This window comes from Flavobacterium hibisci, assembly GCF_020026925.1.
Lineage (GTDB): Bacteria > Bacteroidota > Bacteroidia > Flavobacteriales > Flavobacteriaceae > Flavobacterium > Flavobacterium hibisci.
Map to the genome: position 1 here is coordinate 115,343 of NZ_JAIQDW010000007.1, position 57,671 is coordinate 173,013.

Genomic DNA, 57,671 nt, shown 5'->3' on the forward strand with positions numbered 1-57,671 from the left:
TTTTCCAAAGATCCTTCGTAGTGTACAGAAACTGTTTTCCCTGCCTCTGCTTTTTTACCTTCTCCTTTTTGAATCATTTTATAACGTAAACCACTTTCTGTTTTATCAAAACCTGCAGCTAATTGTTCCATTTTTGCTTCAGATTCTGCTTTTAAAGCTGCCTCACGCTTTAGACGAGCTCCTTTTAAACCAATAAAAGCTTCAATAGCATTCCATTTTTGAGCTTCTTCACCAACTCTGATAATTTCTAATGTTTCAAGAGCATCACCCTGAGCAACAGCATCTACGACATCCTGACCTTCGATAACGTGTCCAAAAACAGTATGTTTGTTGTCTAACCATGAAGTTGGAACGTGCGTAATGTAAAACTGAGAACCATTGCTTGCAGGTCCTGAGTTTGCCATTGCCAAAACGCCCGGACGATCGTGTTTTAAACTTGGGTGAAATTCATCATCAAATTTGTATCCCGGATCACCAGTTCCTGTACCTTTAGGACAACCACCCTGAATCATAAAATCAGGTATAACTCTGTGAAAAGTTAAACCGTCATAGAATTTTTGTCCCTGAGGTTTCACTTTATTTTCCATATTTCCTTCTGCAAGAGCGACAAAATTCCCTACAGTTCCCGGTGTTAAATCGTGTGTCAGTTTTACTAAAATCGAACCTTTACTAGTGTTGAATTTAGCGTATATTCCGTTTTCCATTGTTGTTATTTTTTAATTGAACGCAAATTTACAAATTAATTTTATATCAATTTGCCTTTCTATTTTTTAGATTTTGATTTATAAGTGAGTCCGTAAACTGTCAATGCCAATATTGACAAGCCCACACATCCGATAGTTACCGCGTGCCATCCGCCTAGTTTCCATAGCAACAATCCATAAGCTGATCCGGCAGCTGTTCCTAAAAAGCTAAACGACATAAAAACCGTATTTAATCTGTTTCTGGCCTCAGGGAGCAACGAATAAACCCGGGTTTGATTTGAAATATGAACACCCTGGATTCCGATGTCAATAAACACGATTCCAATTGCAATTCCGATAACGCTTTCAATAGAGAAATAAAAAATCAAAAAACTGATTAGTATCAGCAAACATCCATAACCAACTGCGACCCTTGATCCTCCTTTGTCCCCCATTTTTCCGACTAATGGCGCAGCCAAAGCTCCGGAAGCCCCAACAATTCCGAATAAACCAATTGTTGCACTATTAAAATGAAACGGTTCCCCCGAAAGCAATAAAACCATCGTAGTCCAGAAAGCTCCAAACTGAGCAAAACTAAAAACATTGATTAACGTCGCTTCGCGCAATACAGGCTGGGTTTTTATAAGAGTAAAAAGAGATTGGATTAATTGACCATAAGATCCCTGAAACTGGGGTTTATTGACAGGAAACTTATTCTGAATCACAAAAAATATCAAAAGGCAAATTGCGGCAGCAATAAAAAACATCGATCTCCAGCCTAAAACCTGACCGATGAATCCGCTTAATGTTCGCGAAAGCAAAATCCCGACTAAAAGTCCGCTCATAATAGTTCCGACGACTTTTCCTCTTTCTTCAGGCGCGCTTAAAGAAGCTGCCAGAGGCAAAATAAGCTGGGGTACTATTGAAGTGATCCCGATAAGCAGTGAAGCAATTTGTAATATAAGGAAACTTTTTGCCGTGGCTGCAATCAACAACGCAATTACAGAAGCAAAAGTGGTGATTAAGATTTGTTTTTTTCGTTCGATTTTATCTCCCAACGGAACCATAAAAAACAAGCCTATAGCATATCCTGCCTGCGTTAGGTAGGTTATTGTCCCTGCATTGGCTTCAGGAATTTTAAATTCATTGGCTATTAAAACAATTAAAGGCTGGCAGTAATACAGATTTGCAACTATGAGTCCAGTGCAGGCTGCCATAAACAAGACATTCGTTTTGGATAAATTCATTTTGCAAAAATACCAATCTAATTTTTATCCAAACTTTAAAAAATGTATAATTTTTCGAATGTTCAGACTAATCAGATTGGTGTTTTAGAAATCGCATTGATTTACTATTTCATGAAGTCTTCACGCATTGGACTAAAAACATCTGTCAGCATGCCTTCTTCTAAACACAAAACACCATGAATTGCATGAGGCCGAATGTAAAAGCTGTCTCCTTCTTTCAGCGTTTTTGTAATCCCGTTAATGGTAACATCAAACCTGCCTTTTGCCACATAAGTAACCTGCGTGTGATAATGTTCATGCAAAGCACCAATAGCACCTTTTTCGAAATGTACATTTACCAGCATAACGCGATTATCAAAAGCTAAAATTTTACGTTTTACACCTTCTCCAACCACTTCCCATTGAATTTCCTCACCAAAAAGAAACTCTTTACTTGCAACAGAATTTTCCATATTATTATTTCATTTTATAATACAAAAATAACATTTAGTATTGCAACTGTGGGTAATTTAATTATTAATCTAATTTTAAAACTGATTTTCAAAATCTTTTATAAAAAGTTGCATTGCCTCTAAAGTTTGTGAGTTAATCATCTTGCCTTCCTCATCAATTTTGCCCCGAACACCCTGAATTAATAGTGAATCATCATTTTCGAACTTCGCCTCTAATGTTTTCATTATCAACAAAAGCTGCTGATGCCCCATTTCGCCGGATGCGGAAGCAGTAATTAGTCCCGTTTTTTTATTTGCAAAAACTGTTGTGGAAACACACCATTCCAGCGCATTTTTTAAGCTCCCCGGTAAACTAAAAACATATTCAGGCGTACAGATTAGTATGCCGTCTGCCTGTGCGATTTTGTTTCTGAAAGAAATAACTTTTTCAGGTGGAGACTCATTGTCTAAATCCGGATTGAAATGTGGAAGCTCTTCTAAATCTTCAAAAATTTCAACTTCAAATTCTCTGTTTATATTCTCAGAAATAAATTTGAGGATTTTGAAATTGCTTGAATTCTTTCTTGTACTTCCGGTGATGGCAAAGATTTTTATTGACATTTTATTTATATCAAATATTTAAAAACTGTTTGATTTGTAAATATAATAAAGGGAAAACATTCTTTAAAGTGTTACTACAAAAAGTATTTATTGAACAACGCTAATGTCTTTATTCATTAATTCGAGTTCCTGCAATAAATTATTTTTTTCAAAATATTTTTTCAGCTCTGTGAGTCTTTTTTTGTTGTCATATTTTATACCTGAATTTAATTTTCTCTGACAAACAGAACATAATCTTGCAGAATTTTTGTCTGTTTCACTCATGCTATTGGTTCCATTCATTACACAATCTGCAAAAATGCAATGGTGCAAACCAAACATATGACCAATTTCATGGGAACTTATTTTAAGAAGTCTGGACAAACACAAATTAAAATTTTCCTGGGTCAGTTTTCCGTCCTGTAATCTGTAAATAGAACTTACCCCTACTTTATCACGATAAGAGGCCAGTCCGAAAACGAAATTCCATTCCGGTTTAGGATACAAATCAACTTCCGTCAATCCCATAAGCGCAATCCTTTTTAAAGGCTTGTCTTTTTTCAAAACATTATCCAAAATGTATCCTGCCAAAAACTGCTGGTTATTTTCGTATCCAATTCTCTGCGCAGATTCAGGAATAACATCATTAGAAACTGTTTCCAAAATTTTTGTTTTTAACTGAAAATAAATTTCCAGATATTCCCTTAACAATTCTATTTGTTTATTTTGCAAAGAATTAAAATTTCCAATAGGTCTTATATAAATAATATTGGATTCACTGGTTGGAACAATATGTTTTGAATTCATGAATTGCTCAAAAGTCTGACCTTTTTCTTTATGAGAATAAAGCCAATCGCCTTCAACAGGTTTTGTTAATTCAACATCATTTTTTTTGATTTGGTCGAAATATTGATTCCCTTCCTGTTTAATACATGTAGTACAGAAAATTATGATTATAAAAAGTGCTGTTTTTTTCATTTAGATTTGGATTGGTGAACCAAAAGTAAATAATCGAACTCTGAAAACCGTAATTATTTATAAAATTTTTCTTATTCAACAGATGGTTATTCTACTTTTTTTGTATTCTTTATTGCACAATACCAAAACTTCAGTCATAATATATCTGATGATTCCATCAAACATTCTTTAAAAAAGGAATGACTATCTTTGCACTCAAAATCGCAAAATGAAAGCAGCAGGTAATTCTGAGAAAAATAATTTACATCTTCGAAATTTACATCGTTCACGATATGATTTTGAGCTTCTTATTTCAAATTGTCCTGAACTAAAACCTTTTGTTTCCATCAACAAATATGCAATTGAAACAATTGATTTCAGCAACCCAATTGCGGTAAAAACGCTTAATAGAGCTTTGCTGCAAACCTATTATGATATTCAAAATTGGGATATTCCTGAAAATTATCTTTGTCCGCCCATTCCCGGAAGAGCTGATTATGTTCATTATTTAGCCGATTTACTTAGTGGATCCAACAATGGAAATATTCCTGTAGGATCTTCTGTTTTAGGACTGGATATTGGAACAGGAGCCAATTGTATTTATCCCATTTTAGGAAGTGCAATTTACGACTGGAGTTTTGTTGCGACCGATATTGATAAAAAAGCAATCGAAAACTGCAGTAAAATTATAGAAGCCAATCCGAAATTGATTGAAGCAATCAGTTTACAACAGCAAACAGAATCCCGTTTTATTTTTAAAAACATTATCACACCGGAAGACCGTTTTACTTTTACGATGTGTAATCCGCCTTTTCATGCTTCTGCAGAAGAAGCTAATAAAAGTACTCTAAGGAAAATATCAAATCTAAATCCGAAAAATAAAAAAAATGCTAAACCTGTTCTAAACTTTGGAGGTCAGCATGCAGAATTATGGTGCAACGGAGGCGAAATTAGTTTTATAACTCAAATGATTTACGAAAGTGTAAAATATGGTTCGCAGTGTTTGTGGTTTACAACCCTGGTTTCTAAAAAAGAGAATCTTTCAACCATTTACAAAACCTTAAAAAAACTAAACGCTGTAGCAATCAAAACTATTGATATGGCTCAGGGACAAAAAAACAGCCGGATTGTGGCCTGGAGTTTTTTGAAACCTACAGATCAGGAAAAGTGGTTTATTTAAAACACTGATTTTCAATCCAATTCTTGATTTTACAATTTGCTTTTGCTAAATTTAACCGAAACTATTTAGTATCAAATCTATGGCTGAATATATAGGCTATCTTGCATCAGTTTTATAGTTGGAGGTTTTTTGCTCAAAAATCTCAGAACAATCCGGTTGATTAATCTTTTTGGCTGTATCTGCTTTGTGATTTACGGCATCTTTTTAAAAGATTTCAGGGATTTTAATCAATGGCTTTTACCAGTAATTATTCCTAACGCCATTTTAGCTTTTGTACAGATTTATCACCTTACAGTCAAAAAATCATAAGCTTATAATTATGTTATTTTGAAACAAAATTCTGGAAGACATTCAATATTTGATTATTGTAATTTTATATTAAATACAATATATTATGACAAGATTCCTACTTAAATTTATGCTTTTGGTTATGCTTTTTGGGTGTGCTTCATCTAAAAAAGCAAAATTTGAAGACTATGTTTTCCACACTAAAAAAGAAAAACAAAGCTATCTAAACTCCTACGACAAAGCTTTAAAACTTTGGAATATTCCCTATACCGAAGAAAATATTAAAACCAGATTTGGAAATACACATGTAATAATTGCAGGTCCCAAAAACGGAAAAGATTTGGTATTGTTACACGGAATGGACGCCAGCTCAACAATGTGGTATCCAAACATTAAGGCTTTGGCAAAAAACCATCGAATATATGCCATCGATTTTCTGATGGAACCCGGAAAATCTAATCTGACTGCCAATCCTCTTGCTAAAGAAGAGATCGTTATGTGGTATAATGAAATTTTTGCACATTATAAGTTAAAGAAATTTGATATCGCAGGAGCATCACGTGGTGGCTGGATTGCAACATTACTGGCTGTTCAAAAAGAAAATCCTATTGATAAAATAGTCTTGTTAAGTCCTGCTCAAACCTTTAAATTTATTGATAAAATGGGTAAAACATCCTCAGCATTAATGCTAAAACTTTTTCCAAGCGAAAAAAAATTCGGAAAAACACTAAAGACTTTTTCAACCCATCCAGAAAAAATTGACCCTGCTTACAAAAGACAATTTTATTTAGCCAATAAATACGCCAAATCAAATTCAAGTATGCTAAAGATGACTCCTTTTTCTAATGATGAACTAAAATCAATTAAGAATCCGGTTTTGGTACTGATTGGCGACAAAGATGTAATCAATTCAGCAGAAAGTCTGGAAAAAGCAAAGGAATTTTTACCAAACGGCAAGACAAAAATAATCAAAGATGCAGGACATTTTTTGAGCATTGATCAGAGTAAAATGGTGAATGATGCCATGATTGACTTTTTAGAATAAGAACAACTTAACATTTAATAGCGTTCAAACTTGTATCTTTACAAAACTAATTTTTTCATAGCTAGAAATGAATTTTCAGGTATTCTCAGAATATAATCCAAAAGGAGATCAGCCTCAGGCAATCCAAAAACTTTCACAAGGTATTGTTGATGGTGAAAAATATCAAACTTTATTAGGAGTAACAGGTTCAGGTAAAACATTTACAATGGCCAATGTGATTCAGGAAGTGCAGAAACCTACTTTGGTTTTAGCACATAACAAGACTTTGGCAGCACAGTTATACTCCGAATTCAAACAGTTTTTCCCGAATAATGCTGTCGAATATTTTGTATCTTATTACGACTATTACCAGCCAGAAGCCTTTATGCCGGTAACGGGAGTTTTCATTGAAAAGGATTTATCTATCAATGAAGAACTGGAGAAAATGCGTTTAAGTACTACTTCTTCATTGCTTTCCGGACGCAGGGATATATTAGTAGTTGCTTCTGTTTCCTGTCTTTATGGTATTGGAAACCCTGTAGAATTTAAGAAAAATGTAATTGAAGTTTCAAGGGATCAGGTTATTTCGAGAACTAAATTACTGCACAGTCTTGTACAAAGTTTATATGCCCGGACAGAAGCCGATTTTAATCCCGGAACTTTCCGCATTAAGGGAGATATTGTAGAAGTATATCCAAGTTATGCTGATGATGCGTATCGAATTCACTTTTTTGGAGATGAAATTGAAGAAATTGAATCGTTTGATGTAAAAACATCACAGGTTATTGAAAAATTTAAAAGGCTGACGATTTATCCGGCCAATATGTTTGTGACTTCCCCAGACGTTCTTCAGGGCGCAATCTGGCAGATACAACAGGATTTGGTAAAACAAGTTGATTATTTTAAAGAGATAGGCAAACATCTGGAAGCGAAACGCCTGGAAGAAAGAACCAATTTCGATCTGGAAATGATTCGCGAATTAGGTTATTGCTCCGGAATTGAGAATTATTCCCGCTATCTTGACGGAAGAGAAGCCGGCACAAGGCCTTTCTGTCTGCTGGATTATTTTCCGAGTGATTATTTGATGGTAATAGACGAAAGTCACGTAACCGTTTCACAGGTTCACGCCATGTACGGAGGCGACAGAAGCCGAAAAGAAAATCTTGTGGAATATGGTTTCCGCCTACCTGCTGCAATGGACAACAGGCCTTTGAAATTTGAAGAATTCGAAGCCCTGCAAAATCAGGTGGTGTATGTTTCTGCAACTCCAGCTGATTACGAATTGCAAAAATCTGACGGTATTTATGTAGAACAGATTATCCGGCCTACCGGATTATTGGATCCGATCATTGAAGTGCGGCCAAGTCTGAACCAGATTGATGATTTAATTGAAGAAATTCAGGTACGCTGTGAATTAGACGAAAGGGTTCTCGTAACTACCTTAACCAAAAGAATGGCCGAAGAATTAGCCAAATATCTGACTAAAGTAAATGTTCGCTGCCGCTATATTCACTCCGAAGTAGATACTCTTGAACGAATCGAGATAATGCAGGATCTCCGAAAAGGAATTTTTGATGTATTGATTGGAGTAAACCTGCTTCGTGAAGGGCTCGATTTACCGGAAGTTTCGTTAGTAGCTATTTTGGATGCAGATAAGGAAGGTTTCCTACGTAATCACAGATCTTTAACCCAGACTATTGGACGTGCGGCCAGAAATATAAACGGAAAAGCGATTATGTATGCTGATAAAATAACAGCCAGTATGCAAAAAACGATTGATGAAACTAATTATCGCAGAACCAAACAAATTAATTTCAATACAGAAAACGGCATAACACCACAAGCCTTAAACAAAAAAATCGATTCAGCCTTTACTAAAAATCCTTTAGTCGAATACGAACTTGGCCATAACCTGCAAGCAGCCGCAGAACCCGAAGCAGCTTATTTATCAAAACCTGAATTAGAAAAATTGATTCGTGAAAAGCGCAAATCGATGGAAAAAGCGGCAAAAGACCTGGATTTTTTACAAGCTGCAAAACTACGTGACGATATTAAAAAGTTACAGGAACAACTTTCTTAGAAAGCTTCTTATTTCTTTCAAAAGCCTTAATTTTGCAGTTCTTAAAATATTTATCTTTTAATTTTTCTGATGCCTACAAATTTTGAAAATCATATTTCGGCAAGATTTCCGTTTCTGGAAAATAAAAAATTATTTCTTGCTGTTAGTAGCGGACTTGACAGTATGGTTTTACTGCATTTGTTTCAGCAATTAGATTATGAAATTGCAGTATTGCATTGTAATTTTCAGCTTCGCGGACTGGAAAGTTTAGGCGATCAGGATTTCATTCGAAATTACTGTAAAGAAAACAATATTTCCATTTTTACAACCCAGTTTGACACCGAAGCTTTTGCAAAAGATTACAAACTTTCAACCCAGATAGCAGCCAGAGAGTTGCGATATAATTGGTTTTACGAACTTTTGGAAACCCATAATTTCGATTATATCCTGACTGCCCATCACGCCGATGATAATCTGGAAACGTTTATGATTAATCTAAGCCGTGGCACAGGATTGGACGGTCTTGTTGGTATTCCCGAACAAAATGATAAAATTATACGTCCGCTTTTGCCTTTTTCAAGAGAAGAAATCCTAAAATATGCGAAAGGAAATAATATCCAATGGCGGGAAGACAGCAGCAATGCATCTGATAAATACCTTCGTAATAAAATTCGTCATGATTTAATCCCTGTTTTAAAGCAAATCAATCCTAATTTTCTGAAAGCTTTCCAGAAAACACAATCCTATTTGCGGGAATCTAATGAAATGGCCGAAGATGCTTCGATTATGATTTATCAGCAGGTAGCAAAAAAGGCAGGAGAAGAAATACATTTCGATTTAAACAAGCTTACAAAATTACCTAATTACAGATCGTATTTGTATGAATGGCTTAATGAATTTGGATTTCTGGCATGGAATGATATTTATGATCTAGTAGAAGGCCAATCAGGAAAACAAGTATTCTCTTCAGAGTTTCGATTGCTAAAAAACAGAGAAGCTTTGATTTTGAGTCCGTTAAATGATAACCCAGAAGAAAAAGAGGAGTTTGAAATCAATAAAAACGACACACAAATTAATTTTCCCTTAAATTTGAAGTTTTGTAACGTTAGTCACATAACTATAGAATCAAATAAGATTATATTTGTGGATGCTGAAAAAATCCAGTTCCCATTAATTTTGCGTAAATGGAAAGAAGGTGATTCTTTTCAGCCTTTTGGAATGAACGGAAAATCAAAAAAAATCAGTAAACTTTTTAAGGATGAAAAGTTATCGCTGATTGAAAAAGAGAACTCCTGGCTTTTATGCTCAAAAGACCAGATTGTATGGGTCGTCGGAATGAGGCAGGATGAAAGATTTAAAATAGAAAAAACCACAAAAAAAATACTTAAAATAGAACTGCAATAATGAACTTAAATCAATCCCGTCAGGCTGTATTATCAAGAAGCTTCCTAAGTACATCCATTTTATTTTTACTATTTTTCTTTTTTGCTTTTGCAAACAGTAACGCCCAAATCATAGAACCGGTAAAATGGACTTCTAAAATCGAAAAGAAATCAGAAACTAATTTTGTTTTAATTTTTGACGGAATTATAGAGAAAGACTGGCACATGTATTCCCAGTTTACACCAGAAGGAGGCCCATTGGCTTTAGAAATTTCCTTTAAAAATCAAAAAGGAAATTACAATTTAGTTGGCAAAGCCAAAGAAGGAAAAACTAAGACATCCTTTAACGATGTTTTTGAAGTAAACGAAACTTATTTTGAAGGGAAGGCACATATTGAGCAGGAAATTCAGATTATAAACCCTAATTTAAAAACTGTAGAAGTTGAATTTGATTTTCAGGTTTGTAAAGAAGTGTGCATCAATTCGAATAAAAAATTCTCAATTGCTATTCCGGCAACCTTTAAAATGGAAACAGTTCCTGCTGTAACTGAAGCTCAAAAAGATGAAACCAAAAGAGAAGGTTTAGCAGTTGATACAGTAGAAAAAGCAGCAGACTCTAAAGTAATTAAGTTAGAAAAAATAGATAATGCAACGGCACAAGTTGTAGATGATTTACAAAAGCCTACTCCGGCAAGAAGTTTATGGTCAATTTTTTTCCTTGCTTTCTTGGGCGGTTTTGCGGCATTATTTACGCCTTGTGTTTTTCCAATGATACCAATGACGGTAAGCTTTTTTACAAAACAAAGCAAAAGCAGGGCAAAAGGAATTCGTAATGCTATTATTTACGGACTTTCCATCATTGCTATTTATGTGATTTTAGGCTTAATTGTAACAAAGATATTTGGAGCAGATGCTCTGAATGCTTTATCAACAGATGTTTGGTTTAACCTGATTTTCTTCGTGATATTGGTCATTTTTGCGACCTCTTTTTTAGGTGCTTTCGAAATTATGCTTCCTAATTCATGGGCAAACAAAGCAGATCAGCAGGCAGATAAAGGTGGTATAATTGGTATATTGTTCATGGCCTTAGCTTTGGCTATTGTTTCATTCTCCTGTACAGGACCAATTGTTGGCACCTTATTAGTTGAAGCAGCTTCAAATGGAGGAATCGCTCCGGTTGTTGGAATGCTGGGATTCTCATCTGCATTAGCACTTCCGTTTATGTTATTTGCGATGTTTCCGGGATGGCTAAATTCATTACCAAAATCAGGAGGCTGGTTAAATACAGTAAAAGTTGTTCTTGGATTTTTAGAATTAGCTTTAGCTTTTAAATTTTTATCAAATGCCGATTTGGTTTTACAATTGCATTTTCTGGAAAGAGAAGTTTTTATAGCCATTTGGATTGCCATTTTTGGAGCATTGACATTATACTTATTCGGAAAAATCACATTGCCTCATGATAGTCCTTTACAGCATATTTCTGTTGGAAGATTGTATTTAGGATTGCTTACTTTGCTATTTACAGTTTATTTAATTCCGGGACTTTGGGGAGCTCCTTTGAAATTAATCAGCGCTTTTCCTCCACCACAAACCTATAGCGAAAGTCCGCTTGGCGTAGGTGGTTCAGGAAGTGGTAATAGTACAGCTTCATCTGAAAAAGATCTGCCAAAAGGGGCACAATCAGGACCACACGGAATTATGGTTTTTCATGATTATGAAGATGGTCTTGCTTATGCAAAATCAATCAATAAACCAATTATGCTTGATTTTACAGGATATGCCTGTGTAAATTGCAGAAAGATGGAAAACAATGTCTGGTCTGATGAAAGAGTTTTACCCATCTTGAAAAATGAGGTGGTTTTGATTTCTTTATATGTGGATGATAAAAGAGAATTACCGGCAGACAAACAATTTGTAACCGCTTCTGGTGACAAAATTGAAACGGTTGGAGATAAATGGACCGAGTTTATGATTTCAAAATACAAAACTAATACTCAGCCTTTATATGTTATAACTGATCTTAAAGGAAATAATCTGAACAGCTCAAAACCTACAATTAGCTATGTTGATGTTGAAGAATATTTGGTTTGGTTAAAAGAAGGAATTTCAAACTTTAAATAATTAGGTTATCATTAACTCTTTTTTATTTAGAGATGTCCTGAAAACCTGAGTGTCATAATCTAGCCCCGATAAAGGCGATATCCTTGTGGAGTTTACGGAACAAGATAAAGCCGAAAGCGGGAATATTGCCCTAAAATAACGAATTGTAGTGCTTCTTTATTTACTTATATAAAACAATATTGGATTAATTCAAAATAAAATGCCCTTTAAACTTTAAAGCTTAGAGGGCATTTTTATATAGATACTGAATAATTTCTTATAGGTATTCTCCGTGTTGAGAGATATCTAATCCTAATTCTTCTTTTTCTTCAGTAACTCTTAGAGGAGTAATTTTGTTAACGATGAAGAATAATGCATATGAAGCTGCAAAAGCAAATATAGAAACCAATACTAATGCTTTTAACTGAGTCAGAAATAAGGTAGCATCACCAAAAATCAGACCTTGATGATCTCCTACTACTGAATTAACTGTATTTGATGCAAATACTCCTGTTAACAGCATTCCTACCATTCCACCAACACCGTGGCAGGCGAAAACGTCAAGAGCATCATCAATTTTTCCTTTAGGGAATTTGCTAACAACGATATTACTAATTACAGCAGCGATGATACCAATTGCTAAAGCATGAGGGATAGAGACAAAACCTGCAGCAGGTGTAATAGCTACCAACCCTACAACAGCACCGATACAAGCACCCATAGCAGATAATTTGTGACCTAAGATTTTATCAAGGAATACCCATGCCATTGCTGCAGAAGCAGCCGCAACTGTTGTAGTTCCTAAAGCCTGAGCAGCAAGACTACCAGCTCCAACAGCAGAACCCGCATTGAAACCAAACCATCCAAACCATAATAAACCTGTACCTAATAATACATAAGTAATTCTTGCAGGGTTCACTTTTTGAACTTTACGTTTTCCTAAGAACATAGCTCCTGCTAATGCAGCCCATCCAGCACTCATGTGTACTACTGTTCCTCCAGCAAAATCTAAAACTCCCCATCCGAAGAATAATCCATCAGGATGCCATGTCATGTGGCATAATGGAGCGTAAATTAATAATATGAATAAAACCATGAATAATAAGTAAGCCCAGAAGCGTACACGCTCAGCAAAAGCCCCTGTTATTAACGCAGGTGTAATGATAGCAAATTTAGCCTGAAATAATGCGAAAAGAATAAAAGGGATTGTTGGGGCTAACTCCCAGGCAGTATTAGCACTGACCCCCTGAAAGAATATATTTGAAGTAGGATCTCCTATGAATCCGCCTATTGATGGGCCAAAACATAATCCAAAAGCAATCACTACCCATAAAATAGTAACAATTACCATCGCCATAAAACTTTGCAGCATAGTACTGATTACGTTTTTCTTACCAACCATACCTCCGTAGAAGAAACCTAAACCTGGAGTCATTAATAATACAAAGGCAGTTGCAACAACCATCCATGCTGTATCACCTGTATCCATTTTTAATTCGACAACATGAGCTCCCAATGTTTTTGATTCAGTAACAAATGAAATAGAAAAAATAGATAGTAACAGAATTGTGATGAGGATCACACTTAAAATAATTTTTCGCATAGTTATTTAGTTTTAAAATTTTTGATAAAAGTATAAAATCATTTGATACCCCCATTAAAAATAGTAGTCAATGTTTGATTTTTGTTAATTTTTCATTTTACACCCCCTTAGTTTTATACATACAATCCAAAAATGACTTAAAATTTATAATTTATCAATCCTAAATTATTTTAAAATTGCATTTTAAATGAGTTTTATAAGAAAAAACATGGAAATAATTTTAGTTTTAAGTTTATTGCGGCATTATTTAATGTTTTTTTATAAAAAACATTAAATAATTAATGAAAAAAGGCATCATCTGATAATTCAAACGATGCCTTTTTGGGTAGTAATTATTGTCAGTTATTTCTGACCGTACTTTTCTTTGTACTTCTTATTCAGCTGAGTCTGGTGTGTTTCAAGACTTATCGCTCTTCCCTGAATGAAGGCATGTGTAAGCTGGTTAGTTCTCATATCCAGCGCATCTCCTTCAGAAATAAATAATGTAGCATCTTTTCCTGTTTCTAAAGAGCCACAAAAACTATCGATACCTAATAACTGAGCTGTATTAAGTGTTATTAATTGTAATGCTTTTTCTTTATCAAGTCCGTAAGCAGCACATGTTCCTGCTAAAAATGGTAAATTACGGGTATTCATTCTTTCATTGTCACCGCTGTTCTCAAGTCCAACCAAAACTCCTTTGTCAGTTAGAATCTTAGCCATTTTAAAAGGAGCCCTCACATCCTGATCATCGCTTGTGGGCATATCATGCACACGTCTTAAAAGTATCCCGATGTTATTTTTTTGTAATAAATCGGCAGCTTTGTAAGCCTCAAAACCACCCACTATAACAATTCTCTTTATTCCGTTGCTCTTAGCTAACTGAATCGCATCCGTAATTTGCTTTTCTTCATCAGCATGAATGAATAAGGTTTGTGTTCCATCAAAAAGTCCTTTTGTTGATTCAAAAACCACATTTCTTTGTTTTGAAGTTTCTCCTAAATAAGCTTTCGAATTAATTAGAAAGGTATTTACTTCGTTAATCTGTGTTGCATAATCCTTGTTAGGCTCAATTATACCAGGTTCAAACCAGTTACCTGTTCTTCTAAATCCGGAAGGAAAGTTTAAATGTATTCCGTCATTTTCTTTTATAAGGGCATCTTTCCACGTCCATGCGTCTAGCTGAACAATTGAAGATGTTCCGGAAATTCTTCCTCCACGAGGTACTATCTGAGCAATTAAAATTCCGTTTGGACGAACAGTTTCGGTTACTTTTGAAGTTGAATTATAAGCTACAATACTCCTTACGTTTGGATTGATGTTCCCAATTTCTTCCTGATCATCGGATGATTTTACCGCATCAATTTCAACAAGTCCTAAAGTAGAATTAGGTGCAATAAAACCAGGATAAACATGCTTTCCAGCAGCATCAATAGTACTATCATAAGCATTATCCGCAAGTCTTATAGTCGTGGCATCAGCTACTAATGTCAGCTTACCATCTTTAAAACCTATGGCACTTTTTTCTATTATTTTTCCGTTTCCGAGATGTGCCGTTGCATTTAGGATCAGTATTGATTTCGTCTGCTTTGGCGCCGGAATCTGCTGAGCTTTGGTTTGTATTGTCATCCCAAAAATCAACAACAATATATATATGTTTTTAGTTATCATAATTATCATTTATATAAATCTTTAGCTCCTTAGTATTGCTCTAAAGTGTCGCAGTGATATTCTTTTTTCTCTTTTTTTGTTGGTTCCTGTGTGTTCATTCCTTTGTTTTTTTCCTGAAGCATCTGGCCGATTAACAGATTTCTTTCTTTTGTAATGGCTTCCTGTTTTTCAAGTTCTTTTTCTATGTCAAAATACACAACACCTTCAATAATCGTTTTTTCTGCTTTTGAATAAACAGACAAAGGATTGTCGCTCCAAAGTACTAAATCGGCATCTTTACCCACTTTAATACTTCCAACTTTATCATCGATATGTAATAGTTTAGCCGGGTTAAGAGTTACAAATTTCCATGCTTCTTCTTCTGAAATTTTGCCATATTTTACAGCTTTTGCAGCTTCCTGATTTAATCTTCTGGACATTTCTGCATCATCTGAATTGTAAGCTACAACCAAACCTTCATTGTGCATAATAGGTCCGTTGAAAGGGATAGCATCGTTTACTTCAAATTTATAAGCCCACCAGTCTGAAAAAGTTGAAGCACCAACACCATGTTCTTTCATCTTATCAGCAACTTTATAGCCTTCCAGGATGTGTGTGAAAGTGTTCACATTAAAATTGAATTTATCTGCAACATTCATCAGCATTAATATCTCCGATTCTACATAAGAATGACAGGTAATGAATCGCTTTTTATTTAAGATTTCGGCCAGCGTTTGTAGTTCAAGGTCCACTCTTGGAGCTTTTTCTTTTTTAGGATTGGCATTGAATTTTTTCCAACTCTCATCATATTCTTTGGCACGTTGGAAATAATCTGTAAAAACCTGTTCAACTCCCATTCTGGTCTGAGGATAACGGGTTGGATTAACAATTCCCCAATTAGATTGCTTTACATTTTCACCTAAAGCAAATTTGATAAATTTAGGCTGATTTTTATATAGCATTTCATCTGGAGATAGCCCCCATTTCCATTTTACAATTGCAGAGCGTCCTCCGATTGGATTGGCTGAACCATGTAGTAATTGTGAAATAGTAACGCCTCCCGCTAAATCCCTGTAAATATTAATATCCTCAGAATTTACGACATCCTCTATAGTAACTTCTGCAGTCGAATTATGACCACTTTCGTTAACCCCTTTGGAAATGGCAATATGTGAATGTTCATCAATAATTCCGCTGGTAAGGTGTTTTTCTTTCGCGTCAATAATTGTTGCTGAAGCATCTGAAAGATTTTTACCTATGGAAACAATTTTTCCGTTTTTTATCAAAACATCGGTTTCAGTTAAAATTCCTTCTTTTTCATTTGTCCAGACTGTTGCATTCTTAAACAGTAAAGTTTGTGGGGTTAACTTTTTGGAATTCCCAAAAGCAATATTCGGAAAAGTTGTTGGCATAATTGGGTTTGGCTTTTCAGGTTTTACAGTATCTTTTACAGCTACAAACGGGGAAGTTTTTACAGCTGTCCAGTTTACCTGAGTACCGTTGTATAATTCTCCTTTTCCTGAAAGAGTATTAGTATTTTCTACTAATCCCGTTAAACGGGTAAAATTAGATTTTATAGTATCATTGGATTTAATCAAAAGTGAAATCCAGTTTTTTGAAACAGAAAAAGTGTTCTTTAGTTTTTTATTATCCGCTGTCGTTATTTCAGATTTTGGCGCTTCGACAGTTCCGTCAATTTTCCATTTTAAAGTTTCATTTCCAATAGTAAGGTTGTAATTGCCACGAATATCTTTTGCATTGATATCATTTATAACGTATTTGTTTCCCTGAACCCAATTCTCATATAAAATTGTTTTTTCATCGAATATTTCGCCAGAAGTAATTACAAAATTGGCAAAACTTCCTGTTTTCAAACTTCCAATTTCGTTGCTCTTTCCTAAAATTGCTGCCGGAATTGTAGTTAGCGCTTCCAGCGCTTTTGTTTTATCAAAACCATATTTGATTGATTTTAGAAGGTTAATCCTAAAATCTTCCATTTTTTTCAATTTATCTGTTGTAAGAGCGAAAATGATTCCGTTATCTGAAAGTACTTTCGGATTGGCAGGTGCCTGATTCCAGAAACGCATATCCGCAAGTTCTATCTGATTGGATAAATACGGATTTGAAACATCATAAGCTTCAGGAAAATTAATTGGAATAATGAATTTTGAATTGGTGTTTTTAATCTCCTCAATTCTTTCAAATTCATTCCCGCTTCCCTTTAAAATATAGTTTAAACCAAATTCTTTTGCAATTTTAGAAGCTCTTAAGCTATTTAATTTGTCCTCTGAAGTAAAAATCTGTATCAGTTTTTCATTTGCGGCCAGAGCTTCCAATGATAAATCTTTCATGTCTGAATTTCCTTTTTTATACCAATCCAAATCAAAATACATCTGGCGAAGAAGCGCCATCGATCCCATTAAAGAACTGGGATAAGCCTGATTTGTTAAAGCACTTCTGTTAAAAGAAAAATGGTTGGTTATTTTGTTCGAAATGATTTGACTCTTACCGTCAGTATTATTCAAAGCAATCAAAAGTCCTGTTCCCTGTGCAACCCCGTCATGAATATGCGTCCCTACAACACCAAATCCTGCTTTTAAAAACTCCTCGGCTTTTGGCTGATCATATTTGAATGTCTCATATCCATTTAGATGAGACAATATACTTTCATTCCAGTAATATCCTGTTTTTTTGGTATCGTAAATATTATCTTCTCTGCCCGGAGTTAAATTTCGCTTAGGTTTTTCAATTCCAAAACTGGTATAAATATCAATAAACGAAGGGTAAATTGTCTTGCCTTCAAGACTAATCACAATCGCATTTTTTGGAATCGTTATATTATTTCCAACATTGACTACTTTGCCATTTTGAACAACTAAGGTTCCTTTTTCAATTTTTTTTGTCGGTGTGATGTATATAACAGCGTTCGTAAAAACTGTATAATTGTTGTTTTTGTTTTGAATACTTTCATTAACAGGAAAGTATTCCTGAGCCCATGTTTTTGTTACAAAAAAACTCAGGAAGAGCAGTACGGATATTTTTTTCATTTACAAGTGTATATTTGTTATAAAAATATAAAATATATATAATCTTACAACTTTTATTTTTCCTACTTGATATAAATCTTATCTTTAATTCAATAACTCTTAGGTTTTAGTAATATGGCCTGTTTAGATAGATAAAATATGAATAAAATAAAATGGGGAATAGTTGGTTTAGGAAACATTGCAGGCCAATTTGCTGCTGATTTACAATTAATAAATGAAGCTGAATTAGCTGCCGTAGCTTCAAGAGACATTGCTAAGGCCGGTGAATTTGCCAAAAAGTATGATTGCGATACATTTTACGGATCATATAATGACCTGTTTTTAGACGAAAACATTGATATTGTTTATGTAGCAACACCTCACGATTCACATGCCGAATTATCTATTCGCGCAATGGAAAATGGCAAACATGTATTATGCGAAAAGCCTTTGTCCTTATCCTACCATGATGCTGTACGAATGACTGAGGCCTCAAAAAAGCACAATAAATTTTTCATGGAAGCTTTTTGGACGCGATTTATTCCATCCATTCAGGAACTTTTGTCAAAAGTAAAAAATGGCGAAATAGGATCAGTTAAATACCTTAAAGCTGATTTTGCTTATTATAATAAAGAATTAGGAACTAGGCTGACAGACAAAAAATTAGGTGGCGGTGCACTTTATGACATCGGCGTGTATCCGCTATTTCTGTCTTATATCATACTCGGAATTCCGGAAGAAATCATAGCAAAATCAACTTTTCATACAACAGGAGTTGATTTGCAGACTACTATGATTTTACAATATGAGTCGGCACAGTCTGTTTTACACGCAGGTTTAGTTTCTGCTTCTGACATGAAAGCCACAATTAGCGGCACTCAGGGAAGAATTGACATTGATTCTCCTTGGTTCATGACACAAGGGTATTCCATTATTAAAGATGAACAGGAAGAAAAATTCAATATTCCTACTATAGGAAAAGGTTTTGCACATGAGGCAATCGAATGCCATACCTGTATTAAAAACAATCAAATAGAAAGTAAGCTCTGGTCGCATCAAAATTGTTTGGATCTAAGTAAAATTGTCGAAGAAGTAAAAAATCAGATTGGTTTAGAATTTGATTAAATTTAAAAGAAAAAAAATACATATTGTAATACTTTGTTTATTAAAATATTTACTTATTTTGCTTAAAAATAAAAAAATATTTACAAAAAAATAAATAAGTATGCTCATTAAAGTTTTTGGAAGCGCAGTTTTTGGAGTTGAAGCTACTACTATAACGGTAGAAGTCAATATGGACAAAGGAATTGGTTATCATTTGGTAGGTTTACCTGACAATGCAATAAAAGAAAGCAGTTATCGAATAGCTGCAGCCCTTAAAAATAATGGCTATACTATGCCAGGCAAAAAGATTACCATAAATATGGCACCTGCCGATTTGCGCAAAGAAGGTTCTGCTTATGATTTAACTTTAGCTATTGGAATTTTAGTAGCTTCAGACCAGATAAAGGCTACAGAAATTGATCGCTATATCATCATGGGCGAACTTTCACTGGATGGAAGTTTACAATCTATAAATGGCGCATTGTCTATAGCCATTAAAGCAAAAGAAGAAGGTTATAAAGGTTTTTTTCTTCCAAAGCAAAATGTAAAAGAAGCTGCTATAGTTGCTGGATTAGATGTTTACGGGGTTGAAAATGTTCAGGAAGTCATTGATTTCTTTGAAGAAAAAGGAACTTTAGAACCTACAATTATTGATACCCGCGCAGAATTCTACAAAACCTTAGATTTTCCTGAGTTTGATTTTTCAGATGTTAGAGGCCAGGAAAGCATTAAACGCTGTATGGAAATTGCAGCTGCTGGAGGACATAATATCATTCTGATTGGACCTCCGGGAGCAGGAAAAACAATGTTAGCGAAACGTCTGCCAAGTATTTTACCTCCAATGACTTTGAGAGAAGCGTTAGAAACGACAAAAATTCATAGCGTTGCTGGTAAATTAAAAGAAGTTGGATTAATGAACCAAAGACCATTTCGCAGTCCGCATCATACTATTTCGAATGTTATAGTAGTAAAGCTGGTGGTTTAGTTATACACTAAAATATCAATTAAATAAAACAAATAATCATGAATGGTAAATCGAAACTAACTTACAGTATAATAATGGGTTTAGGAGTAGCAATTATAATAGCACAGTTGTGTTTTATCTACAAAAAATTTAAAGGATTATTAAAATTTCCGTTTTAAGTGCGTTACAAAAATGTAGCTTTTATTTAATGTGTGGTTACTATTAAATCTTTAATCAACTTAATGCTTGTCATATAGAATTACCTACACCTGCTCAATTAATAGATTACGATGAACCAAATGATGATTTACACGAGGTGGTTATTGTAATTCAATTTGAATCAATTGATGATGAGTATGACAATATAGGTTATAGAAAATTTAACGGTGAGACAGGCTCTTGCTTGCCGACTGATATAAGATGGCTAAGAGATTCAGAATTGAAAATTTTAAGTAGCCAAACTCACAGCTAGCTAGTACAACAGATTTGGAAAATCGGTTATACGCTTAAGTACTTAACGACAAACACTTTTAGCAATGTTGGACACTTAAACTGGGTCATTTATTTGTAAAAAATAAAATCATATGGCAGAAAATAATAACTCCGGAAAAGGCAATGAAAATCCAAGCACACAGCTGATAAAACAATTCCTTATGTTTCTCCTACAGAGAGGACAAATTGAGCAAACTGGCAATTGTAAATAACTTTACTTAACAAGATAAACGCCCTCATATTAAACTGTTTTTTTTAGTAATATTTATATATAATTATCGGAAGTAAAAGTATTTGTGGCATCTCCAAATTTTTTATGTAAACTTACCCAAAAACGAGAAGGACGAAATGGTTTTGCCCAATTCCCTCTTTTGGTGGGAATATTATAAATAGATGATCTTAAAAGTATACACCTTAATTTAGCTCTACTTACGCACACATAACAAAGTCTATGGTCTTCGGCAATAGCAAGAGGATTATTTTGATTATAAAAATTTGGAAACTTATCCTCATCCATACCTAACATAATTACAGTTTCGAATTCCAAACCTTTTGAACTATGCCGAGTTGTAATAGTTACCTCGTTATTAGGTGATCCTAAGTTAGCAAGACGTTCAACAGAAGTACCTTTTAAGTTATGTAATCTAGCTTCATCAATTAAACATTCTAGATTTTCGACCTCATTTGGATACATCTCCGACCCTTCAAGTGTTTTACACAGACCTAACTTGTCCAACATAAATTTTATCCATTCTAGTGTTTCATTGATTGATTTTGCTTCAGTAATTATGGCATGAAACATCACTTTTAATTGTATTGAGTCTAATGTTTTTCGTGGATCATCATGATTAAAGAGTAAAGAAACCCAAAACTTAAACAAATCCTGAAAAGATTGTGAACTCTTCTCTATACACCAAGATGCACACTCCTGTAGCCAGACTAAAACTGCACTATTTTCAAATTTCCATTTAGCTATAAAAAAAGGAATTCCATTATATGTTAAAACACTAGCCATAAATGCAACTTCTTCATTTGAATTAAGTAGAATACCAATTTCATTTAAAGATACCTCCTCTTTCAACAATTTCGGAATAACCCTTTCTGCGACTGTCTGAAATTGTTCAGACATATCCTCTTTACACACGATAAAGGTGAAATCAGCTTCATCTGTAATAAGTCGTTGTGCAGTATAATCTGGATGTGGTGTTTCTAATTGTAATGCTTCTAATGATGCTGCAATAATATGCTTTGAACTTCGATAATTAGCAGTTAAGTACACAGGATCAATATCAGCATATGTAGTAAGTTCTTTCAAGAAATCAGGATACCCACCATTAAATCCATAAATTGATTGATTCTCATCCCCAACTGCATATAGCTTAATTCCAGCATTAAAAACAAGCTCCAATACCATTTCATGTAATGCCTTTCCCAAATCCTGATATTCATCAACTAACAACCAAGGAAATCTACATTTTAATGTTTTGCGTACAAATTCCTTTTCACGAATTATTGTTGCCGAAAAATTGATAATACTCGTAAAATCTAAATATTCCGTTTCCAAAAGATATTTCTCATATATCTCAGCTGCCTTTGAAACTGGGCCGCTTGAATTTATCTGTACAGAACTAATACCTTTTAAAGCCAATGCCCTCTGCTTCTGAATATCTCCAAACCGAAGTTCCTTAGTTGTTAAGCCTATTTCAGTAAGCACCCTGTTGTAAATCTTATTACTTATTTCATTAGAAATAATTTTTATAGGATATTTGATCCCATATTCAGGATAAAGATGTGCGAAAGGTTGCAAAACGTGTAGCAAACTAAAACTGTGTACTGTTCCAATAAAATCCTTATTAGTGGGAATATAACCATATTGTTTAAGTCTTGATCTTAATTCTCGCACTGACTCTCTGCTAAAACTGATACATGCTAAACCTTCCGGCTTTCGTATATGAGATTTAGAAAGGGAAACTGCTTTTAAAGATAAAACTCTGGTTTTCCCACTACCAGGTCCTGCAATTAAAACAGTATTATTCATAGACCTATAAGCCTTAAATTGATTAGGATCCTTTTCAATTAGCGACAGATCTTGATAGAATAGACTATTCATGTTCGTCTTTTACCGCATTAATTATATCTTCGATTCCCTTACTAATGTATTCGGGTATCATGTTTTTAGTAAGAGATCCAGCTAATCTTTGTGCAAACCTTCCTTTACCTATATTGTTATCTATCTTTTGTAGAGCTTCCCAAAATGACTTCGAATCAATATCATTTTCAAAATTTTTAAGCATCTGTTTTTTACCTTTTATTAGCTCACCATATATAGATTTTATAATTGTTAATTCCGCTTCATCAGCATTCATTAACAAATCTACTTCAAATGTATATGTACCAATATAACAGCCTTCATCACAAAACAATGCATTTTGTGCAATATAATCTGCCTCAGGAATTTCTTCTTTTGTAAGTTCTCCAATACTTACCAAAATACTTGAAATATTTTCATTCCCTTTATAAAATTCGTCAGCTCCAGTTTTCAGAATATGAAATTTTTTTTCAACTTTTGTTTTATGTGTATCAGTATCAACGGTGATATTTTTTTCATAATAATCTCCATCAGTAAATAATATCCAAGGTATGCATAATTCATTTAAAAGCTGTATGTAAGGTTTGAAATTGGTTGAATTTATATTACATACAACAATTCCGTAATCATCTAATGGCAATTCCAAAATATCAGCCGCAACCGGAATTATAAACTCTTCAGTAATACCTTCAACAAGAATTATAGCTTTACCGAAATATATTTCACCACGCTTGGCATCAATATATCTCTCCATGTCATGTCTTTCTCTACGACCAATTTTTAAAGATTTAGTTGAAAAAATTTCACTTGCACTATTTATTTTCCTAATATGAACAATTGAATTTAATGGCGTTACCGAAGAAATAAAAGTTGAATGGGAAGTAAAAATTACCGACGTATTACTTTTATGCAATACCTCACGGTAAATCAACCGTTGTAGTATGGGATGCAAATGAGCTTCTGGTTCCTCAACTGCCAATATTGTAAATGCCTGGTGCCTAAAGTTATTTGCATCCATGAATTCATAAAGGTGTTCAAATGTTTTTTCATCAATATCTTCATTTAAGATAAAGTTTCCTTTCTCACTTTTTGTATAAAGATTGGATAAAATATCTTCCGAATCTTTAGAAAGCAGTGCTTGAAAGTCATCGCTTTTGACAATTGGTTTAACCGTTTTATCCTTTAATAATAAAAGCATTAATGAAACGAACAATATATTTGTAAGTCCCATACTTAATTCGCTCACTGGTCTTTGCTTTAATCCCATATATGCCTGTAAAGCATATAAAAGCCTTTCGGTGTCTATTTCAAATGTCTGAAGTGTAACATTTGTATCATTTTGAAGACCGGTAAGAGACTGAAATCTATTTTGTATTGCATTTTTAATATGAACAATTTCATCCAAATCAAGAATTTTATCCGCTGCAAGCTGCATTGCTTCTGAAATGTCGTACAAATCTTCTGGAGAAATTTCGTACTGTTTTACAAGTTGATATAGCGTGGAATTTTTCCCTGCTCGCAATTCTTTTTCTACATCGCGTAAAGCCTTAATAACATATATATTAATATAATTACGATCTTCATACGTAAATTTAACAGCTTCACTTTTCCCCTTATAAATTTCATATTTATAATTAAGAATTTTTCCATTTTCATCTAAATTAGGAAAAAATCTATATCTAAATTGTAAAGTAGGCGGATCAGCTGAAATTACAGCATCTTCAAATTGAGCGACAAGTTTCTTATTATGCTCATAACCCTGAATTTCTAGAACTATTTCTATAATTTGCCCTGTAAGCATTGGATTTTCAATACTATCATGAAAATCACTTTCAGTAAGTTGTCGATCATTATCTGAATAATCTCGATCAAGTATTAATTGAATTGCCCTTAAAAAGTTTGTTTTTCCTGTATTATTCTCGCCAATAATAACCTGTTTGTGATTAAGCTCAACATCAACATCTAAGAAATTTCTAAAGTTTTTAATTCTTATTCTTGATATAAAAGGATTATTTAAATTTATCATTCTATGAAATTTGATATAAACAAATATAAACTTATCATGCATTACTTGCATATTTTATTATACCTAAAATCTTACCTGTTTATAAATCCTCTTACATAAATTTTTAATAAACCACTCCTCACTAATCCCATTCTTCCAAGTTCCTGCTTTAATAATTGATATTCCTTTTCTATATTTTTCAAGATTGATTGCATATTTCTGCCACCAAGTAATCCACGTAAGTCAAGTATTGACTTAATTCTTTCGGATAACTCATTGTTTGATTGTATATCTCTATGTTAATTCTGTCAACAACTTGTTGGTATCCCGTTTCAAATTCGCTTCGTAGTCCATCCTCAACTTCGGCTTTGAATTTTCGATAGTCTTCATCTTTAGACTGAATTCCTTTTCTAAGTTTTTAAAATTGCTTCGTTCTCTATTTGCAAGTTCTTCAAATTCTCGTTCAATCCTTGTGATTTCTCCTTCAAAATTACGCACAAAACCTGAATCTTCTCGTAAATTGACTTCAACATATCTTTCTTCTCGCCTAATGCTATTTTGCTCATTTTGCCTGCCGATGAATAGTAACTTTGTTATTAATAAGCCATTTTTTTCATACTTTCTATATCTTTCCTTCCAGTCCTACGCCCTACTTATTTAAAGTTTATGATTGTTGTACTATTAACTTTATTTTCTATATTTCGAAACTCCATATTTTATCACATATAAGAGTTATATCATTTTTTCCACATAAAGTTTAGTCTTAAACAAAAAAAATCACTTAGTCACAGATTACTGATAATCAGCCCCTTTGTATATTTTTTGACAATTTAAGAGGTTAAAAATTGCCATCTGAAGAATAAAATATTAATAATCAATCGCTTATACCATTTCAAGTCACATTAACTTTTTCGTTAAAAAATAGGTATTGCATTTTTTTTGGCAGAAATTATTACTTCAGGCCTTCTTGGATATCGTTAATTAATAAATCGAAGTTTTTTTCATTTAGTTCTTGATGATTCCACACACAATAATAATTTTGATATTTGAAGAATGTTTTCAAATACATATAGTTACTGCTTATTTTTTCCGGAAGAACTTTGGGAAAGTTATCACTTAGATGCAACAAGGTAACTCCATCGAATTGACAATTAACTCCTCCAGTACACAGTGATTGTACAGTATTATCGAAAATAAATCGATGGGCAATTTTTGGGACATATGCCAAAGATTCCAACTGATTAAAAGTGCAATTAAAAACACCACCAACTTCTTTCGGTGACCCTTTCAAAGATCGCAAATTCATCCTTGAGCAGTCAAAATCGCCGGAAACCTTATTGAATACCAAAGGAATATCCGTGGTGAAATTCATATTTTCTGCAAACTTTACATTACCAGTAACATCCAGACTTCCATCTGTATTGATTTTGTATAAACCTATATTTATCCAGCAATCTCTAATGATTCGTTGCACTTCACATTCCAAACTAAAAAACGTAAGATCAGAATCTATATCCATCATTACCTGAAACCTTCTTCTATATCCAAAACCAATCTATTAAACTCATCTAGATTAAACCTGCTATTGTCGTCGGAATACAAACTACCAATATGACGGTAATACTTAAAGATTATTGGTAATGCCATCTGCTTCTCAATAACAATGGGTGGTATCGTCCTTTGATTTGGAGCAGTTGATTCTTGTTTTTGGATATTAACTTTTTTAACTATACAGTTCTGATTTCCGATATCTAGTTTCACATCATCATCAAACGAAAGAGTATCTCCAATATAAGTCGGACAGCCTGCTAAACTGCTAAGTGCATTTGCAGTCAAATGCAGACTTCCTCCCACTTGTTTCAAAGATCCTTCTATGCTAGTTAATTCGTTATTATTAGCGTAAAAATTACCAGATATTTTTTCGGGTAAATATCTGAATGTGTTGATTCGATTTAGAAAAGCAGTAAGACTACCATTAATTGCAGAGGGACAGTGTTTCAGTGAAGTCAAATCATTCTCTTGACAGAAATAATCTCCGCCCACAAACTTTGGCCCTCCTTTTAATGTTGTAAGATTGTTTGAATTACAATTAAACGAGCCTCCGACATATTCTGGGCAACCTTTTAATGTTGATAATTTATTAGCGGAACAATAAAAATCACCATAAACTTTTCCAAAAAAAAGAGGTAACATTTTTAGCGTGGTGTTACAAATGTACACATCACCGTTTACATCAATTAGTCCTTTTTTATTAATAACGAAATGTCCTATACGTATTTTATATCTTTGCTTTATTTGACAAACTTCCTTTTTAGACAGTATTCTTTTTATTTTCATTGGGATCAATTACTCAAGCTAAAGTACTCCGCCGTGATGAAATATGCCAGTTTCAACGACTGTAATTTTGAGAATAATTATAAAACTATCCTTGTGGCACTTTGTATATTATCGAGGTAATATATTACATCATTACGATCTTTATTCTGGCTTAGCAATTGTAAAAACTTTAAAATCATAAGCAACATCATTCATAATGGAAACAATTTTTTCCGAATTTTCAGGATCAAAAAACAAGGCATCGTATATATAGCCCACAAAAATTGCCTCTTCATTTAGCCTTCTAATAACTTCCGTCATTATCTCAACTTCTTTGGCAAATAATCGTCGAGATGTTATTTTATGTTTGAATTGGCTTTTCATTTTCTCTGATATAATTGTATTTAGCATATCCGGCTCAAACTTTTTGTAATAATTCCATAACGATGATTTCTCCATTTGACTTGCTTTTTTATTAAAAAATGATAAATGCTCGATCTTAACATCTTTTTTATCAATTCCCATATCTACAGCTAACTTCTCATGCGTTAGATGTATTGAATTGCCTCCATACAACATGATGGCAAGGTTAGGATGCAGACAGCAATAATCCGCTTCAGAAATTGGATTGCCATTGATTTTAATCAGTCTTCTGATCCAACTAGGCATAAGTGTAAATGAATCCACAACTCGACCACCGCTTTTAGCATTTCCAGGTTTAGGTATCATCAAACCATTAAAAGTCAAATTTTCAAATACTTCAATAGCATCTTCTACATAACAGACGTTAGAAATATTTGCTAACCTTTCTTTACTTCTTTTATTTCTCCACATTAATCTTCTTCCTTTTTTGTCTGTATACCCATCTGAGATTAATTGGTTTGCTTCTGCGTTAATTTCTATTTTAGTCGGTAATTTCACGGTCTTATAAAATTCAATTAGATTCGTACAGATGATATTATCTTTTGCTTTTTTTAATTTTCGCTCACATGATTTTTTAAATAATTTTTTGACAACATCTGTTTGCAACATATAAGCTTTATATTTTTTATTTCGAAAATTATCTGTTAAGCGATATCGATAACTATTACTTCCTATCCTGTAATAACCCTTTTCTAATATTGGACCATTATCCTTATAATAAAATTCCGTTAATGCATCTCGAACGTTTATATACGTTTGCGATTCTAGATAGAGTAATTGCCTTAGATATTCTGCCCTGAGAGATTTCCAACCTTCTGGTTCTGTTTCATTAATGATACTTCTATTTGCTGACTCTAACTGACTTAGAAATAGCAAACACAATTCTACTGCAACTAGCTTATTTTCCTCAGTATTTTTCCCTCCATGAATCTTTTTAAGATATACCGTGGAAAGATTCCGTTTAAGCATTGTTTCAACTGGCGGAATCATTATCACATTTTGATTTTTAAGATGTGTTGTCGCGACCAGTGTAGAGTTTTGTTTCTTTAAACAGTCATCATCAACCTCGTTACCCCCTGTATTTGTTGGTTTTACAACAAAATATAAATCATTATCTATATGACTATTTATAACATCATTAATGATAGAAGATTTAGATTGATTAGATAAATTAGATTTAATTATAGTTGACTGCTGTCTTTTCTTTCTTTGAGTTTTTACGATTTTATTTTCTTTAGACATATACGGTTTTTATTTTATGCCTTGGATCTCTATACTTTAAAGTTCCAGACATTCTTATACCATATATTTGAAAAAAAGTTTAACTTTTAAGAAATAAAAAGCAATACTTACACCACACTTTAACTTTCAATAAAATGCATAAAACAAAACGGATGAGTAAATTACTCATCCGTTTCTTGTTTAACCTAACGCTTTACGAAGTACATCTTCAGTAAGGTGGTATCTAAATTCTTCTTTCGTATCAAAATCTAGAAATATTAATTCATTTGTTCCATCACCGTTTTTCAACGCTACCTGTAATGATCTTACAAATTCTGTCATAGTTTTAAGATCATTAGCTATAGTTATTCTGTCGACAGCGATATCAATATTATACAAAAAGCCGGAGATAAGATTAATGTCTTTTATACGATCTGAATCAATTATTTTTCCATTTACTCTTACTTGTGAAAAACCAAGATTATCAATAACATCAGAAACCGAATTTAGATTACCAGCGAAAGACCTCCATTTAGGCGTAAGAATGATTATTCTTTTGCCTACTAAAAAATTATAAACTTCTATCATATACTATATTATACAGTTGAGTAGTTAGTCGTGGAGGTGTAGCGACGAACCTTTCCATCTTTTAAATAAACATTTAGTACGTCGCCAGACCATACTGCGTTATTTACCTCTTTTCCAACATTTATAATTATATGATTGCTTGAAGTCGAATAGAGTTTTAATTTTTCGCCTTCTACTTTGATTACCCCATAACTAATAAATTTACTATCAAATCCCATAATAAAATTTTTTATTATCTACTCATGTGGCTTTTCGATCTCCGCCCCGTTTATTTACGTAGTTTCTGGCTCTACATTTCAATGAATTAATTCACTACTACTATCTTTGTGGCTTTGCCCCTATTGCTAACAACTTCAAAAAAATAATTTCCTTTGCTCAGACTGCTAACTGAAATTCGGCTTTCTCTCTCAGTTCTTATTAGTTGGCCAGCTGTATTATAAATATTAACTTTTTCTAAGTCCAGATTGCTCTGCAATTCTATGTATACATCTTTGGATGAAGGATTTGGGTAGATTAAAAAATTTGATAAAACAAACGTATCATTATTTAAAAGAGGTGATAAATTAAAAACGCGAACATTCCCGGAATCAATTCCCTTTTTGCTGTTGTAGGGTGCGCCGATAGCTAATATTGAACCATCGCTTGATAACGATACACTCGAGCCGCATCCATCCTTATCAGCTTCACCGATTATATCAATGCCTATTTTTTTCCATGACCCCGCTTCATTTGCATACACACGAACTAGACCCCGACCAATACTTCCATAGCTATATGGACAACCAACAGCCAAGACATTTCCATCACCAGACAGTGAAACACTTCTTCCTCCTAAATATTCAATTTCTGGGTCGGTTATATCGCTTCCAATTTGTGCCCAGGTTCCGCCAGTATTTTGATAAGCGCGGACAATAGGACTATATCTGGCAGCAATTGCTAATATTTTGCCGTCATTAGATAGCTCTACGTTAGATCCACTAAATTCATTTGTTGTCAGTCCTAAAATATCAGTTCCTATTTGTACCCAATTATCATAGATATTTTCATAAACAGATACAGAACCTTTTCTTTGATTATCAACATTACTTTGCGGCGCTCCTATCGCCACAATATTTCCACTGCTGGAGAGTGAAACACTCCATCCACTGTAATCTTCAGCCATTTTGCCAGTGATATAGTTTCCAATTTGGACCCATTTCCCTGAAATATTTCTTAAAACACGAACCTGTCCTGCCCTTGGAGCATATAAATAATTTGTTGTAGCTCCAATAGCTACGACATTTCCGTCATATGATAATGACACACTCGCCCCCGTAGCTCCTCTTGGCTGTTCTCCATTAATAGTAGCTTCTTTATTCCAAATACCATTTAAATTTTTGTAGATTCTTACAGTCCCAGGAGAATTATTTGCAGGTTGAGTAGAACCAATTGCTAAAGTACTACCATCACCTGATACCGAAACACTTCTACCACTTTGATCATTTATCATCTCCCCATAGATAGGATTTCCTATTCGCTTCCATATTCCTCCCTCATTACTAAAAGCTCGAGTAACACCTGCGGCAGTTGCTATCTTTCCTGGACCACCTATTACAATTACATTTCCATTATCGGATAACGAAATACTATTTCCACTGTTGTCATTTGTTACCGATTCGGAAATACTGGAACCAATTTGTATTTGTGAATGACCAAGGATTGGAAAAATTATAAATAGTAAAATTTTTTTCATATTTGATTTGTATTAATTCATATAATAATGAACAAATATAAAAAATAAATTCTATTTTATAGTGTACTATTTAATGGAGTACCATATAAAATGCAAATTCTTGAGATTTGAATCATGGAAGACTCAAGTAAAAAAAATAATACAGAAGAGCTAGATGCAATTGCTTTGCGCCTAAAGACACTTCGAAAAGAAAAGGGATACTCAAACTATGAGCATATAGCATTTGCTTTAGAGATGAGCAGATCGGCATATTGGAGATTAGAAACAGGGGCAAATTTTGAATTAAAAACATTAATTAAAATTTGCAGACTATTAGAAGTAAGTCTGGAAGATTTTTTTAAAGGCATTGATATTCCTCATTCAAAAAAAGATATAGAAAGAAAGAAGTAAAAACAGAAGTGATTTAATCGTTTGAAGGCTAATATTAAATATACATCATTAATTAAATCAAAATTCAGCAAATCTTGATAACAATTAGAGAATCTCCAATAAGCACACAAACAATATTTTAACTCACCTATATGTTACTTCATAATCAAAATAAAATAGTCAAAATTCTAAAACAATATCAAATAGAATTTAAAATAAATAACAACATAATAAAGCTCGCTCCGGACCAAAATTTAAGCATTATCCAAAATAAACAAATTGTAGAAGTCCTTGGACTAAAACAGGACGAGGGGCATCAAATATTTATTGAAAAATTATATCAGATCGAAAGTAATTGGTTAGTTATTTTTCTTAAGTACGAGAGTTATTATGATGTCTATAATGAAGAGGGAGAACTTACAAAAGAGAACTTCTATTGTCTAATTAATGAAATATTAGATGGACTTAAATAAACAAAAGGAATACGTAGAGAACAGAAATAATCTATTTGCACTGAACGATGAAGATTTAATAATGAAAATCATTGAAGATAAACTTTATATAAGCGTTATTTTTGAAAAATACAAGGATGATTTCCAAAAAAAGCTCAGAAGTAAATCTCCTAAAATGGATCACACAATAATTCAGGACATATTTACAGAATCTATATGCGTTTTATATGGTAAAATTTTGAAACATGGACTTAGGCTTCTACAAAAAAAAGGTTCTTCTATCGCCGGTTATCTTATGGGTATTTGTTTAAATACTATTAGAAATGAAATTGAAAGGCATGGAAACTTATTCGTTAAAAAGGATTTTGAAAACCAAAATTATGATGATTATTATATTGATTCTGACGAAATCCAATTCCAAAACATTGATAAAGAGTTTATAATAGAGCAAGAATTGTTATATAAACAAACGTTAATACAGTATAAAGTTCTAGAGATTATGAAAAATAAAGGTGGAAAATGTTATTCGTTAATTTTATTATCATTCTCACCAGAATATAATTATCGAATACGTAATCTCACGGAACTTTTTAATTACAAAAATGATCATACAACTAAAAGTCAAAAGAATAAGTGCATGGAACGTTTAAGAAATTTATATAATAATTTTCAACTAGCATAAAATGAAAATAGCAATCGATATTGTTCAATTCCATTTAGTCCCTAAATTAAGAAAGGCCACAGATCTAGGTATCCAAGCTCTTGATGAGTTTTTTTGGGAAAATTTCACAAATTCACTGCTTAATTTCGAAACTGACCCAAAGTCGCTATATCAATTTGTTCTTATGTCAAATATAAGCTCAACAATTAAAGAGAGAATTATTTCAAAAACACCTAGAACGTATTCAATTTTAATTTCAGAATTAGCTGAAGAGTATGTTAAAGGAAATACTTCAGAAGCGATCAAAATGTTATTAAATTCTAAAGGCAATAAATTTAAAGAGGAAATATCCTTTCTTTCAACTCTACCTAAAGCAATAAGAATTGTTGAGAAAAATAGCTTAAAGTCAGAACTTCCAGGCATGTTTGAAAAACTTCAAAATAGATATTTAGATGGCAATATATAAATTGTAAGTCAGAGAGCACATTACCACTTAAAAAAAGGGTATGACATGAAAAATGTTGTACCCTCTTTTTTTATGTTAACATTAAATGTTAAAAAAAATCCATTTAAGGTTACTTTTCAAATTTCAGGGTATTAGTAAGTGTAAGATAATACAAAAAATAACTAAATCTTTAAATTTAAAATTATGGAGTCAAATATAGAATGGACAGACAAAACCTGGAATCCAACAACCGGATGTACACATTATAGTAGTTTAAAAAATGGTGGAAACGAATGCTTAAACTGCTATGCAGAAAAAGAAACAAAAAGATTGAAATTAATGAAAAATGAAAAATATCTAAAAGGTTTTGATATTGTGGTGGAACATGAAGATGTATTAAATGAACCTTACAATTGGAAACACCCTGCTACTGTATTTGTAAATTCCATGTCTGATCTCTTTCATAAGGACGTGTCAGATGACTTTATCAGAAAAGTTTTTAAAGTAATGAATGATAATCTTCAGCACACTTTTCAAATATTAACTAAGAGGGATGATAGAATTGAACAGTTACCGAAAGATCTTTTATGGTCAGATAACATTTGGCTTGGGGTTTCTTGTGGAAATCAGTGGGCAACAAAAAGAATACCTAGACTTGTTGCGTCTGCTGCAAAACACAAATTTTTATCTATCGAGCCATTTATTCAAGAAATTTCAGAAATTAATCTAACAGGAATTGACTGGGTAATCGTTGGCGGAGAAAGTGGAAATACTTCATACAAAATCGAGAAAGACGACTTAGGAGAGGAAAAATATGAAACCTTGAACGGCAAAATTGTTTTTACTTATGCTCTAGATGCAAATGGAAAAAGGATACCTGAAAAAACAATACGTCCCATGAAAAAAGAATGGATTAATATTATTAAGGGTAAGTGCGATGAACAAAACGTGCCTTTCTTTTTTAAGCAGTGGGGCAAAACAAAAAACAATCCGAATACAAATGATCCTACTATAGATAAACAACATCGCTACTATTCAAAAGGAGGCTGTGAATTAGATGGAAAAATTTATTGGGAGAATCCTACGATATCTAATGACAGTATGCCTACTGTAAATCTATTTGGTGATGAATATTTAATAATGGACGAGAAAGATAATCTTGTTACCATATGGGAATTGAAATCATATTTGCCTATAGCAAAAAAAGATTTGTTTGAAGACCTAAAAGAGGATATTGAGAAAAATGGCATACACAACCCTATTATGTATGTGCAATTAAAAAATGGTAAAAAACTTGTCATAGATGGGCATACGCGTTTGGCTGCTTTAATTAAGCTTAAGCGTAAAGACATACCGACTTTAGAAGTAACCGAAACTTTTAACAATCTTGAAGAAATCAAATTTTGGATTGTAAAACACCAGCTGAAAAGAAGAAATCTAACTAATGAGGAAAGGCTCAGATTTGCTTTTTTATCCAAACCCACAATTGAGAAAATAGCGAAAGAAAATTTATCTAAAGCCGGAAAAACGACTTCTCAACCAACTGATGAAAACCGAAATTCAACCAAAATAAAAGCAATTGACACGAATACAGAAATTGCCAATCTTGCTGGTGTCAGCAGAACTCTCGCGGTTAATTACAACAGAATAATGAATGAAGGATCTCAACAAATAATTGAGAAACTAAATGAAGGGAAAATTTCAATTAGTGCAGCTCATGCATCACTAAAAAACAAAATAGAATTGGTTGATCCTAAATCAGAAAAGAAAATAATCCTTCAAAAGGATAAAGCGGATAAACCAAGTGATATTATCTATTTGAAAGACTTAGATGAAGGGAAGCAAAAAATATCGAACGGTGAAATTGATGTTCTTATGATCTTTGACAAAACCGACAAACTAGACATTCTCAAAAAGTTTTTGACTTTTAAAATTGGGGTCTATTATTTATCATCATAGAATTCAAAAACAACCTTTGCCAGAATTGGCCAAGGTTGTCAAACACTTAGTTGAGATATCAAAAAAATTCATAAAATCAACCAGATAATTACTCAACGAAATAATTCAAATCAAATTTAACAATACAAAAATCTAATTAAATCATGATGAAATTTCATACTCAAGAGGCTCGAATTATAATTGGCCAAACTTTTAAACTTTTTAGGAAAGAGAAAAACTTAATGATAGGAGAAGTTGCTGTTTTCTGCGGTGTTACATCTGATATTATTAATAAAATTGAACAGGGCAAATTATCTTTCTCAATTGATCTTCTACTCAAATTATCAGTTATTTTAGACTACACAATATTTTTTGAACAAAAAGAAAAAGGCGTACAAAATCGTTTTCTCCTTCAAAAGGGCAAAAAACCAGGTTATTTTATCGCAACAGATAAAGTAAACGAAATTGTTTGTTCGTTTAAGGCTGGCAATTTTAACAAAACTCAAAATTTCACTTTTCTGAATGATAAGCAAATTCCAAATCTCGCTACTGTGATGAGAGAATTAGGAGATTGGTTAGTGGAGCATCATCCTGATAAAGTTTGACAAGTTTTTTAACTAAACGATAAAATTTCAGGAACTAAGAATTAAAAATAGTTTCACTATTGATAATAGTGAAACTATTATATTTAATGAGGCTATAACATTAATCTAATGTCACTAATATCTCAAAAGCAATGCTATCATAAAAATTTAAAACAAAGAAGATTGTTATTAATATATAGGTTAAATGCAGCAAGTTTTAATTCAATGACTACAGAAGAAATAATAAAAATATGCATCAACTATGAGATAGATTACTATACAATAAATGATGATCAAACCATTAATGTTGAAGATGATGTAAATTTAAGTGGAAGAGAACTAAATTCCATTCCTTTAAAATTCAAAACAGTATATGGCAATTTTCGTTGTGATAATAATCAATTAAAATCACTGGACGGCTGTCCGGATATAGTACATGGCTCTTTTTATTGTCATAATAATCAATTAACAACATTGGAAGGATCCCCCACTAAAGTTAAGGAAGCATATTTATGTAACAATAATAAACTAAACTCTTTAAAACATTGTCCAAAATATGTAGGTAATATTTTTAATTGCAGTAACAACTTTTTAACCTCCTTAAAATATTGTCCAGATGAGATTCAAGATAATTTTAGTTGCTCGCATAACAAATTAAAATCTTTGATGTTTTGTACAAAAAATATTGCCGGCACTTTTGATTGTAGTCATAATAACATAACAACATTGCGAGGCTGTCCGAAAGTTGTTTTTTGGAACTTTGATTGCAGTAATAATAAATTGAAAACTTATAATTTTTACCCGAAGATTGAATTTAAAAATAATTTTTATGATTTTTCTACAGAAGAATTAAAGTTATTTAAAAGAAGAAAATCTCTCGCTGAAATTCTTTATCAGGAATAGAGCTTCACATTAGCATAGAAATTTGCTACTACTATTAAGTAGATTTTTTGTATCAAATACCAAAGTGTATCATTTTAATATTACAAATAGATAAATTAAGATACACTTTTCGTATCTTTGTAATTTAAAAAATTAAAACGATACGATTTGAAAGTAATTATTTTTTCTAGAGTCTCTACAAGTATTCAAGATTACAAAAGACAAACTGATGAGCTATTAGAATATTCGAAGAAAATGAATTATTCTGTTTCTGCAATTTTTGAAGAAACTATTTCTGGTGCAAAGAAGAATGAGGAACGTCCAGAACTTATGAAAATGATTTCGTTTATAAAATCTAATAAAGTTGATAAAATTCTAACTTGGGAATTAAGTCGTTTGGGAAGAAATACTATTGAAGTTCTTAAAACAATTCAGCTGTTAAACGAGAATAATATTTGTCTTTACATCAAAAATCATAATATCGAAACTCTTGATGATAACGGAGCTATCAGTCCGTTATCAAATTTTTTGATACAAATTCTAATCTCAATTAGCGAAATGGAGAAGAACCAAATTAGATTAAGAATTAAGTCCGGATATGACTCATATAGAAAAAATGGAGGCAAAGTTGGCAGGAAAGACGGATTTCGTAAAGATAATCAAGCACTCTTAGATGAACATCGGGAAGTTGTTAAATTATTAAAGCAAGGTTATTCTATTCGAAAAACAATGAAACTTACCGATAAAAGCAGTGGAACCGTTCAGAAAATAAAAAAAATATTAATCGAAAAAAAATTGATAATTGGTATTTAAATAAATGGCTGAACAAAATAGTAATATTTAATTAGAACATAATGCAAATAAATTTGATTACTTCTTTAATCTGTTCTAAGCATTTAATTTTCTAACCTTGTACGCAAAACTGCGGAATGTCAGATTTTCCAAAATCTCGGTATTTGCAAACAATTTTATATATATGGAACATCAAAACATAAATCAAAATTTTAGTAAAGAAGTTACTATCTTAATCTATTTTTTAATAAACTATTGACAGAAACTTTGGGACATAAAAAGTTAAATATCTTTTTTAATAAAACCAGCAATAAGTGTCTCGAGTTTTTAGATTTGTATTATGTGTACTAATTAAGTATTTTATTTAAATTAAACCTGTTCAAATAAACTTTTGAACTGATACAGGATTCTTTCGAGCAATCGTAGATCTTCGGTTACAATTTCTGCACTTCCTTTCATTTCCTGTTGAAACAAAATTTGCTTTTTATAAGATGTTTGCAATCTATTTGGCAGAGCAACATCCAACAATAAATTTCCATCTTTATCGGGTACCAAAGAAATATTCTGAATCTTTCCATACAGTACGCCAAATTCTCTGTCAGGAAAATTTGCCAGACGAATATTTACCTTTTGTCCTACTTTTATTTTTCCTGAATTCAATGCTGGCGCTTTTACTTTTCCAACAAAATCATTTTTTGCATCAGGGATTATAGAAAACACATTGTCACCCGTATTTATGTTTTGATTCTCTGTCCAAACTTGCAAAAAGGTGACTACACCACTTACTGATGTCTTTAATGTGTAGGCCAATTCCCATTCTTTTATTACTTTCTTCAGCTGATAAAATGATTGTGCCATATTGCGTTCGAGGATAACTTCTTCTTTGGTACTATTTATAAGGGAGCTCGCACTTGATTTTTTATTATCTATCAATGAAGACTTTAATTGTGAAATTGACGACAATAGCCCCCTATAACTCTTTTCGGCCTGCAAATAACTCATCTTCTTCGATTCCATTTCCTGAGCTGAGATAATACCCTTATTAAAAAGTGTTTCAAAACGCATAATTTCATTTTTCTGAAGTTGTAATTCGCTTTCGTTTATCACCTTTTGCTGTTTCAAAATTCCCAATCTTTCCTTGATCTGCAATTTCTCTGAAATCTGCGCTCGGTTTTCGATTTCAAAAGGGTGTAAATCTTGATTTAATGTTTCAGACTGATAATCTTTTTGAAAAACTGCAAATGCGCTTTCAATTTCGCCCAACTGAAGATTTCTAAGCAATGCAAATGGAAAAGCTTCTTTTTGATTATTAACATTATAATTATCCACAATACTTTTCAATAAAAAAACATCTTTGTAATTGGCAGTGTTTTCGATAATAGCCAATGTTGTATTTTTAGGCACTAACGATTTATCTTTTACCAAAATAGCTTCAATTCTTCCAGATGATTTAGCGACTATTTTATCAGGTGGTATATTGGTAGTAATTACAATTTCTGTATTTATAACGTCGGGATATTTTATTAGCCAGGAAATGAAAAAAAGCATCAGAATAATTACAAATATCAAAACTGTACCCCAACGAATCATCCAATGAGGTACTTTGGTGAGGATGTCCTGTACTTCCTCGCTTCTTAATTCAAATGTATCTTTTACCATTATTAATTCCCTAATTGTAATTGATTTCTAACCAATTCAAAGTAATTCCCTTTCTGTTCTACTAAAGATGAATGAGATCCTATTTCAATAATTTTTCCTTTGTCCAAAACCACAATTTGATCAGCATTCATCACTGTACTAAGTCGATGCGCAATAACAACCACGGTTTTATTTTTAAAGAAAACATCCAATTTTTGCATGATCTCTTTTTCATTATTCGCATCTAAAGCCGAAGTAGCTTCGTCAAAAAAAAGAACTTCTGGATTTTTATAAACGGCTCTTGCTATCAACAATCGCTGTTTTTGTCCAGTACTCATTCCAGTTCCTTCAGCACCAATTTTTGTATTATAACCTAGTGGTAAACCGCTTATATACTCTTTTATATTAGCAACATCCGCAGCATATACTAAGCGTTCTCTATCGACTTTATCTACTCCTATCGCTATATTATTAGCAATTGTATCGCTAAAAATAAAACCCTCCTGCATCACAGTACCAATATTTGACCTCCAAGCTTTTTGAGAAATGTTTTTTAAGTTCGTATTTCCTATATTAATTGCTCCCCTTTCAGGTTCATAAAATTTAAGAAGCAATTTCATGAGAGTTGTTTTTCCGCTCCCACTAATTCCTACTATTGCCGTTACCTTATTGGCTGGAATTATTAAACTCAAATTATCCAAAACCGGAATATCAGTTCCTAGATAACGGTACGAAAGATTATTTATCTCTATATCTGAATCATACGAAACCTCATTCGTTTGATGGATCTCTTGCTGGATTTCATCTTCTTTTTCGTGAATTTCAGATAGTCTCGCCAATGATATTTTGGCATCCTGCAGCTCTCTCACAAACTCAATAAGTTGTGTAATCGGACCATTTAAATTTCCCACTATAGAACTGATGGCCAGCATCATTCCAAGTGTAATTGAACCGTCAATAACTAATTTAGCTGATAAAAATATGATAAAAATATTCTTTAATTCATTAATGACAGAAGAACCAATAGTTTGAGTCTGTTCTAAAACTAATCCTTTTATGGAAACCCTGAAAAGCCTAGCTTGAATATATTCCCATGCCCAACGTTTTTGTTTTTCGGCATTATGGAGTTTAATTTCCTGCATTCCATTGATAAGTTCCATTACTTTATTTTGTTCCTGTGAAACCTCCGCAAAACGCTTATAATCTAATACTTCCCTGCGCTTGAGAAATAAAGTAATCCATCCGAAATAAACCACGCTTCCGGTAAAAAAAACCAAAAATATTTTTAGGTTATAATAAGCCAAAACTGCCCCCATTACAATCATATTGATTATGGAGAACAAAACGTTTAATGATGATGTAGTAAGAATTCGCTCAATTCTACGATGATCATTAATACGTTGCATTATATCTCCAGTCATTCTAACATCAAAAAAGGATATAGGTAAATTCATTAATTTAATAAAGAAATCTGAAATTAATGAAATATTTATCCTTGTTGAAAGATGCAATAATATCCAACTTCTGATTAATTCCAGACAAGTTTTTCCAGCAAAAAGGAATAACTGAGCAAAAAGAATTAAATAAATAAAATTAATGTTTTGGTTTTGTATTCCAATATCCACAATACTTTGTGTCAGAAAAGGAAAGATAAGTTGCAACAAACTGCTCGCAACTAAACCAATTGTAAGCTGTATTAAAAAAGACTTATAACGCAGCACATACTGAGACAATAGTTGTAAACCTAAACCTTTGTTTATATCTTTATCAAGCTCAGATTGAAAAAAAATTGGTGTTGGTTCTATCAATAAGGCAATGCCTTCTTCTGTTAGCTCATCAGCGTTATTTCCAATCCACAATTTAAGAAAATCCATTTTTTTATATTCAATTAATCCAAAAGCAGGATCAGATATATAATAATTGTCACGCTTAATCTTATAAAGAACTACATAGTGATTTTTATTCCAATGCAAAATACAAGGTAGTGGCGCTTCCTCTAACCTTTCTAAACTCAATTTAACACCTAACGTTCTAAAACCAACTTTCTCTGCTGCATCACTCAAGAAGAGTAAATTACTTCCTTCGCGAGTAGTCTCGCTCGCATCCCTTAAATCCTGAATATTAACTATTTTTCCATAATGTTTAGCAATTATTTTTAAACACGTTGGTCCACAGTCCTTATGATCTGCCTGTTTGTAATTTGTGAAGTTTTTCAAGCCTTATTTAATATGATTTTTCTATTTTATTATAAGTATTACTATGACCGCTGCTATATATTATGTCAAATTGTTTCTGCATACAGGAATCTTCAAAACTCTTTTTAAAGATCAAACCTAAATTCCCTGCGAAAAAGTACCCTTTACTAAAAGTCATTTCATAGAGTGCAATAGTGTCATGGTTTTTTATTGTAATAAAATTCTCGCCATAGCTGTTTGAACTAACGCGAGCCTTTTCTTTATCCAAATAATAAAAATAATCTCCCTCTGCTAGATTTTTAACTTTTTTTCTAATAAAATTATATGACAGAAAAAAATCAATATGTTTATTAATATTCCATAAAAATGGTCTAATATGATTATCATACAAAACTTTAGAACGAGTTATTAATGAATTATTTGACCTGTAATCAAATTTATCTATATAAAAAACATCTGGAACTTCATCCCATTTTAAAATATTCTTTGCAAAAATATTACATTTATAATACATTAGATGGTATAACATAAATTCGATTTCTTCCTTATAAGAAAAAAGACCATTATTCCACTTTAACCTGCCGGGAGTTCCTTCAATTAACATGAAATCAAAATGAGCTTTCAAATCTCCGTTGTCAACTTCTTTCACAATCACATGTTGAATACTTTCTATTTCACATTTTATCCTAAAAATATCATGTATGTCAGTGAAAAAAGGAGAGTTTTCAAAATTAGTTTCGTCAAAAGCATAATTTTTTTGAGTTGTAAATATCATTTTATAATCTTTACTTTTTTTGTATAAATTATTTACATAATCAGTATTTTTGTAAAGCATACAACAAGCTGTAATGAAGGCATGCCTAACACAAATAACATCATACTTTTCTAGTATTTGATCTGTTAGAAATTCTCTCATTCTCCCATAAACAACATCAATATCCGTAATTCCCCAAAAATCATATTTCTCAATATAGTCTGAGAATATAACTCCAAAAGCTGGTCTAAAATCGCAAAGCTTATAACCTTTTTCAACGTTAATGTTGAACCCTAACTTTTGTGATGCTAAGTTATTAAAATCATAAAGCGTAAAGGGAATAATTTTTATGTTATCAGCTATTTTATAATTTATAACATTATCAGTAAAAATATAAAAGTCAACAGTAGGATTAGCCTCGCAGGATTTCAGAAAGAGTTTAAAAAACCAAGGGAATTCTCCAATAAAAATATTTATTAAGCTAATTTTTTTCATATGGTAATTCTGGTTTATTGTTTAAAGTACATGAAAGAATTAAATGCATTATATAAAATATTTCTATTTAGATTTTTTTAAATTTTTGTTTTTTAACACGTAAACATATCCCAGATTTGTCATGTCGTTAAAGAGCTTAATGTTAAGAACAAAAGAATTACTTTCATTTGATATCTTATCAACAGTTCCAATGTCAATATTTTCAGGAAAAATCTCAGATATTCCACCAGTTACAACAGTATCCCCTTTTTTTATAGACATAGTCCTCGGAATATCTGTTAGCTGGACAAAACCTGTACTTTCCCCATTCCAACTTAATGTTCCAAAATAATTGCTATTTTTAATTTTTGCGTTTATTAAAGATTTTCTATTTAAAATGCTAGTTACTACTCCGTAATTTGGAGAAACATTATTTATGACCCCTACTATCCCTAAATTATTTATTACTCCCATGTCGATCTTAACACTATCATTAGCTCCAGAATTTATTGTTAGCTGATTATGTTGTAAATTATAGATATTCCTTATAACTTTAGATACAACTATATTTTTTGATTGAATTCCAAAAATACTATCAACTTTTATTTCTTTTATATTTTCTTGTCTATTAAAAAGGATAGTTAATAATTTAGCATTTTCTTGAGCCAATGAGTCATTTTTATTTACCAACTTTATATATTTATCTGTATCATCAATTTTTTTATAAATGCTATCAGACAATAAATTCCCTACACCTATAACTTTACTCTTATGGTAAGAGTGTGATTGAATTGTTAGCCCCAAGGAAATCCCCAGAAGAAGTAAAAATAATAATGTAGTAGTGTTATTATAAAGAAAATTAAGTATTCTGCGCATTTTAAAGTTTTTTTTGACAAAAGTAAAAATCTTTTTATGACTTAAACACTTTTTTTTTTAATATGTTAAATTATAGTTCAGTAATTAATTTTAATAAATGTTTTTAAAATCAATTTTTAATAAACTCATTAATTCTTTCGTTTTCAAGATGAATAGCATCTATTAATTATTATCAAATTATTAACAAAATACAGACATTTTTTGCACAAGATAAAAAATAAATATATATATTAGCCGAAATTTCTTATGCATTAATAAAATATTTTAAAAACATGTATTAAGAAACAAAAAATTATTAATTATTAACTTAAAAAGAACATGAAAAAATTAAGTTTAAAAACTGCGAAAAACGTGCTTTCAAGAAAAGAAATGAAGGCTATTTCTGGTGGATATGGACAAGATATCAATCAGTGCTGGCTATGGTGTAAATCAGCTGGAGGCTGGTGTGAATATTATTATGGTGAATATAAATGTCGAGTTGGTTAGTATATGTATTATCATTAACACAAATAATGATATATAAATAACTCAGATTATTTTATAAACCCAAAATGCGATTTTTTTTTCTATTTAAACATCAGCTAATACTGATTATAAAATGAAATTGATATCGCATTTTGTCTTAAAATACAGAATATTAACTTTAAAGAAGATGGCTTTGATGAATAAATTAGCTAAATTTTTCCCCAGATACTTAGGTTTAGAAAGAATTATTACAATAGCTATAATTTAAAAAATGATAAAATAATAATCCATTAGAGCAACTGAATATTAAAGCGGTTATTTAAAATTATATCTAGTACAAAATTAGTCTGTTTAAAGGTATAACTATAAAACAATAAATTTTAGTTTATTATTAAAGTTTAAAATTCATGATCTTCGGATAAGTCATTTATAAAATATATTAAGTCTTTCTTATCATATTGTTTTGGTAAAAGATACCCTCTGATTATTATTGCCGGGGTATAATTTATACCGTTAAGTTGGCACCATTCGAATTGTTTTTCCAGAATTAGATCTAAGTTAAGATTACTATTAATAACCGAATCTCCTATAATTTTTATTTCATTTTTTTTATTATACCAATCACCGAGAGCTTTCATAAAAACCTTTGATCCTTGGTTAAAATAAATTGACATAAGCTTATGATGAATCATTTTTGATTCATTATCATTAGAATTATTATTAAAATTAAAATAAATCTGAAAACACACCTTTTCAGAATATTTGTCAATAATTTCTTCAATTACCTCGTGTACAACCTTGCAAAAACCACAGAAAGGACTGGTTACGACAATTATTTTTAGAATAGCATCTGGGTTTCCTAAAATAATAGTCTCTTGAGACTGAAAGGGTATACTCTGTATTGCTTGAGATGCAACTAAGTTATTTTTGAAGATTTCATAATTGCGCATGAACCGATTACCTTTAATTTGAAACTCTTTCAAGCTCTTTAATTTTAAAAGTAATTGTTTAAGAATAAACCAACACGTAGAAACTAATGTAAATGTAAAAGCGAAAATAATAAAGGAATGAATATGAAAATTAAAAGAACTTCGATGTCTAATTTCCACATATATTATTTCTAATAGAAATACACCAATAATAATCAAACAAATTGGACACCATTTTTTCTCCACAAACTTTTGATAATAAATAGAAGTAAATAAAACTGGAACAGAACATAATAGTAAGATTTTTTGTAAATCAAAAAATAATGTTTCATTTAACCTAAAAATAAAAAGTAAAAACCCAACAAACTGCGTACTAAAAAAAACTACGCTTAAATCACCAAAAGAAAAAAACTTAAATATTTTCCACTTTGTGGATCCAAGAACATCAGTACAACTAGTAGCTGCTGTCATATTACAAAAATTATCAAGCAATTCACTTTTAGTATCAAATAAATCTTTTAATGCAGCTAATGAAAATACTAAACCCAGAATTGGAAATATAAAGAACAAAAAGCTTTGAAAATTTGGAGAAAAACAATACAATATTATTGCAAACAAACAAAAAAAGATTAAAAGTTTAAGCCACCAGAAAGTATTTTTTTTCGCTTTAGTTTCAAATTCATTTTCTGATTTTTCCACCAAGAAAACTATACCGCTCCATAGTGCTTTTAGCTCATTTATATCTAATATTTTTGTCTTTCTTTCATATGAGCAATGATAGTAACCATCTTTTTTAGTTACAAAAAAAGCTTTTACATTATCGGCACCTTCTTTCAAAAACGTAATAAACGAATCTGGTAATAGTTCAATATCCGAAATCGCAACTTCAATAACTCCATTTTCAATATTAAAAAAACTTAACGTATCTGCTATAGATAATATATTTGGGTATTGTGGATGAGATTGTACTTGAAATAAAAACTCAGACTTATCAAAGGGTATCTCCTCTTTTTCTAAGTAATTAAAAAGAAAATCAAAATTTGAATTCATGTTGTATGATAATATATGTTGTAAAACTGTTTAAAATTTTATTGGCATTTCATCTATCGCCAACTTTTAATAAGATATTAAAACTGATAAATGCCTCATTTGTATTTATTAAAAAAAATATAATTTTAACTTTTATTGATTTTTTATTAACTATTATGATGATTCTACATCTTATGTTTTTTTTGTACTAAATAATTAATATTTCTATAATTTAAATAAAATTCAAATGTAGTATTTTTAATGAATTTCACAAGAATTTATTGATGTTTTTAGAGATTAACCAAATTATTGTAATATATTTTCTGGTATTTAAATACATATAATTTACAAATTTACAAGCTTCTAAAATTGAATTTTCATAGCTGAACTCACACTTTAGATTTTACTGTAAAAGCATTTATAAAGTCTTTGCAAGAGTATAGGATGCCAATACCAACTGCCGTAAATTGGTCATCACCATTAAATAATAAACGATTTCCTTAAGTTTACAAACATATACTGAGCTTCTTTCATGTTATTACTTAGTAATTATATTTTCCTCCTTTTATTTTGCTAAATAAAGAGAAATAGTTTTTTTTAGTGCATAAATATTGAATCAATATGTTCAATTATTATGCTGTTTAAATTTAGCCGAATAGAAATCGACAATGAGATTTTTTTTTTACAAACTTTATAACTTTTATTAAATGTACATATAATTCCTTACATTTACTTTTAATTTTATTAAAGAATTACTTAATAAGTCACATCCCAATAACAAAATGAAAGTAATTACCGTAATTAATGATGTAAACAATGCTAATTTCAATTTATTAAAGCTTTCCTGCTTTGTAAATGGTCTAAAATTAATAACACTTATTGCTAATAATGATTTTAGTACAAGAAGAATTAAAGACTATCTTCTACTTGATTATCTATCTGACGATAGTATTGATCAAAATGAAATTATTTTTTTTACAGATGGTACAGACGCAGTATTTACTGCATCGGAAAATGAAATTCTTTCTAAGTATTATTCATTTAATAAAAAGATTGTTTTTTCCGCTGAATTGGGCTGTTGGCCTGATCCAGGGATGTCATCCGAATATCCAGAAATAAATAGCAAAACTCCATATAAATACCTGAATAGTGGTGGTTTCATTGGTGTAGCAAAAGATATAAAAGAATTACTACAAGAAAATGATTTTGATTTAAATAAATTTCCAAGGAGTAATCAGTATTTATGGACTAAAAGATATTTTAAAAATACTGACAAAATTGCTTTAGATGTAAATTGTGAAATCTTTTGTGTCTTTTTCACCGATGTCGCTGAAGAATATTTTCCCGGATTTGAAGGTGATGATCTTGACTATAATCAATATTATGAACATAAAAAGGAATGGTTTAATGCTAATTTTACTGTAAACGGTACTCGTTTACAGAACAACTTGACTAAAACGTTACCTTGCCACTTGCATTTTAATGGCTTTGCAAAATTTTTAATTGATAATGACATACATGAAATGGTTTATGCCAATATAGAAAAGTATAGAGCTGTTGAATATTATACTGAAGATTAGTTGAATATCAATAAACTTAATTTTATAAGTAAAGCTAAATTACATTATTGAATTGAAATTTATCAAATAAATATTGCTCTTTATTCTAGCATATTTAAATTGATACAAAAACGCTCTATTTTAGATTTTATTACCAATTCACTTTCTTCAATATCTCAGATCTTTTTAAGAGTTAATAAATAATGTGAAGTAAAACCTTTCAACATACAAAATCTTACAGGATAATATGTCAAATATTTCCTTACTATCATACATTCAAGTCTAACAATTAGAAATTAATTATTCAGGCCATATGTCAAATTTAGGACTTTATTCTTTTTAATACCCTTAGAAAAAATAATTTCCAAAAACTGTTTTTATTAATACCTTTTTCGTTAAAATAAAAAACATTCGGTATGGGATAAATTACTTCTTTGTTTTTACATAATCTTTTATATTTAATAAGATCATAAAAAAGACACTCTATCTTATTAGCATAGATTATTAAGCCGTTATCCCATCTAATTTTATCTGTCATTGTTTGAAATAGATAAAATTCAAAAAGAGGTTTTAATCTTCCTTCCGCCTCAGCTTTTCGAACTACATGTGTCATGCTGTGTATATGGTTTGTATAATTAAAAATTGTTCTTCCTGGCACGTGCAATTCATGAAATAAAAAAGAACATTCATCAAAACCTAAGTATTTGGGGTTAGAGAAAACATTTTTATAATCCTTGCTTTCCATAAATAATTTTTTGACAAAATCATTATTCCGATATAAACAAAAAGTACCTGTAACAAAGTACTCACTAGCACTGATTAGATCATATTCATTTAAGGTCTCTGAATCAATAAAGCCTCTAATATCACCATATACCATATCGATATCGGTATGCCCCCAAAAATCATATTTTTTAAGGAAATCTTCAAAAAGAAATCCAAATGCTGGTTTCAAATCACATATTTTGTAAGGCTCCGTAAAATTGAGATTAATCCCTAGTTTTAAAGATGCTTGAGATTTTAATTCCTGAAAGGCCTTATGTATTACAGTAACATTACAAGGTCTCGCACAAATCTCCTCAACATTATCTGTAACAATTATGAAATCTATCGTCGGATTATAGCTACATGATTTTATGAAATATGGAAAATACCATGGATAATTCCCGTACCAACATGTAATTAATGCTATAGAATGTTCAATTTTCATTCGATTCTAGTATTGTATAAGAAATTGAAAATCCATCATAAGCAATAATTTGGAATGATTTTTCATTCCCTTTAAACTCAAATATGCCATTTAAACCTTTTGCAAAGAAAAAATTTTTAAAAAAAATAAGTTGATACAATTCATATTCGTTAGAATACATGAATTTAAGACAATTGTATTGGTTTTCGTCTTTGCTTATAATAATATTGTTTTTACTAAGAATATTAAAATATATTCCTTCATTCAACATTTTACATCTATTTTTTAAAAAATATATAGATAAAAATACAGCTATTTTTTTATTTAACTCCCACCAGAATGGTACTATGTAATCAGTATAAAAAAAATGCAAGTAACTTTTTAAGGAATTATTTTTTCTAAAGCTATACTTATCTATATAAAATATATTTGGAATTTCATCCCACGTGAAATCTTTGTTTGAAAAAAAATTATTTTTATAATTTTGTAGATGATATAACAATATTTCAAATTTATTATTATAAGAAAATAAACCATTGTCCCATTTCATTTTGCCAGGGTTGCCATCACAAACAAACAAATCAAAATGAATTTTTAGATTTCCTTTTTCTTCTTCTTTTAAAATAATATGTTGCATAGTTTCTATTTCGCATTCCAGTTTAAAAATATCATGCCTTTCAACAATAGTGGTTTGTTCAAAGTTAGTTTCATCAAAACCAAAATATCGTAAATTAGTAAATACTTTTTTATAATCTTTACTTTTTTCAAATAAGGAATTTATGTAGTTTGTATTTCTAAATAGCATGCAACATGCTGTTATATAGTCATTTCTAACGCAAATAACATCGTAGGAATCCAACATTTGTTCATTCATAAATTCTCTGATTCTTCCATACACTACATCTATATCAGTAATTCCCCAAAAATCATAATTATGCAAATAATCTGAAAACAAGAGGCCAAACGCAGGCTTAAATTCGCATAACTTATAAGGTCTTTTTATATCTATTTCAAAACCAATTTTTTGGGTGGCTAATTTATTAAACTGTTCTAATGAAAATGGAATAATTTTAACGTTATCTGGTATAGCATTCATATATTCAGCATCGGAAAAAATAAAAAAATCAATGGTTGGATTAGCGATACAAGATTTAATAAAAAAAGGAAAGTACCAAGGAAACTCTCCAAAGAAAGAATTAATTAAGGCAACTTTTTTCATATATATATATTTTTGGTTTAGATAGAATTTAGCTTTAAGAGCAACAGCTACACCATTATTACAATTCCGTGGTTTAATATTCTTTTAAATGAAAGTTTACATATAATTTAATAAAGTTGAACCATGTGCCCGTAGGTTAAAAATTTATCAAATTAGTAATTTTGTTATAAAATTCAAAAATAAAATTAACACATACGTTGGTTAAATAAATGTTAAACAACAGTTTTAAATTATATTTTCGTTAAAAGTAAAACTTATATCTGCAGTAGACGTGAGTTAATATTAACAAAACTACTTTTACAAACTAATTGTTTGTATTAATAAAAAATAATGATATTGGACTATAATTCTGAAATTTGAACAGGTATTCGATATAGTCAGCCAGAGACAATAAAGCTTTGGATAATAGCGACACTGTCCGAAAAAGTGTGTATGTTTAAAAATAACGGGGTTTGACTTTTTTATCAAACCCCGTTATTTTTAAATTTAAACTGACCACCAGTTCCGTCTAAAAGTAATTACTACTCAAAGGTCAAACTGTCTTCATAGATCATTATTGTTAGGTAATATAGATTTTATAATTTTAAATCTCTCAAATTATGAATTAGGTGAAAGTTGTGCAAAATTAAAAATCGTTTCTTTTGTACATTTTTTTTACTATATTAAAATATTTTACTCTAATCATACTCTAAAATGATGTATTCTGATTGATTACACATATTATATCTGAGCCAGATTAGGACGAAACATTTTTGTCATACAAAACACGTAGTTATACCTGACAATACTTTAATTATCTAATTTTATATACTTAAGTAAAAATAAAATTTATGAAATATGCTTTGGTATTTGTCATCAGACATAAATAAAAAAAGATTGGATTTGTTATATAATTTCTGAATCTATTCAATAAATTCAAAATCTTCAATGTTTTAATCCAAATATTGTAAAACTACCAAAAACACAATATCCTGGAGTTATAAATCCTACAGCTATCATGAAGCCAAGGTATGTTAAAGAAAATATAAGCGAATTCAAAATAGTAAATATTCCAAATTTAAATATGACAGGTAATTTTAATCGTGTGCCACAAAATTTCCAATTTGAAGTTCGTGGCAATTTTATGGCAAATCTGTAAGGCTTAGCCTTGCTGGTGCGTTAAGAACACGGAAATACCTTTGCTTCTGAAATGAGACAAAAGCATACTGGTTATTGAATGTAAAAATGAAGGCGAAGCAATTGTATTTGGTAAACTGCAAATGAGAATTAGAATAATACATGTCCTTATGCAAAAGGTAATTAACCCGCGCAGAATCTAGTGATCTTGAAATCTTTTTTTTTTAGAATATAAGGTACTAAAAAACAAATGGAAAGAGTATATTGTCCTAGAATTAGGTCTTAATTTGTAGGTCTAAGTAACCAATAGCTATCGTTCTGTAAAACCTTGTTTTCAGAAGTTAAAAATACACCCCCTGTATTTCATGAAGATCTTAACCAATACTATAATTGTATTTGATATGAGCAAACAATATGTTTCATTAATAAAAATTTAAGAATGGCAATAAACTGGAACAATATACGTCCGTTAAATAACAGTCTAAATGATGGCTTTGAAGAACTAGTATGCCAGCTGGCTTCACGAGAAATTTTAGTCGGCCAGGATAAATTTTGGAGAATGGGTAAACCAGATGGTGGAAAAGAATGTTATTGGGTTCTAAAAAATGGCGACTTGTTCATGTGGCAGGCAAAATATTTTACAACAAGCCTTTCTGCTACTCAATGGACAGAAATTGACAAATCAGTAACTACTGCAATCAATAACCATCCAAAAATTAAAAGATACTCTATTGCGATACCCATTGATATGCCAGACGGCAAGGTCAATGGGAAAAAGTCAATGTTGGACAAATGGAAGTTAAAAATCCAGGAATGGATTGATTATGCTAAAACAAAAGATATTGACCTGAAATTTGATTTCTGGGGTAGTTCCGAACTCATCACAAGACTTTCCAAAAAGGAAAATGAAGGCCTAAAATACTTCTGGTTTAATCAGGAGGAATTTCTTGATACATGGTTTAACTATAAAAATCAGGAAAGCACAACAGCTTTGGGAGCAAGATACACAAAGGATTTGAACGTAGAATTGCCAATAGCTAAAATTTTTGATGGTATTGCCAGAGATGAAAACTTCAAAAAACAATCAGATGAGAGGTATGCTAATTTTATAGAAAAATACCGTGATATCAGGATTACTACTGAAAATGAAATTATCAAAGAAAGCATTGAAATATTAGATACTATAGTCAATAAAATCAAAAAGGACTATAAGGAAATAGATTTTGAGGGACGTGAAAATTTAGGTTTTGATACTATTATTGAAAGTTTAGAAGCTGCATACGATCCTACGGAGAAAGTACTGAGAGGCTTTTATGCCATGAGGTCTGAAAAAGAAAAGAATACTGAACGTCACCCTTACACCCGTCCGTTCTCAACAGAAATTGATGTTATAGGAAAGTTCAGTTTTGCAATAAGTGAATATAAGGATTTTTTAACAGGCGACACAGTGTTTCTTGCTAATCATCCCTACCTGCTTTTGATGGGAGAAGCTGGAATCGGAAAATCTCATTTATTTGCTGACCTTGTAAAAACCAGAAGTGAAAAACAGCAGAAAAGCCTTTTCCTTCTTGGCGAAAATTTTTCTAATAGAGATTTGCCTTGGACACAAATCCTACGCAACCAGTTAAGAATTAACGGAATTGATGAGCTCGTTTTTTTAAATGCGCTTAATGCTCAGGCTGAAAGTGCTCAAAAGAGAACTGTAATCTTTATAGACGCAATTAATGAAGGAGAAGGTGTGTCAATATGGCCTAATCGTTTAAAGTCATTTATAGACTCCGTGAAATCATTTCCATGGCTTGGCCTTGTATTGAGTCTGCGTTCTTCGTATGAGCGATTAATTGCACCTGATGCAAAATTTGACGAATCTGTTATTCTGAAAGTACAGCATGAAGGATTCGCTAACTACGAATACGAAGCAACTAAACGTTTTTTCGATTTTTACGGTATCATCGAGCCGGGAACACCTATATTGAACCCTGAATTTCATAATCCGCTTTTTTTAAAACTGTTCTGCAAATCAATCCAGGCAAAAGGATTAACACAGATACCCGCAGGTGTGGACGGTATTACTTCCATAATAGACTTTTATATGGACAGCATCAATGCAAAACTTTCTGCAGCTACCGAGCTGCATTATGATCTAAGCAGGAAATTGGTGCACAAGGCAGTCAATGCAGTACTGTCTCAGATGGTAGATTCAGATCAGGAATTTCTTTCCTATGATGATGCCAATACGACAATAGACTCTATTTTTTCAGGCAATTGTTATAAGCCTGAACCATTCTTAAAAAAACTGCTTTCTGAAGGTGTTTTCAACAAAGACATGCTATGGTCGGATGACGGTAAAGAATTTGAAGTAATATATTTTGCCTACCAAAAATTCCAAGATCATCTTACGGTTTCCATGCTGCTGGATAAGTATTTGGATACAGAAAACCCGAAAGAGTCTTTTGAAAAAGGCAAGCTTTACAAATTGGTCAAGGACAATGTGGCGTGCTGGAAAAATCAAAACTTGATCGAGGCTTTGGCAATACAACTTCCTGAAAGGACTGGCAAAGAAATATTTGAGCTCGCTGAACATACCAAACCATATTATCAAATAGCAGATGCTTTTTTAAATTCCCTGATATGGCGAAAATCCGATAGTGTTGGTGATGCTTCTAAAGATTTTGTGAATGATGTAATCGCTGACGACGAGGAATTATTCCATCGGTTTTTAGGTACAGTGATATCAGCATCAATGAAACCGGAATTTTATTTTAATGCGGAAAGTTTGCATAACTTTTTAAGTGGCTTTACAATGGCAGATAGAGATGAAATCTGGACAACATATCTTCAGAATAAATATAGCGATAAAAGCAGTACTAATGCTGTAAGCCGATTAATAGATTGGGCGTGGAAAGATGATGGCAAATCACATGTTTCTGACAACGCAATGATATTAGCGTGCACAACTCTCACATGGTTTTTATGCAGCTCAAATCGTTACCTTCGAGATGCTGCGACCAAAGCACTAATCTGTTTGCTTGAAAAGCGTATAGATTTGATTTCTGAACTTTTAGAGAAGTTTAAAGATGTTAATGATCCCTATATATCTGAAAGATTGTATGCCGTTGCATATGGATGTGTATTACGATCGGGAAACAGTCTGTCGTTGATGGAATTGTGCAACTATATCTATGACAACATTTTCAACAAGGATATGGTGATACCCAACATTTTGTTGCGTGACTATGCCAGAGGTGTGATTGAATTTGCATTACACGAACATTTAAAATTAGATTTCGATCTTGCTAAAGTCAGGCCTCCCTATAAAAGCCAGAAGCTTCCTGCAAAATTTCCTTCCAACAAAGAAATCGATGATAAGTTTGAGCCCGATGGTGAAGAAGGACACTTCGGCAAAGGTCAATGGGGTGCTACGGCAATTCTTAGATCTATGACTACCGAGTACGGTAGAAAGACTGCCGGTTATGGGGACTTCGGCAGATACGTATTCCAAAGAGCATTCAGCAGTTGGAAAGTAGATTACGACGGATTAAGCAATTATGCTGTCGAGAGTATTTTTGAACTGGGCTATGATCCCAAAATATTTAGTGATTTTGACAGCAATCAGGGATCAGGGAGAGGTGGTGGTCACAAAGAGCGGATGGGAAAAAAGTACCAATGGATAGTGTTCAATGAATTGTTAGCAAGGGTGTCAGACCAGTGTGAGCTTTTTGATGAATCCCAATGGGATGAAAAAGGGAAAACACTCTCCTACGATGGACCATGGTACCCAAATGTAAGAGACATTGACCCAAGTATGATAATCAAAGAAACCAAGGCCGAGCGTTATAAAAAGTACACTCACAATTGGTGGTTCAATACGAATTTCAATTCATTTGATGGCCAAGTAAAAGATTGGCTTATAGCAAAAGATAATCTACCTATACTTTCGGATATATTAGAAGTTACTGATCCTGATGGCAATAATTGGCTGTGGCTTGATATTGATTTGAATTGGACCGAACCTGAAACCCTTGGCGAAGATAAATACGGCAGCGTTAAAAAAAAACTCGCATATTGGATATCAAGTTATCTTGTCCACAGAAGCGAGCTTGTAAAGATTGAAAAAAAATTCAAAGGAGATTTTTACCGCAGCGACTTACCTGAAATCAGGACAATGACGAATGTTTTTTCCAGGGAATATTACTGGTCTGCAGCCTTTGCGTTTCATAATAAACCCTATTATAGTGGTGAGGATTGGATTGAAGTGTACAGCAGAAAAAATAGTAAGCTTATTGGAGAATTTCACAGAACCAGTGAATATTTTTTATGGGAGGAGGAATACGACTGTTCTAAAAACGATTCCATTTATTATCACAAGCCAGTTCAGAAAATTAAGGAAGGACTTGAACTGAAGTTTTCCAAGAATGAAGGAGAGTTTTTAGATGGCAACGGCGAGCTTGTTTGTTTTGATCCGTCAGTCAATAATAAAAGCCTTACTGGATTGCTAATAAGGAAAGATAAGTTGATCGAATGGCTTGAAAAGGAAGACCTTGTCTTACTATGGAATGTCAAGGGCGAAAAACAAGTAATTGGAAATAAGCATTGGAAAAAAGGAGAGTATTTAGGACAACTTCAAATATCAGGATTGTATAAATTAGAGAATGATGAAATCACTGGGAAAATGGAATTCTTGACAACTAGATAATATATCAACTGAAAAGCTATTTTGAAATGAGATTTAAATTAGAAAAAGATGCACCCTTTGTATCATTATAATATAACATAATAAATCAAAGTGGTAGCAACGTTACTTTTTGAAAAATTAATAACTTTCATAAACCTAAAACAAACTTGAATTGATATGAAAATTTTGAAGAATGCAGTAGAAGCAATCCAGATTGGGCTTGAAGATTTTAAAAACGAAGACCCACGAAGAGCACAATCTGCCATACGGAATATTTTTGCTGGAATGTTGCTTCTATTTAAAGAAAAATTACGACGTATGTCTCCAGAGAATAGTGATGAAGTATTAATAAAACAAACAATTACACCGGTACTCAATGCAAATGGAGAGTTATCTTTTCAAGGAAAAGGGAAAAAAACTGTGGATGTCCAGCAGATCAGAGAGCGATTTAAGGAGCTTGGAATTATAGTTGACTGGAAATTGATAGACGAGATAAACAATCTTCGTAACAACATCGAACATTATTATACAGATAAATCTTCATCAGTCATTAATGAAGTGGTATCAAAATCTTTTGGAATTATACGAGATTTCTGCGTTACCCATCTTAAAGAAGAACCTAGTACGCTTATGGGACCAGTTTCGTGTGATATTTTTCTGGAGGCGGAAGAGGTTTATGAAAAGGAAAAAGAAGAGAGTGAACAATCTCTTTTGAAAGTAGACTGGACTTATCCTATCCTTATTGAGGCAATTAGGAACATACGTTCTCCATCATGTAAATCAGATTTAATTCATGCACAAGATATTCATATATATACACCAAGTGAAGCTCTTCCTTTATGGTGTAAAAAATGTAATAAAGAATTCGATTTAGCAGATGTAATTGAGGAATGTATTACTGAAGAACTTGCTGCTGAAGCATATCTTGCTGTAGTTGATGGTGGTAATGATCCCTACACAGAATGTCCAGAATGTGGACAATCAACATTTGTTTTTTCAGAAGAATGTTGCCTGGCTTGTGGTTATCAGCAAGAAAGTAAGACTTGTTTAGTTTGTGGAACTTACTTAGATACTGAAGAAGCATATAATGGAGACATCTGTTCTTATCATAAATGGGTATGGGAAAAGGCTGACCGTGATTAGAAACAGGTAGAATCTGCCGATAAATATGGAGATGGTTCACATGCTGGAAAACCAATATGTATTGATTAACCGGCTGACGAAATTATACTAGGCGAACGAATACATGGAAAACATGATTTCATGAATGATCCTAAAATTCCAGATTCTTCATTTTTTCAAGACTTTTAGAAGATACTTGAATACATATTATCTTAATAATCCTAAGATTAAAAATATTGTTCAACAAACTTAATTCATCTCTCTTAGCCATTTATATGTATTTTCAATAATTAGCAGTCACAACAAATTTTAACTTTAAATTTACAGAGATTATTCACCACAACCAATAATATGGCACCAGAAATTCTTAAGCTTATAAAAACCAATAACGATGCATATTATGTTAATCGGGGATTTTATTACCAATACCTAACGGTACTTCAAAAATGGGTTCAGCATTACATAAAGGGAAATGATGTAACTGTTTTTACTGAAGTTGGTAACGATATTAAGGAAGTTGGGCAAAAATTGGTCTATACCCAGGTAAAATGCTACAAAGCTCCTTTCAGTTTTCAAAACAGCATCCTGAAAAAAGAACTCTTTACTTTTTTTGTACAGTTCCTTGAGGAAAAGGAAACAAATCCAGAACTGCAATTTCATTTTTTCACAAATACAGTACTCACCAAAAGCGAAACCCTATTGGCTGCCTGGATAAATTCACAGCCTCTAGTTGCAGGAGAACTGCACAGCCAGTGCACTAGAAAAATGAAGGAAATCCTTAAAAAAGAGTTCAAGGACCTTTGCAGGAAAAAATTAAATGACAAAACAAAAACTAATCAGGAGAAACTTGAAATAAAAACAGGATTCGCAACACTCATTACAGAGCTAGATAAAGCTGTACTTCTTGATGATTTTGTGCATCGTATACACTGGTTCTTTGGACATGAAACACCTTCGGAAAGTATCATTACACTGCACAATGCTGTTCTAGAAGATTTAAAACATGAAAAATTCGAAGGCAAACCTCCGGGAATGCTTCTCGAGGCACTTCTTTCGGAAATCTGCCGCTGCTCCCAATTAGAAGATAGTAAAAGCAGAAAAGTAGACAATGCCATGATGGGGGTTATTCTGGCCCGAAAAGACGACCAGATTATGAGCTTAATAA

41 protein-coding genes and 1 pseudogene (2 of these 42 running past the window's edge) are annotated in these 57,671 nt (G+C 32.0%); 19 read left to right on the forward strand and 23 right to left on the reverse strand.

Going from position 1 to position 57,671, the window contains the following annotated elements:
• The 5 genes from K8B81_RS09330 to K8B81_RS09350 all read right to left on the reverse strand — a co-directional run.
• Positions 1 to 704: the 5' portion of a peptidylprolyl isomerase gene (locus K8B81_RS09330; protein WP_223681155.1), read on the reverse strand. The gene continues 229 nt to the left of window position 1, outside the view; the window shows 704 of its 933 coding nt (coding positions 1-704); it begins with the start codon at positions 702 to 704; the stop codon falls past the left edge of the window.
• A gap of 59 nt (positions 705 to 763) precedes the next feature.
• Positions 764 to 1,930, reverse strand: a complete 1,167-nt coding sequence (locus K8B81_RS09335; RefSeq protein ID WP_223681157.1) for an MFS transporter — start codon at positions 1,928 to 1,930, stop codon at positions 764 to 766.
• A gap of 104 nt (positions 1,931 to 2,034) precedes the next feature.
• Positions 2,035 to 2,382, reverse strand: a complete 348-nt coding sequence (locus tag K8B81_RS09340; protein ID WP_223681159.1) for a cupin domain-containing protein — start codon at positions 2,380 to 2,382, stop codon at positions 2,035 to 2,037.
• 75 nt (positions 2,383 to 2,457) lie between these two features.
• On the reverse strand, positions 2,458 to 2,982 hold the full coding sequence (locus K8B81_RS09345; protein WP_223681161.1) for an NADPH-dependent FMN reductase: 525 nt from the start codon (positions 2,980 to 2,982) through the stop codon (positions 2,458 to 2,460).
• Positions 2,983 to 3,069: 87 nt separating this feature from the next.
• The gene (locus K8B81_RS09350) at positions 3,070 to 3,939 is read right to left on the reverse strand and encodes an archaemetzincin (protein WP_223681163.1); all 870 of its coding nucleotides are present in this window, start codon (positions 3,937 to 3,939) and stop codon (positions 3,070 to 3,072) included.
• A 208-nt stretch (positions 3,940 to 4,147) separates the two neighbouring features.
• Between K8B81_RS09350 and rlmF the strand changes: the two genes are divergently transcribed.
• From rlmF to K8B81_RS09380, 5 genes are all read left to right on the forward strand, one after another.
• Positions 4,148 to 5,098 (forward strand): 23S rRNA (adenine(1618)-N(6))-methyltransferase RlmF, encoded by a 951-nt coding sequence (gene rlmF / locus K8B81_RS09355; RefSeq protein WP_223681166.1) that lies wholly within the window; start codon positions 4,148 to 4,150, stop codon positions 5,096 to 5,098.
• A gap of 394 nt (positions 5,099 to 5,492) precedes the next feature.
• The gene (locus tag K8B81_RS09365; protein ID WP_223681167.1) at positions 5,493 to 6,431 is read left to right on the forward strand and encodes an alpha/beta fold hydrolase; all 939 of its coding nucleotides are present in this window, start codon (positions 5,493 to 5,495) and stop codon (positions 6,429 to 6,431) included.
• Positions 6,432 to 6,498: 67 nt separating this feature from the next.
• Positions 6,499 to 8,490, forward strand: coding sequence for an excinuclease ABC subunit UvrB (gene uvrB / locus K8B81_RS09370; RefSeq protein WP_223681169.1), 1,992 nt, complete (start codon positions 6,499 to 6,501; stop codon positions 8,488 to 8,490).
• Between the two features lie 69 nt (positions 8,491 to 8,559).
• A complete protein-coding gene (gene tilS, locus K8B81_RS09375; protein WP_223681171.1) occupies positions 8,560 to 9,873 on the forward strand; it encodes a tRNA lysidine(34) synthetase TilS in 1,314 nt (437 codons plus the stop codon).
• Complete coding sequence (locus tag K8B81_RS09380; RefSeq protein ID WP_223681174.1) at positions 9,873 to 11,972, forward strand: protein-disulfide reductase DsbD family protein; 2,100 nt, start codon at positions 9,873 to 9,875, stop codon at positions 11,970 to 11,972. The genes tilS and K8B81_RS09380 overlap by 1 nt, the downstream gene beginning before the upstream one ends.
• A gap of 256 nt (positions 11,973 to 12,228) precedes the next feature.
• Here K8B81_RS09380 and K8B81_RS09385 read toward each other — a convergent pair whose 3' ends face one another.
• From K8B81_RS09385 to K8B81_RS09395, 3 genes are all read right to left on the reverse strand, one after another.
• Entirely contained in the window at positions 12,229 to 13,554 is a 1,326-nt protein-coding gene (locus K8B81_RS09385) for an ammonium transporter (protein WP_223681175.1), read from the reverse strand.
• Positions 13,555 to 13,896: 342 nt separating this feature from the next.
• On the reverse strand, positions 13,897 to 15,204 hold the full coding sequence (locus tag K8B81_RS09390) for an amidohydrolase family protein (RefSeq protein WP_223681176.1): 1,308 nt from the start codon (positions 15,202 to 15,204) through the stop codon (positions 13,897 to 13,899).
• Between the two features lie 29 nt (positions 15,205 to 15,233).
• Entirely contained in the window at positions 15,234 to 18,230 is a 2,997-nt protein-coding gene (locus tag K8B81_RS09395; protein ID WP_223681177.1) for an amidohydrolase family protein, read from the reverse strand.
• Positions 18,231 to 18,368: 138 nt separating this feature from the next.
• On the opposite strand from K8B81_RS09395, the gene K8B81_RS09400 reads away from it, so the two are divergent.
• Positions 18,369 to 19,334 carry a Gfo/Idh/MocA family protein gene (locus tag K8B81_RS09400; protein WP_223681178.1) on the forward strand — a complete coding sequence of 322 codons (966 nt, stop codon included), beginning with the start codon at positions 18,369 to 18,371 and terminating at the stop codon, positions 19,332 to 19,334.
• 100 nt (positions 19,335 to 19,434) lie between these two features.
• Positions 19,435 to 20,283, forward strand: a pseudogene (locus K8B81_RS09405) (YifB family Mg chelatase-like AAA ATPase); the annotation flags it as partial.
• Between the two features lie 751 nt (positions 20,284 to 21,034).
• Here the strand turns inward: K8B81_RS09405 and K8B81_RS09410 are convergent.
• The 8 genes from K8B81_RS09410 to K8B81_RS09445 form a co-directional block, all read right to left on the reverse strand.
• The gene (locus K8B81_RS09410) at positions 21,035 to 22,879 is read right to left on the reverse strand and encodes a UvrD-helicase domain-containing protein (RefSeq protein ID WP_223681179.1); all 1,845 of its coding nucleotides are present in this window, start codon (positions 22,877 to 22,879) and stop codon (positions 21,035 to 21,037) included.
• Complete coding sequence (locus K8B81_RS09415; protein ID WP_223681180.1) at positions 22,872 to 24,884, reverse strand: ATP-dependent nuclease; 2,013 nt, start codon at positions 24,882 to 24,884, stop codon at positions 22,872 to 22,874. The genes K8B81_RS09410 and K8B81_RS09415 overlap by 8 nt, the downstream gene beginning before the upstream one ends.
• 931 nt (positions 24,885 to 25,815) lie before the next feature.
• Positions 25,816 to 26,385 (reverse strand): hypothetical protein, encoded by a 570-nt coding sequence (locus K8B81_RS09420; protein ID WP_223681181.1) that lies wholly within the window; start codon positions 26,383 to 26,385, stop codon positions 25,816 to 25,818.
• Positions 26,385 to 27,200, reverse strand: coding sequence for a hypothetical protein (locus tag K8B81_RS09425; protein WP_223681182.1), 816 nt, complete (start codon positions 27,198 to 27,200; stop codon positions 26,385 to 26,387). The genes K8B81_RS09420 and K8B81_RS09425 overlap by 1 nt, the downstream gene beginning before the upstream one ends.
• A 141-nt stretch (positions 27,201 to 27,341) precedes the next feature.
• Complete coding sequence (locus K8B81_RS09430) at positions 27,342 to 28,844, reverse strand: hypothetical protein (RefSeq protein ID WP_223681183.1); 1,503 nt, start codon at positions 28,842 to 28,844, stop codon at positions 27,342 to 27,344.
• Between the two features lie 180 nt (positions 28,845 to 29,024).
• Positions 29,025 to 29,411, reverse strand: coding sequence for a hypothetical protein (locus tag K8B81_RS09435; RefSeq protein ID WP_223681184.1), 387 nt, complete (start codon positions 29,409 to 29,411; stop codon positions 29,025 to 29,027).
• 8 nt (positions 29,412 to 29,419) lie between these two features.
• Positions 29,420 to 29,629, reverse strand: a complete 210-nt coding sequence (locus K8B81_RS09440) for a hypothetical protein (RefSeq protein ID WP_223681185.1) — start codon at positions 29,627 to 29,629, stop codon at positions 29,420 to 29,422.
• 86 nt (positions 29,630 to 29,715) lie between these two features.
• Positions 29,716 to 30,900 carry a T9SS type A sorting domain-containing protein gene (locus K8B81_RS09445; RefSeq protein ID WP_223681186.1) on the reverse strand — a complete coding sequence of 395 codons (1,185 nt, stop codon included), beginning with the start codon at positions 30,898 to 30,900 and terminating at the stop codon, positions 29,716 to 29,718.
• A 357-nt stretch (positions 30,901 to 31,257) separates the two neighbouring features.
• On the opposite strand from K8B81_RS09445, the gene K8B81_RS09450 reads away from it, so the two are divergent.
• The 7 genes from K8B81_RS09450 (at position 31,258) to K8B81_RS09480 (ending at position 37,287) form a co-directional block, all read left to right on the forward strand.
• Positions 31,258 to 31,533 carry a helix-turn-helix domain-containing protein gene (locus K8B81_RS09450; RefSeq protein WP_223681187.1) on the forward strand — a complete coding sequence of 92 codons (276 nt, stop codon included), beginning with the start codon at positions 31,258 to 31,260 and terminating at the stop codon, positions 31,531 to 31,533.
• A gap of 438 nt (positions 31,534 to 31,971) precedes the next feature.
• Positions 31,972 to 32,646: a hypothetical protein gene (locus tag K8B81_RS09455; protein ID WP_223681188.1), complete on the forward strand. Its 675-nt coding sequence runs from the start codon at positions 31,972 to 31,974 to the stop codon at positions 32,644 to 32,646.
• A gap of 1 nt (position 32,647) precedes the next feature.
• Positions 32,648 to 33,091, forward strand: a complete 444-nt coding sequence (locus tag K8B81_RS09460; protein WP_223681189.1) for a hypothetical protein — start codon at positions 32,648 to 32,650, stop codon at positions 33,089 to 33,091.
• Between the two features lie 183 nt (positions 33,092 to 33,274).
• A complete protein-coding gene (locus K8B81_RS09465) occupies positions 33,275 to 35,029 on the forward strand; it encodes a DUF5131 family protein (protein WP_223681190.1) in 1,755 nt (584 codons plus the stop codon).
• A gap of 143 nt (positions 35,030 to 35,172) precedes the next feature.
• Complete coding sequence (locus tag K8B81_RS09470; RefSeq protein WP_223681191.1) at positions 35,173 to 35,613, forward strand: helix-turn-helix domain-containing protein; 441 nt, start codon at positions 35,173 to 35,175, stop codon at positions 35,611 to 35,613.
• Positions 35,614 to 35,721: 108 nt separating this feature from the next.
• Positions 35,722 to 36,495 (forward strand): hypothetical protein, encoded by a 774-nt coding sequence (locus K8B81_RS09475; protein ID WP_223681192.1) that lies wholly within the window; start codon positions 35,722 to 35,724, stop codon positions 36,493 to 36,495.
• A gap of 147 nt (positions 36,496 to 36,642) precedes the next feature.
• Complete coding sequence (locus tag K8B81_RS09480) at positions 36,643 to 37,287, forward strand: recombinase family protein (RefSeq protein ID WP_223681193.1); 645 nt, start codon at positions 36,643 to 36,645, stop codon at positions 37,285 to 37,287.
• Positions 37,288 to 37,635: 348 nt separating this feature from the next.
• On the opposite strand, the gene K8B81_RS09485 is transcribed toward K8B81_RS09480, so the two are convergent.
• The 4 genes from K8B81_RS09485 to mreC form a co-directional block, all read right to left on the reverse strand.
• The gene (locus K8B81_RS09485) at positions 37,636 to 38,925 is read right to left on the reverse strand and encodes an HlyD family secretion protein (RefSeq protein WP_223681194.1); all 1,290 of its coding nucleotides are present in this window, start codon (positions 38,923 to 38,925) and stop codon (positions 37,636 to 37,638) included.
• Positions 38,926 to 38,927: 2 nt separating this feature from the next.
• On the reverse strand, positions 38,928 to 41,120 hold the full coding sequence (locus K8B81_RS09490; protein WP_223681195.1) for a peptidase domain-containing ABC transporter: 2,193 nt from the start codon (positions 41,118 to 41,120) through the stop codon (positions 38,928 to 38,930).
• Between the two features lie 7 nt (positions 41,121 to 41,127).
• Positions 41,128 to 42,348 (reverse strand): DUF6625 family protein, encoded by a 1,221-nt coding sequence (locus K8B81_RS09495; RefSeq protein WP_223681196.1) that lies wholly within the window; start codon positions 42,346 to 42,348, stop codon positions 41,128 to 41,130.
• Positions 42,349 to 42,411: 63 nt separating this feature from the next.
• Positions 42,412 to 43,203: a rod shape-determining protein MreC gene (gene mreC, locus K8B81_RS09500; protein ID WP_223681197.1), complete on the reverse strand. Its 792-nt coding sequence runs from the start codon at positions 43,201 to 43,203 to the stop codon at positions 42,412 to 42,414.
• 318 nt (positions 43,204 to 43,521) lie between these two features.
• On the opposite strand from mreC, the gene K8B81_RS09505 reads away from it, so the two are divergent.
• Positions 43,522 to 43,689 carry a TIGR04149 family rSAM-modified RiPP gene (locus tag K8B81_RS09505; protein WP_223681198.1) on the forward strand — a complete coding sequence of 56 codons (168 nt, stop codon included), beginning with the start codon at positions 43,522 to 43,524 and terminating at the stop codon, positions 43,687 to 43,689.
• Positions 43,690 to 44,066: 377 nt separating this feature from the next.
• On the opposite strand, the gene K8B81_RS09510 is transcribed toward K8B81_RS09505, so the two are convergent.
• Positions 44,067 to 45,647: a thioredoxin domain-containing protein gene (locus K8B81_RS09510; RefSeq protein WP_223681199.1), complete on the reverse strand. Its 1,581-nt coding sequence runs from the start codon at positions 45,645 to 45,647 to the stop codon at positions 44,067 to 44,069.
• Positions 45,648 to 46,408: 761 nt separating this feature from the next.
• On the opposite strand from K8B81_RS09510, the gene K8B81_RS09515 reads away from it, so the two are divergent.
• Complete coding sequence (locus K8B81_RS09515; protein WP_223681200.1) at positions 46,409 to 47,206, forward strand: glycosyltransferase domain-containing protein; 798 nt, start codon at positions 46,409 to 46,411, stop codon at positions 47,204 to 47,206.
• A 301-nt stretch (positions 47,207 to 47,507) separates the two neighbouring features.
• Here the strand turns inward: K8B81_RS09515 and K8B81_RS09520 are convergent, their stop codons facing one another.
• Entirely contained in the window at positions 47,508 to 48,395 is an 888-nt protein-coding gene (locus K8B81_RS09520) for a DUF6625 family protein (protein ID WP_223681201.1), read from the reverse strand.
• The gene (locus tag K8B81_RS09525; protein ID WP_223681202.1) at positions 48,385 to 49,593 is read right to left on the reverse strand and encodes a DUF6625 family protein; all 1,209 of its coding nucleotides are present in this window, start codon (positions 49,591 to 49,593) and stop codon (positions 48,385 to 48,387) included. The genes K8B81_RS09520 and K8B81_RS09525 overlap by 11 nt, the downstream gene beginning before the upstream one ends.
• Positions 49,594 to 51,148: 1,555 nt before the next feature.
• Here K8B81_RS09525 and K8B81_RS09530 point away from each other — a divergent pair.
• The 3 genes from K8B81_RS09530 to K8B81_RS09540 form a co-directional block, all read left to right on the forward strand.
• A complete protein-coding gene (locus tag K8B81_RS09530; RefSeq protein ID WP_223681203.1) occupies positions 51,149 to 55,405 on the forward strand; it encodes an NACHT domain-containing protein in 4,257 nt (1,418 codons plus the stop codon).
• A gap of 156 nt (positions 55,406 to 55,561) precedes the next feature.
• Positions 55,562 to 56,527, forward strand: a complete 966-nt coding sequence (locus K8B81_RS09535; RefSeq protein ID WP_223681204.1) for a hypothetical protein — start codon at positions 55,562 to 55,564, stop codon at positions 56,525 to 56,527.
• Between the two features lie 330 nt (positions 56,528 to 56,857).
• Positions 56,858 to 57,671 carry the 5' portion of an ATP-binding protein gene (locus K8B81_RS09540; RefSeq protein ID WP_223681205.1) on the forward strand. The gene runs 2,048 nt beyond the window's last position, so 814 of the gene's 2,862 nt are visible here — the first part of the coding sequence; the start codon lies at positions 56,858 to 56,860; the stop codon falls past the right edge of the window.

Bases quoted from the DNA above. Each gene is read 5' to 3' on its own strand.
- K8B81_RS09335 (WP_223681157.1), bottom strand. From the start codon at position 1,930: ATGAATTTATCCAAAACGAATGTCTTGTTTATGGCAGCCTGCACTGGA.
- K8B81_RS09340 (WP_223681159.1), bottom strand. From the start codon at position 2,382: ATGGAAAATTCTGTTGCAAGTAAAGAGTTTCTTTTTGGTGAGGAAATT.
- K8B81_RS09345 (WP_223681161.1), bottom strand. From the start codon at position 2,982: ATGTCAATAAAAATCTTTGCCATCACCGGAAGTACAAGAAAGAATTCA.
- K8B81_RS09350 (WP_223681163.1), bottom strand. From the start codon at position 3,939: ATGAAAAAAACAGCACTTTTTATAATCATAATTTTCTGTACTACATGT.
- rlmF (WP_223681166.1), top strand. From the start codon at position 4,148: ATGAAAGCAGCAGGTAATTCTGAGAAAAATAATTTACATCTTCGAAAT.
- K8B81_RS09365 (WP_223681167.1), top strand. From the start codon at position 5,493: ATGACAAGATTCCTACTTAAATTTATGCTTTTGGTTATGCTTTTTGGG.
- uvrB (WP_223681169.1), top strand. From the start codon at position 6,499: ATGAATTTTCAGGTATTCTCAGAATATAATCCAAAAGGAGATCAGCCT.
- tilS (WP_223681171.1), top strand. From the start codon at position 8,560: ATGCCTACAAATTTTGAAAATCATATTTCGGCAAGATTTCCGTTTCTG.
- K8B81_RS09380 (WP_223681174.1), top strand. From the start codon at position 9,873: ATGAACTTAAATCAATCCCGTCAGGCTGTATTATCAAGAAGCTTCCTA.
- K8B81_RS09385 (WP_223681175.1), bottom strand. From the start codon at position 13,554: ATGCGAAAAATTATTTTAAGTGTGATCCTCATCACAATTCTGTTACTA.
- K8B81_RS09390 (WP_223681176.1), bottom strand. From the start codon at position 15,204: ATGATAACTAAAAACATATATATATTGTTGTTGATTTTTGGGATGACA.
- K8B81_RS09395 (WP_223681177.1), bottom strand. From the start codon at position 18,230: ATGAAAAAAATATCCGTACTGCTCTTCCTGAGTTTTTTTGTAACAAAA.
- K8B81_RS09400 (WP_223681178.1), top strand. From the start codon at position 18,369: ATGAATAAAATAAAATGGGGAATAGTTGGTTTAGGAAACATTGCAGGC.
- K8B81_RS09410 (WP_223681179.1), bottom strand. From the start codon at position 22,879: ATGAATAGTCTATTCTATCAAGATCTGTCGCTAATTGAAAAGGATCCT.
- K8B81_RS09415 (WP_223681180.1), bottom strand. From the start codon at position 24,884: ATGATAAATTTAAATAATCCTTTTATATCAAGAATAAGAATTAAAAAC.
- K8B81_RS09420 (WP_223681181.1), bottom strand. From the start codon at position 26,385: ATGATGGATATAGATTCTGATCTTACGTTTTTTAGTTTGGAATGTGAA.
- K8B81_RS09425 (WP_223681182.1), bottom strand. From the start codon at position 27,200: ATGAAAATAAAAAGAATACTGTCTAAAAAGGAAGTTTGTCAAATAAAG.
- K8B81_RS09430 (WP_223681183.1), bottom strand. From the start codon at position 28,844: ATGTCTAAAGAAAATAAAATCGTAAAAACTCAAAGAAAGAAAAGACAG.
- K8B81_RS09435 (WP_223681184.1), bottom strand. From the start codon at position 29,411: ATGATAGAAGTTTATAATTTTTTAGTAGGCAAAAGAATAATCATTCTT.
- K8B81_RS09440 (WP_223681185.1), bottom strand. From the start codon at position 29,629: ATGGGATTTGATAGTAAATTTATTAGTTATGGGGTAATCAAAGTAGAA.
- K8B81_RS09445 (WP_223681186.1), bottom strand. From the start codon at position 30,900: ATGATAAATGATCAAAGTGGTAGAAGTGTTTCGGTATCAGGTGATGGT.
- K8B81_RS09450 (WP_223681187.1), top strand. From the start codon at position 31,258: ATGGAAGACTCAAGTAAAAAAAATAATACAGAAGAGCTAGATGCAATT.
- K8B81_RS09455 (WP_223681188.1), top strand. From the start codon at position 31,972: ATGGACTTAAATAAACAAAAGGAATACGTAGAGAACAGAAATAATCTA.
- K8B81_RS09460 (WP_223681189.1), top strand. From the start codon at position 32,648: ATGAAAATAGCAATCGATATTGTTCAATTCCATTTAGTCCCTAAATTA.
- K8B81_RS09465 (WP_223681190.1), top strand. From the start codon at position 33,275: ATGGAGTCAAATATAGAATGGACAGACAAAACCTGGAATCCAACAACC.
- K8B81_RS09470 (WP_223681191.1), top strand. From the start codon at position 35,173: ATGATGAAATTTCATACTCAAGAGGCTCGAATTATAATTGGCCAAACT.
- K8B81_RS09475 (WP_223681192.1), top strand. From the start codon at position 35,722: ATGTCACTAATATCTCAAAAGCAATGCTATCATAAAAATTTAAAACAA.
- K8B81_RS09485 (WP_223681194.1), bottom strand. From the start codon at position 38,925: ATGGTAAAAGATACATTTGAATTAAGAAGCGAGGAAGTACAGGACATC.
- K8B81_RS09495 (WP_223681196.1), bottom strand. From the start codon at position 42,348: ATGAAAAAAATTAGCTTAATAAATATTTTTATTGGAGAATTCCCTTGG.
- mreC (WP_223681197.1), bottom strand. From the start codon at position 43,203: ATGCGCAGAATACTTAATTTTCTTTATAATAACACTACTACATTATTA.
- K8B81_RS09505 (WP_223681198.1), top strand. From the start codon at position 43,522: ATGAAAAAATTAAGTTTAAAAACTGCGAAAAACGTGCTTTCAAGAAAA.
- K8B81_RS09510 (WP_223681199.1), bottom strand. From the start codon at position 45,647: ATGAATTCAAATTTTGATTTTCTTTTTAATTACTTAGAAAAAGAGGAG.
- K8B81_RS09515 (WP_223681200.1), top strand. From the start codon at position 46,409: ATGAAAGTAATTACCGTAATTAATGATGTAAACAATGCTAATTTCAAT.
- K8B81_RS09520 (WP_223681201.1), bottom strand. From the start codon at position 48,395: ATGAAAATTGAACATTCTATAGCATTAATTACATGTTGGTACGGGAAT.
- K8B81_RS09525 (WP_223681202.1), bottom strand. From the start codon at position 49,593: ATGAAAAAAGTTGCCTTAATTAATTCTTTCTTTGGAGAGTTTCCTTGG.
- K8B81_RS09530 (WP_223681203.1), top strand. From the start codon at position 51,149: ATGGCAATAAACTGGAACAATATACGTCCGTTAAATAACAGTCTAAAT.
- K8B81_RS09535 (WP_223681204.1), top strand. From the start codon at position 55,562: ATGAAAATTTTGAAGAATGCAGTAGAAGCAATCCAGATTGGGCTTGAA.